This window comes from Undibacterium sp. GrIS 1.2 (assembly GCF_040544435.1).
Classification (GTDB): Bacteria; Pseudomonadota; Gammaproteobacteria; order Burkholderiales; family Burkholderiaceae_D; genus Undibacterium.
The window spans coordinates 1-56,919 of record NZ_JBEONP010000011.1; the positions used below are offsets into that span (position 1 = coordinate 1).

The following is a 56,919-nucleotide window of genomic DNA, read 5'->3' on the forward strand; positions in this document are numbered from 1 at the left end:
CATGTCACATGTGCCGCTTCAAACAAGAAAACCAATCGCAACAGTGGCCACACCCATGCTCGACTTTACTGGTTTGGGTATTTTGCAAGAAGCTCAAGAGTTAAATAATTTTACCTATGTCGCCTCACATGACCTGAAGTCGCCGTTAAGAGGCATAGATCAGCTGGCTAACTGGATTTCTGAGGATTTAGCCGATACGCTCAATCCAGACACACAACGGCATTTATATTTAATCAGAAGCCGTATTCAGCGCATGGAGATGTTGCTGGATGATTTACTTGCTTATGCGCGCGTCGGGCGGGCAGATGATGAAATCGTGACAGTCGATACCCGCGTATTGGTAAGCGATATTTTTGAATTACTCAAAACTAGTGGGGCAATTCGATTGGAGGCCGCAGACGATTTACCTACTGTCCAAACACGAAAAGTCCCTTTGAATTTGGTGCTCCGTAATCTAATCAGTAATGCGATAAAACATCACAACAAGCCGGATGGGCGTATTTTTGTCGGAGCAAAGATTATTGCCGTGAGTGTAAATAATGAAGCAAACAATCGCCTAAACAACGACGCAAACAATGACGCAAACAAAGGCATCGCTCATTACATAGAGTTCACCGTCAAAGATGATGGCCCAGGTATTGCGCCCGAGCATCAGCAACGCGTATTTGGCATGTTTCAGACTCTTAAGCCACGCGACGAAGTTGAAGGTAGTGGTATCGGTCTGGCGCTGGTAAAGAAAGCGGTTGAATCTGTCGGTGGTACGGTACAGCTGGTTTCTGACGGGCAGACTGGATGCACATTCCGTTTTCTATGGCCTGTCAATATTACTTAATGAGGTCGCCATGCCAGACAAAGCTAAGCGTTATAAAGACGTCACAATCATGCTGGTTGACGATGATGATGTCGACGTCATGGGTGTTGAGCGCGCCCTTAAAAAGTTAAAAATTATCAATCCGGTAGTACGTGCAAGAGATGGCATTGAAGCGCTCGAATTATTACGAATGCCGAATGCCGTTCGTCAGCCGTATTTGATTATGCTGGATCTCAATATGCCCAGAATGAACGGTCTGGAGATGTTGGAGGTACTGCGCAATGATCCATCCCTTTCCAGTGCGGTCGTATTTGTTTTGACCACATCAAAGACGGATGAGGATAAGGTTGCGGCCTACCAAAAGCATGTTGCAGGTTATATCGTCAAAAGTCAGGTCGGCGATGGTTTCTTGCGGGTGATGGAGATGATCGATCATTTCTGGCGGGTGGTCGAACTACCGGTTATGGAGTGAGACAAACAAAACAACAGGTCCAACGATGAATAATTCTTCGCTTCGCTTATTGTTAATTGATGACGATGCACTTGATCGTCAATCCGTGATGCGATCTTTGCGTCAGAGCGCCGTTGTCTGTGAGATCGTTGAGGCAACGAACGCGCAGAGCGGTTTAGCATTTGCTTCAGAGCAGCACTTTGACGCGATTTTGCTAGACTATCGCTTACCTGATCAGGACGGGATTGAGGTTCTTCGGCTACTGAGAAATGGGCCGTTTGAGAGTGTCGTCATCCTGATGCTCAGTGGGGTGGATGACGAACTTATCGCTGAACGTTGTTTGCAGTTAGGAGCGCAGGATTTTTTACTAAAGACTGAGGTTACAGGCAGAGGTTTGATCCGATCAGTACGACAAGCGAGGCAGCGCTATGTTATCGAAAATGAGTTGAAAGAAAGTCGTGAGCAATTACGGCAGTTATCAGAACATGATCAGCTCACCGGCCTGATCAATCGACGGGGATTTGAATTGGCGCTCGAAACCGCAGTAGCTAGGGTACGGAGAAGTAAGAGTAATCTGGCAGTACTGTTACTCGACCTGGATGATTTCAAAAGTGTGAATGACACATTGGGGCACGAAGCTGGCGACAGATTATTGATCGAAATTGCGCGACGATTGGGAACTGTCGTTAGGGGCAGTGATATTTTGTGTCGACTGGGAGGCGATGAGTTCGTCGTGTTGATGACCAATTTTGAGCATGAAGATCAGCCAGCGTTGCTCGCCGATCGTATTGTAGTAATGCTGCAATGTCCGATATCAACGGGAGTGACTGAGCAGATTATTACGACGAGTATCGGTATTGCTTTACTCGATGTATCGACAAATAATGGCGATGATTTGCTCAAATTTGCCGATGTGGCGATGTATCAGGCTAAACAAGATGGACGCAATCAAAGTCGATTCTATTCGGCATCATTGCAAGAGACAGTCGAGTTTCGTAGTTTGATGAAAAACGACCTGTATAAAGCCTTGGATAGGGAGGAATTTCTTGTCTTCTATCAAGCACAAATTAATTCTGTTGATGGATCATTGGGTGGGATGGAGGCATTGGTACGCTGGCAGCATCCGCGTTTTGGTTTGTTATCACCGATTGCGTTTATGTCAGTCGCAGAAGAGACCGGTTTGATTGTCGATATCGGCAACTGGGTTTTGCGGCAGTCTTGCCAGCAGCTTAAAGAGTGGCAACAGCGATTTCCAGCTAAGTGTAGTAACTTAGTGGTTGCTGTTAATTTGTCGGCAATACAGATTAAGCAGATTGGACTGGCGAAACTTGTATTTGATGTGCTTGCCGAATCTGGCTTGGACGCTGGGAATTTAGAATTGGAAATTACTGAAAGTGCTTTAATCAGAGATCCCAGTTCATCCGTCGCGGTACTGTCTGCTATTGCGGAGCAAGGTATTCATTTCTCTCTGGATGATTTTGGAACCGGTTATTCTTCGCTGGATCATTTGAAGTTATTCCCCGTTACCGTTTTGAAAATTGATAAAGGCTTTATTTCTACAATTGGGGATAGTACGAAGAGTGAGCGTCTGTTGATGGCGATTATTGCGTTTGCCAAAGCTTTGGAGATGAAAGTTGTCGCTGAAGGAGTCGAGACTAAAGAGCAAGCAGCTTTTTGTATTCGATATGGTTGCGACTTACTGCAGGGATACTATTATTCGCGGCCAATACCGGCAAACGAGTTTGAAGTAGCATTTTTATTATAAGGATGTACTGTAGTTGCCATACTAATATCTTAAATTCAGTACGATGCCGCCATCAATGCTGTATTTTATAGACAAAATACAAAGACTATTTCAGATTTATTTATATTGCTGACTATAGATTCATTTATTTATTGCCTCTACTAACATAGAAAAATAAATATAAGTTTGTATTCCATTAATAAATAGTATGAATATTTTATAAAAATAAGTTTCTTTGAGAGATTGTTTATTTTAATATTTTATTAGCAAGTAATTGCATTCATGCCTAATTTCTAGTTCTGCATTACAATCTCGACTTTGCAAACTAAAACTCATTTGTGACTAATCTCGTCGAAATTCGTGATTTACACTTTGGCTATGGAGATCGCTCGATTTTATCGGGTCTCCAGATGGATTTTCCACGTCGTAAAGTAATCGCAGTAATGGGCGGGTCGGGCTCTGGCAAGACAACCATTTTGCGTCTGATTGGTGGCCAATTGTTGCCGCAACAAGGATCGGTCACGGTGGATGGGCAAAATGTTCACACTCTGAACACGAAAGATCTATATGTTTTGCGTCGCAAAATGGGTATGTTATTCCAGCACGGTGCCTTGTTCACAGATTTAAGTGTATTTGACAACGTCGCTTTTCCGTTGCGTGAGCATACTGATCTGCCCGACGCGATGCTGCATGATCTGGTACTGATGAAATTGCAAGCAGTCGGTTTGCGCAACGCAGCGCAACTCAAGCCAGCGGAAATCTCAGGTGGTATGGCGCGCCGTGTAGCCTTGGCCAGAGCCGTTGCCTTAGACCCTCAGTTGATTATGTATGACGAGCCTTTTGCCGGATTAGACCCAATTTCTATGGGGGTTACCGCAAACTTAATACGGAACTTGAATGATGCATTAGGGTCTACGTCCATCCTTGTATCGCATGATGTGCATGAATCTTTTGCTATTGCTGACTATGTCTACTTCTTGTCGCAAGGGAAAATCGTTGCACAAGGTTCGCCTGAGGAAATGCGCGCTTCTAACGATCCGTATGTAAAGCAATTTGTACATGCGGAAACTGATGGTCCTGTGCCTTTCCATTATCCTGGCAAATCGTTAGCCGAGGATCTGGGCATCAAATTGGTGACGCAGGGTCAATCTGCTCAAGGGGATGCAAGATGATTACTCGCCTTGGGCAAGCCGTGCGAGAGACTGCGGCCGACGTTGGTTACGCTGCACGCAGTTTTTTTGCGATTTTGTTTAGTTCATTGGGATTATGGCGCAGACCACGTTTAGTGACAGATCAGATTCATTTTATCGGTAATTATTCCTTAGTAATCATCGCGGTGTCTGGTTTGTTTGTTGGTTTTGTATTGGGTTATCAAGGTTTTTATACCTTGAATCGCTATGGTTCTGAAGAGGCTTTGGGATTATTAGTCGCCTTATCTCTGACGCGTGAGCTTGGACCTGTCGTCACCGCTTTGTTATTTGCTGGTCGCGCCGGTACGTCGTTGACGGCAGAAATTGGCTTGATGAAAGCCGGCGAGCAATTGGCTGCGATGGAGATGATGGCGGTAAATCCAATTCAGCGCGTGCTCGCACCTCGTTTTTTAGCTGGTTTGATTGCGATGCCTGTACTGACTGCAATTTTCAATGCTATGGGTGTCATTGGTGGTTATCTGGTTGGCGTTAAGCTGATTGGTGTTGATAATGGTGCTTTCTGGTCGCAAATGCAGGCAGGTGTTGATGTCTTTCAGGATATTGGTAACGGTGTCATCAAAAGTATTGTATTTGGATTCGCAGTCACTTTCGTTGCCTTATTTCAAGGCTACGAGGCTAAGCCTACACCTGAGGGCGTAGCACGTGCGACGACTCGTACGGTAGTAATTTCTTCGTTATTAGTGCTTGCCTTAGATTTTCTGTTGACTGCATTAATGTTTCAATAGCATTTAATTAGTCTAAGTAATTGTTTGGTAGTGCGAGCACAAAAGGGCTTCGAGCGTTTTAAAGAGAATACTCTCCATGTGGACGAGGTTCCTGAATGAATTGGATGGTGTCTATGCAAAAAAAATCATTGGATTTCTGGGTTGGCTTATTTGTTTTATTGGGTGCGGCTGCCTTGCTGTTTCTGGCATTGAAGGCAGGCAATATGAGTACCTTATCTTTTGATAAAACTTACGATGTCGTAACTCGGTTTGATAATATTGGTGGCTTAAAACCGCGCGCAGCTGTCAAGAGTGCTGGCGTGGTAATCGGTCGCGTAGGTAATATTACATTTGACGATAAAACTTACCAGGCAACGGTAACTTTACAACTCGAAAATAAATACAAATTTCCAAAAGATACGTCAGCCAAAATTTTGACGGCAGGTCTTTTAGGTGAGCAATATATAGGCCTAGAACCAGGCGGTGATACCAATAATTTGGTAGCTGGTGACAGAATTAAAATGACTCAATCCGCTGTTGTACTTGAAAATCTGATTAGTCAGTTCTTGTTCAGTAAAGCAGCAGATGGTAAGGATGAAAAAAAATGAAATCCCAAATAAAAATTACTGGATTAGTCTTGGCTTTGACCTTGATTCTCAGTGGATGTGCAACAAATACGGTCAAAGATAGTCTTAAAGATACGGTCAAAGAGATTAAAGATACTACCTCTCAGACTCTCACCAAGATCAGCGTAAAAACCAATATTGGTGATAATCCGCGTGATCCGCTGGAGGGCTTTAATCGCGTGATGTTCAATTTTAACGATGCCATTGATCAGGCAGTTTTAAAACCTACAGCGAAGGCATATCGCGCTGTTTTGCCAAGTTTTGTACAAACTGGTATCAGCAACTTCTTTGGCAATATCGGCGATGTCTGGACCGCGGTGAATGACTTGCTGCAAGGTAAAGTAGCCGAGGGTGTAACTGATGTCATGCGCGTTGCTGTGAATACGACTTTTGGTCTTGGTGGCGTTATTGATATTGGTTCTGCGGCAGGAATGCAAAAACATCGGGAAGATTTTGGTCAGACCTTGGGGACTTGGGGTGTTAAATCAGGTCCTTACTTGGTACTCCCGTTATTAGGTCCTTCAACTCTACGTGATGCGGTAGCTACGCCAGTTGATTACAAAGGTGACCTCTGGTCTTATGTTACGCCAGTTAAGGATCGCAATATTGGCACTGTCGTGCGTTTAGTGGATAAGCGGGCTTCTGTTCTGGATGCGGGCGCGTTGTTAGAAGAAGCTTCGCTCGATCGTTATGTCTTTCTACGCGATGCTTATCTGCAGCGTCGGGCTGGTCAAATTAAAGCCGAGGATGATTGAATCCAAACCGTCACTTTGTAAGTAAATATAAAGGCGGTCAACCAGACCATAGTCTGGGCAGTTAATAACAACATCATTAATACGCTCTTGAGAGCGGGGAAAGTAAAATCATGAAATTATTTAGACAATTTATCTTGTTTATGTTCGCTAGCTTTGCATTTGTTGGCAGTAGCATGGCGGCAGATGAAGCAGCGGATCAATTGGTAAAGCGTTTGAGCCAAGAAATTATGGATATCGCTAAGAGTGACAAAGATATTCAATCCGGCAATCAAAAGCGCGTATATGACTTAGTCGAAACCAAGGTGTTGCCATTCGTTGATTTTCAGCGCATGACTTCGTTGGCTGCAGGTAAAAGCTGGCGCGATGCCACACCAGAACAACAAAAACAGTTGATCAATGAATTCCGTACATTGTTGGTATTCACATACTCGGGAGCGATCTCTCAAATCAAAGATCAGACTTTAGAGTTTAAACCTTTTCGTGCTGCAGCTGAAGACACCGATGTTGAGGTCCGTAGTCAGGTAATACAAAAAAATGGCGAAGCTTTGCAACTCAACTATCGCCTTGAAAAATTGGCGACAGGATGGAAAATCTATGACATCAACGTTTTAGGTGCGTGGTTGGTAGAAACTTACAAAGGCACCTTTACTGCAGAAATTACTAAATCTGGTATCGACGGTTTGATCAAAACTCTGTCTGAGAAAAATAAAAAGTTGGCTGCGGGATCACCAAAGAAATAAGTCTGAAAAGTAAGTTTAATAAATAAGCCAGATAACTAAATTGGCAGTAAAAAATTAGTTAATTCCTGACGGAGTAAGTAATATGTATCAAACAAACCGTGAACTTAGCCTGCAAAATGCCGTGAGCGTGGCGCAGTCCGGTTTGTCTGCGATTTCTCAAGGCGAGACTGAGTTTGATCTGTCTGCATTGGTTGTAGTTGATTCGGCAGCAGTTGCTGTGATGCTTGATTGGCAGCGTGCTGCGAGTCTTAAAAATAAGACTATTCATTTCAAATCTATTCCTTCAAATCTTCTTAGCTTAATCGCCCTTTACGGCATGTCTGAGCTTCTCAGCACTAATCCTTCGCAAGTCGAACGACATTGATCCTGTACTGAAAGTTTTCTCGAACTGTCGGGTTGACAATGTAATAATCGATGTGGTGAGCAAGAAGTCTGCAAAGGCTTAGCGGCTTAATAAGCGCCACAGCGATTGTCATCAGCAATTGCGTCAATCCGGTTCAAGACACGAAAATCCCCTATAATTAAAGGTTTTCGCCATATCTTTGGCGACTCACCGGATAAACGCTAGTCAACAGCGCAATAATTGTCTTCATGGCCGCCATACAAATTACTAATGTTGAAAAACGCTACCAGTCGCTGCAAGCGCTAGGTGGTGTTTCGCTTTCTATTGAAGAAGGTGAATTTTTCGGTTTGCTAGGCCCTAACGGAGCTGGCAAAACAACCTTGATTTCTATCATTGCCGGACTCAATCGTGCAGATTCAGGCCAGGTCAAGATTCAGGGGCATGATGTGGTGACGGATTACCGTGCAGCACGTAAGAACCTTGGTGTTGTGCCGCAAGAACTGGTATTCGATCCGTTCTTTACTGTACGTGAGACCTTGCGTATGCAGTCTGGTTATTTCGGTTTAAAGAATAACGATAAATGGATAGACGAGGTCATGGAGAATCTTGATCTCACCAATAAAGCTGATGTCAATATGCGTGCATTATCTGGCGGTATGAAGCGTCGGGTACTTGTTGCCCAGGCTCTGGTGCATAAGCCGCCTGTGATCGTGTTGGATGAGCCAACTGCTGGCGTTGACGTAGAGTTGCGTCAAACTTTGTGGCAGTTTGTCTCCCGCTTGAACAAAGAAGGCCATACGGTGGTGTTGACCACGCACTATTTAGAAGAAGCTCAGGCGCTTTGCAATCGTATTGCTATGCTAAAAACGGGTAAAGTAGTCGCGCTTGATAGCACTGCCGCGTTGATTAAACGTATCTCAGGATCTCAGCTCAAAGTCACATTAGTCGCTGGACAAGGCGTATTTCCAGAGGGACTTAAAGATCTGGTGACCCATCACTCTGGTGATGAATATGTTTTGCGTGTCACCGAGTATTCGCAAGTTGAGCCTATCCTCGCTGCGATCCGAACTGGTGGCTGTGCGATTGACGATCTGCAACTTCAGCAAGCTGATCTGGAAGATGTCTTCCTGCAAATTATGGGAGATCGTAAATGATTGGTTTTCAAACTCTGTTTTACAAAGAGGTTTTGCGTTTCTGGAAGGTTGCAACCCAGACGATCACTGCGCCAATCATGACGGCCTTACTGTATTTGCTGATTTTTGGTCACGCACTGGAAGAACATGTGCAAGTATACAAAGACGTTAAGTACACTGCATTTTTAGTCCCAGGCTTAGTGATGATGAGCGTGTTGCAAAACGCGTTTGCGAACTCTTCTTCTTCGCTGATTCAATCAAAAATTACTGGTAATCTGGTCTTTATTCTATTGCCACCGTTGTCGCATTGGGAGATGTTCAGTGCCTATGTACTAGCGTCTATCGTGCGTGGTTTAGCGGTTGGTCTTGGCGTATTTGTCGTGACGATCTGGATCACCAACGTCAGTTTTGTCGCGCCCTTATGGATTTTGATGTTCGCTTTTTTAGGCGCAGCAATGTTGGGAACCATGGGCTTGATCGCTGGAATCTGGGCAGAGAAATTTGATCATTTATCTGCTTTCCAAAACTTTTTGATCATGCCAGCGACATTCTTGTCGGGTGTGTTTTATTCCATTCACTCCCTGCCACCGTTATGGCAAACCATTTCGCGCTTTAATCCGTTTTTCTACATGATTGATGGATTTCGCTACGGTTTCTTTGGACAGTCTGACGTTAATCCATTTTTCAGTTTATCGGTCGTATTAGTATTTTTTATTGCATTAGTCGTGATTGCAGTACAGATGCTAAAGCGTGGTTATAAGCTCAGGCACTAATATCGTATTTTGAAAGACTCATCGTGTTTCCAACTCCTGAACAAATTAAAAAATATATTGCCGACGGACTCGCTTGCAGTCATCTGGAAGTCGAAGGCGACGGGCAGCATTTTACGGCAGTGATTGTGTCCGAACTCTTCATCGGTAAGCGTTTGATACAGCGCCATCAATTGGTGTACGCCGCTTTGGGCGACCGCATGCGCGAAGAAATTCACGCACTGTCGATGAAAACTTTAACTCCAGACGAATTTCAAAAATAATGGATAAATTATTGATTACAGGCGGACAACGCCTGAATGGTGACGTCAGCATTTCTGGTGCGAAGAACGCAGCTTTGCCCATTTTGTGCGCAGGTTTATTGAGTTCGGATGATGTCGTTTTGCAAAATGTTCCATCGCTGCAAGATGTGTCCACTATGCTGAAGTTACTCGGCCAGATGGGTTTGCGCATCACACAAGAAAATGGTGTTGTTACCTTGAATGGTGCTGCGATCGACAAGTTGGAAGCACCCTATGACCTGGTAAAAACCATGCGAGCTTCTATCCTGGTCCTGGGCCCTTTGCTGGCGCGTTTCGGCGAGGCAAAAGTATCCCTGCCAGGCGGTTGTGCGATTGGTTCACGTCCTGTTGATCAGCACATCAAAGGCCTGCAAGCTATGGGTGCCGAGATCACAATTGAGGCCGGTTACATCCATGCTAAAGCCAAGCGTTTGAAGGGTACACGTGTCGTCACCGATATGATTACCGTCACAGGTACAGAAAATTTGTTGATGGCAGCTACCTTGGCTGAGGGCGAAACCATACTGGAAAACGCGGCACGCGAACCCGAGGTCACTGACCTTGCCCATTTATTGGTGGCTATGGGTGCCAAGATCGAAGGCATAGGCACAGATCGTCTGGTTATCCAGGGTGTTGATCGCTTGCATGGCGCGGCTCACGCCGTGATTGCAGACCGGATTGAAACTGCAACCTTCCTTTGCGCAGTCGCGGCAGCAGGTGGCGACATCACCTTAAAAAATGTACGTAGCGATATTCTGGATGTGGCATTAGATAAGTTGCGTGAAGCCGGCGTCATCCTGACCAGTGGCACAGATTGGATACGCGCACAAATGGGCGCACGTCCTAAGGCCGTCAGTTTCCGTACCACCGAATATCCCGGCTTTCCTACCGATATGCAGGCGCAGTTTATGGCGGTTAATTGCATCGCCCAGGGTAGCAGCCGCGTGACTGAAACGATCTTTGAAAATCGTTTTATGCACGTACAAGAAATGAATCGCTTGGGCGCACATATAGAAATCGATGGCCACACTGCGATGATTTCCGGCGTTGATAAACTGGTCGGCGCTCCAGTCATGGCGACAGACTTACGCGCTTCGGCGTCGCTGGTCATTGCCGGTCTGGCTGCTGAGGGCGAAACCCTGATAGACCGTATTTACCATCTAGATCGAGGTTACGATCGGATGGAAGTCAAATTGTCCGGTGTCGGTGCATTAATTAAGCGAGTCAAATAATGTCGACCCAATTGACCCTGGCGCTCTCCAAAGGTCGTATTTTTGAAGAGACTCTGCCGTTATTAGAAGCTGCCGGTATCCGCGTGACCGAAGATCCAGAGAAGTCGCGCAAGTTGATTTTAGCGACCAACGATCCTCATGTACGTGTGATTATTGTCCGTGCTTCTGATGTGCCAACCTATGTGCAATATGGTGCAGCGGATTTGGGCGTGGCAGGTAAGGATGTTCTGCATGAGCACGGTGGGGAAGGCTTATACCAGCCTTTGGATTTGGACATTGCTAAATGCCGCATGTCAGTCGCGGTATCGGTCGGTTTTGATTATGCCAACGCGGTACGTCAGGGTGCACGCCTGCGGGTCGCAACGAAATATACCGAAACCGCTCGTGAGCATTTTGCCAGCAAAGGCGTACACGTTGATTTGATCAAACTGTATGGCTCCATGGAACTGGCTCCGTTAGTCGGTTTGTCCGATGCCATCGTTGATCTGGTCAGTACCGGCAACACCTTGATTGCGAATAATCTGGTTGAGGTTGAACACATCATGGATATTTCTTCCCGACTGGTGGTCAACCAAGCTGCTTTAAAAATGAAACGTGAGCGCTTGCAACCTATCCTTGAAGCATTTGAGCGCGCCACTAAAAAATAGATCGAGAACATCATGTCGTCCAATTCTTCTGCTTATTCTTCACCACAGCCATCTTCCATCAGCTCGCTTCCGATCCGAAAATTAGACGCCAGCGCACCAGGATTCGCACAGACGCTTAGTGCCTTGCTAGCGTTTGAAGCCAGTGAAGATGCCGCAATTGATCAGGCAGCGGCACAGATTTTGGCGGAAGTAAAAAAACATGGTGATGCGGCAGTGCTCGCTGCAACGAACCGGTTTGACCGCTTGCAGGCAAGCAGTATGGGTGCATTGGAATTGACTCAGCAAGAGATGCATGCGGCATTGGCATCGCTGACGGCAGAGCGTCGTCACGCGTTAGAGGCCGCCGCAGCCAGAGTACGTGCTTACCACGAACAGCAAAAAATTGAATGCGGCTCAGCGGGCTTTAGCTATACCGAGGCCGACGGCACAGTGCTTGGTCAAAAAGTGACACCCTTAGATCGAGTTGGACTTTACGTTCCGGGTGGCAAGGCTGCCTATCCCTCATCGGTATTGATGAATGCGATTCCGGCTAAAGTCGCCGGAGTCAAAGAAATTATCATGGTCGTACCAACGCCTGATGGCATCAAAAATCCTTTGGTATTGGCTGCCGCCGCGATTGCTGGCGTAGACCGTGTCTTCACTATTGGCGGTGCTCAAGCGGTTGGTGCTCTGGCCTACGGTACCGAGACCATTCCCCAAGTAGATAAAATTGTCGGGCCCGGCAATGCCTATGTTGCTGCGGCCAAGCGCCGTGTCTTCGGTACGGTGGGTATTGATATGATCGCAGGCCCCTCTGAGATTTTAGTAATTTGCGACGGCAGCACTGATCCAGACTGGATCGCCATGGATTTGTTCTCGCAAGCAGAGCATGATGAGCTGGCGCAATCTATTTTGCTATGTCCTGATGCCGCCTACATTAATGCCGTACACGCCAGCATTGATAAATTATTGCCGACCATGCCGCGTCAGGAAGTCATTCGTACTTCATTGACTAACCGTGGAGCTTTGATCAAGGTCAAAGACATGCAACAAGCCTGCGATATTGCGAACGATATTGCGGCAGAACATTTAGAGATTTCTACTGAAAATCCCCAGCAGTGGGCGGACAAAATTCGCCATGCCGGTGCGATGTTCTTAGGACGTTTTTCGTCGGAAGCGCTGGGGGACTACTGCGCCGGACCAAACCATGTATTGCCGACCTCACGTACTGCACGGTTCTCATCACCGCTTGGCGTGTACGATTTTCAAAAACGTTCATCAATCATCTACGTTAGCGAACAGGGCGCACAAACCTTGGGTCGCGTTGCCGCAGAGTTAGCGTATGGCGAAGGCTTGCAAGCGCATGCACGCAGCGCCGAATTGCGCTTGAAATGACGTCATGACAGATCTGGTGAGCAGTTGGCGTAATCAGATATTTTGTGAGGATGCGCTGATCGGTTTAGCGCGTATTCCCGATGCCAGCGTTGATTTGTTGCTGGCAGATCCACCTTACGGATTGGGTAAGGATTACGGCAACGATTCAGACAAAATGGCATCCGCTGACTATCTTGCCTGGACAGAGCAATGGATTGACACAGCTTTGCCTAAGCTAAAAGAAAACGGCAGTCTGTACATTTTTTTGACCTGGCGCTACTCACCTGAGATTTTTGTCATGCTCAAACAGCGCATGAGCATGATGAATGAAATTATCTGGGACAGACGGGTGCCGTCGATGGGGGGCAGTGTGCGCAAGTATTCATCTGTGCACGACAGCATCGGTTTTTTCGTTAAGGCGAAAGATTATTACTTTGATCTGGACGCCATCCGCATTCCCTACGACGCCGTGACTAAAAAGGCACGTAGCCGCAAGATTTTTGAGGGCGCGAAATGGCTGGAACTGGGCTACAACCCAAAAGATATTTGGAGCGTATCCCGCCTACATCGTGAACATGCCGAACGGGAAGATCATCCAACCCAGAAACCACTAGAGATTATTGAGCGCATGATCAAAGCCTCATGCCCGGTTGGCGGCGTTGTCTTAGATCCGTTTATGGGCAGCGGCACCACGGCGGTAGCTGCGAGAAATTGTGGTCGTGACTTCGTCGGCTTTGAATTGAATCAGGATTATTGCGAGCGGATTGTAGAGCGCTTGAGTCGTCTGGAAGCTGCTTGAATTTATGCTCAGAATTGATCATTAAATTTACCTGCTAAAACCCAGCGTTCAGAACTTGAATCTGAACCTATAATTGAGTAAAAATAGGGGAGTATGCGACTAAATAGCATACATAGTTCAGATAATGTATGGACGATTAAAAATACAAGTGGGAGTATATTTTGTCATTGATTGAAAATATTATTCGTTCTGACGTGCGCGCGTTGTCTGCCTACCATGTGCAGGACTCCGCCGGTTTCGTCAAACTCGATGCCATGGAAAATCCCTACACGCTGCCGGAGTCTCTGCGTTTGGAACTGGCACAACGTTTGTCTGAAGTGGCTTTAAACCGTTACCCCATTCCGTCTTATTCCGCGTTAAAAGCCGCCATCAGCGACAAGCTTGGCGTCCCGGTAGGTTTTGATGTCGTCCTTGGCAATGGCTCTGATGAGCTGATCAGTATGGTCTCGGTTGCCTGCGCCAAGCCAGGTGCAAAAGTGTTGGCACCTATCCCAGGTTTTGTGATGTATGCGATTTCTGCACGTTTCGCCGGGCTAGAATTTATCGGCGTGCCGTTTCATCCTGATTTCAGCTTAGACAAAGCCGCTATGCTGGCCGCGATCGCAGAACATCGTCCTGCAATTATCTATCTGGCTTACCCGAATAATCCGACCGGCACCTTGTTTAATACCGGTGAGATGGAAGAAATTCTGCACGCGGTCGGCGACAGTGGCGTGGTGATTGTGGACGAAGCCTATCAACCTTTTGCACAAACCAGTTTTATGCCACGTCTGGCCGAATTCGATAATCTGGTTGTGATGCGTACCGTATCGAAGCTCGGCCTAGCTGGTATCCGCCTCGGTTACATGTCGGGCAACAACGCGCTGATGCAAGAGTTCGAAAAAGTCCGGCCACCTTACAACATCAATGTCCTGACGCAAGCCGCGGCAGAGTTTGTGCTGGAGCATGCAGATATTCTGGATGCGCAAGCAGCTGAATTACGTCACCAGCGCAGTGAGCTCAGCGCAGCCTTGGCGGCATTGCCGGGCGTGCAAGTGTTTCCATCAGCGGCAAATTTCCTACTGATACGCGTGACAAAAGCGGAACAAGTCTTTGCCAAATTGCTGGAACAAAAAATTTTAGTCAAAAATGTAGGTAAAATGCATGGGCTGCTGGAAAACTGCTTGCGTATCACCGTCAGTAATCCGCAGGAAAACGCCTTATTTCTCGCGGCTTTTAAAGCATCCTTGGTTGCTTCATAGTTAGGCTCAGTCTTAAAGCCCGACTTTTATAAAGCCGCAAACTAAAGACCAGACCACCGGTTCAAATTCAAAGATCAAAATCATGCAAGCCCAACGCACTGCTGAAGTAAGCCGCAATACTAACGAAACTCAGATCCGCGTCGCCATCAATATTGACGGAACCGGAAAGCAAAAGCTCAATACGGGCGTTCCCTTTCTGGATCACATGCTGGATCAGATTGCCCGTCATGGTTTAATCGATCTGGAAATTGAAGCCGTCGGTGATTTGCATATCGATGCACACCATACGGTAGAAGATGTCGGTATTACGCTCGGTCAGGCATTTGCAAAAGCTATCGGTGACAAAAAAGGTATTCGTCGTTACGGTCATTCTTATGTGCCGCTAGATGAAGCTTTATCGCGTGTGGTGATTGATTTTTCCGGTCGCCCTGGACTAGAGTTCCACGTACCGTTTAAGCGCGCCATGATAGGGTCGTTCGATGTCGATTTGACCCATGAATTTTTTCAGGGTTTTGTGAACCACGCGTTGGTATCTTTGCATATCGATAATCTACGTGGCGATAATGCTCACCATCAATGCGAAACCGTCTTCAAGGCCTTTGGCCGAGCCTTGCGTATGGCGGCTGAATTAGATGCGCGCGCTGCTGGTACCATTCCATCGACCAAAGGCAGCTTGTAATTCTGTTTGAATCAAATCTGAATCAAACCAGAATCTCAGGCCTTACATTTGCTGCTTAAGATGTCTTTGAATTTGATTCTGAATTTATTCTTTAAATTGCTAAATCATTAGCCAAATAAACTCATCAGCATGAATAAAATTGTTGTAGTCGATTACGGCATGGGCAATTTGCGCTCAGTAGCGCAAGCCCTGCGTGCAGTCGCGCCGGACGCCGATGTCAAAATTTCTGGCGAGATCACCGATATCCAAAGTGCCGATCGCCTGGTGTTGCCAGGCCAGGGCGCGATGCCCGATTGCATGCGCAGTCTGCGCGAATCCGGTGTGCAAGAGGCAGTATTGCAAGCTGCGCGTAGCAAACCGCTGTTTGGCGTTTGCGTAGGTGAGCAAATGCTGTTTGATCTGAGCGATGAAGGCAATACGCCGGGATTGGGTTTATTGCCTGGCAAAGTAGTGCGTTTTGCGCTGGACGGTCAGCTACAAGATGACGGGTCGCGTTTTAAAGTGCCGCAAATGGGGTGGAATAAAGTCAGGCAAGCACGGACGCAAGGCCAAGTACATGCGCTCTGGCAAGATATTGCCGATGAGGCTTATTTCTATTTTGTTCATAGTTACTATGCTCAGCCAGCCGATGTGGCACACACAGTCGGAACTACCGACTATGGCACGCCGTTCGCCTGTGCAGTTGCAAGAGATAATATTTTTGCCACGCAATTCCATCCTGAAAAGAGTGCACATGCTGGCTTGCAACTATACAAAAACTTTGTACACTGGAACCCTTAAGCTTGTGATACCGTCAAACTGATTTACCCATTTATTCTGTCTTTAATTACTTAACTTTATACAGCCATGCTGCTCATTCCTGCTATCGACCTGAAAGACGGTCACTGCGTACGCCTTAAACAAGGTGATATGAACCAAGCCACCGTGTTCTCCGAAGACCCCGCCGAGATGGCGCGTCATTGGCTAGAGCAAGGCGCAAGACGACTACATCTGGTCGATCTGAACGGAGCTTTCGCAGGTAAGCCAAAAAATGAAACAGCAGTCAAAGCTATTTTGAAGGCGGTGCGTGAGTTTGCGGAAGAAAATGATATTGATGAAATCCCGGTGCAACTCGGTGGCGGTATACGTGATCTGGATACGATAGAGCGTTATCTGGATGACGGTATCAGCTACATCATCATCGGCACCGCAGCAGTCAAAAATCCTGGATTTCTGGCAGATGCCTGTGGTGCCTTCCCAGGACAAATTATTGTCGGTATTGACGCCAAAGATGGCAAGGTCGCTACCGATGGCTGGAGCAAACTGTCGGGTCATGAAGTCATCGATCTGGCGAAAAAATTTGAAGGTTACGGCGTCGAGTCGATTATTTATACCGACATCGGCCGCGATGGCATGATGGGCGGCGTCAATATCGAAGCCACAGTCAAGCTGGCGCAAGCTGTGAGTATTCCGGTGATTGCATCTGGCGGCGTCCATAATCTGCAAGATGTTGAAGCCTTGTGCGCGGTGCAAGGCGAGGGGATAGAAGGCGTGATTTGTGGCCGTTCTATTTACGAAGGCACATTAGATCTTGCCAGCGCACAGGAACGCGCCGATGAATTTGATGACATAGACGATAGCGAAGAAAATTAAGTATGGCTTTAGCAAAGCGCATTATCCCTTGTCTTGACGTGACTGCTGGTCGTGTCGTCAAGGGCATCAATTTTCAGGAACTGCGTGACGCCGGTGATCCAGTTGAGATTGCGCGCCGCTATGATGGACAAGGCGCTGATGAAATTACCTTTCTTGATATCACCGCGTCCAGTGACGGACGCGATTTAATTTTGCCGATTATCGAGGCAGTCGCGTCACAAGTATTTATTCCTTTAACGGTGGGTGGTGGCGTACGCACTGTGGCCGATGTGCGTCGCTTATTAAATGCCGGTGCAGATAAGATTGGCATCAACACATCTGCGGTGACCAATCCGCAATTGGTGTTTGAAGCATCGCAAAAATACGGATCACAGTGCATTGTTGTGGCGATTGACGCAAAACAAACGGCGCCTGGAAAATGGGAAGTCTTTACGCATGGCGGTCGCAACGCCACTGGCTTAGATGCAGTGGAGTGGGCGCAAAATATGGCACGCTTGGGCGCTGGAGAAATTCTGCTGACTAGTATGGACAGAGATGGCACCAAGATTGGTTTTGACCTGGGACTGACACGTGCAGTGTCGGACGCAGTCTCAATACCGGTGATCGCTTCCGGTGGCGTTGGTGGTCTACAAGACTTAGCCGACGGCATCAAAATCGGTGGCGCTGATGCGGTACTCGCCGCAAGTATTTTCCATTATGGACAACATACCGTGCAAGAAGCCAAGAAATTCATGGCAGCACAACAGATTTCAATGAGACTGTCATGAGCGCGTCAAAATGGTTGAATAAAGTGCGCTGGGACGATCAAGGTCTGGTACCTGTGATTGCGCAAGAAGCATCCAGCAATGATGTGCTGATGTTTGCCTGGATGAACCGCGATGCACTAACCAAAACAGTGGAATTAGGCGAGGCCGTTTACTGGAGCCGTTCGCGTAAAAAGTTATGGCACAAAGGTGAAGAATCCGGTCATGTTCAAAAGGTATTAGAGATACGCCTGGATTGTGATGAAGACGTGGTATTGCTCAAAATAGAACAAGTCGATAGCATCGCTTGCCATACGGGTCGCCATTCTTGCTTCTTCCAAAAGTTTGAAGGTGGCGTCAATGACGGTGACTGGGAGGCAGTTGATCCGGTCTTAAAAGACCCAGAAACCATCTACAAATAATGACCAGTAATCAGAAAAGATTGTATGAGTGAAACCTTAAAGCGACTGTCTGAAGTCATTGAGAGCCGCAAAGCTGCTAACGGCGGCGACCCGGCAACTTCGTATGTCGCGCGTTTGTTTTCCAAGGGCGACGACGCGATACTCAAAAAAATTGGCGAAGAAGCGACCGAAACTGTAATGGCCGCCAAAGATGCCCGTGTATCAGGTGACAAATCTAAAGTCTTGTATGAATGTGCCGATCTCTGGTTTCATTCCATGGTCTTGCTGGCACAGTTTGATTTGACACCGCAAGATGTCTTGAATGAGTTGGCAAGACGCGAAGGCTTATCTGGTATCGAGGAAAAAGCTTCCCGCCCAGATTAAGTTAGAACTTACGCGAAATCGCCCCAGCTGCGTTGCAGCGCCTAGTCGTACTAAAGTACTGCCTTCGTCGCTACGCCTTGCTGGGACAATTTGGCATAAGTCCTATAAGAATTTAAGCAAATTTTTTAACTGTATTTCAACCGTCTTGCACAACAATATGAGGACACCGTGAGTAACTGTATTTTCTGTAAAATTGTGGCAAAACAAATTCCGTCTAGTGTGGTTTATGAAGACGAAGAGTTTCTGGCGTTTAAAGATATTAATCCTGCTGCTCCGGTGCATTTTTTAATTATTCCCAAGCAGCATGTAGAAACTCTGGCGCAAACAACTCCGGAGCATGCAGGCATGTTGGGGCGGATGTTAGCGCTGACGCCTAAATTGGCGCAAGAGCAAGGTTGCGGTCTCACGCAAGATATCGATGGTAACGTCAGTGGTGGTTACAAGACGCTGATCAACACCGGACCGGATGGCGGGCAAGAGGTGTATCATCTTCATTTACATGTGATTGGCGGTCCGCAGCCATGGCGCGGTCAGCGATAGTTCCGCATCAACCGCTTCTTATAGATCAATAATTTGTCTGAGCGTTCACGCTCGTTTTAGGAGATATCATGGGTTCATTCAGTATTTGGCACTGGTTAATTGTGTTGGTCATTGTGATGCTGGTATTCGGCACCAAAAAAATTGGCAACATCGGGTCCGATCTTGGCAAGGCTGTCAAAGGTTTTAAAGACGGCGTCAAGGGCGAAGAAGAGAAGGCTGCAGACGCACAAAAAGTCGCGGATAAAACATCGGGTACAACAATTGATGTTGATGCTAAAGAAAAATCCAAGCTCTGATGTTGCTACCTCAGATTGCTAGCCTCTGGTTTTAAAAGACACCACTCATGATAGATCTTGGCATCAGTAAGTTGGCGTTAATTGGCGTGGTTGCTTTAATCGTAATCGGTCCTGAAAAACTGCCAAAAGTAGCGCGTATGGCTGGCACTTTATTTGGTCGTGCCCAACGTTACATCAACGAAGTGAAATCGGAAGTCAGTCGTGAGATTGAGCTTGATGAGTTGCGTCAGATGCATAAAGATGCGCAAGAGGCAGTGCAGGACGTCGGGCAGTCGATTGCTAAAGGTTTGTCTGAAACGCAGAACGATATCCGCTCTGCCTGGCAAGATCCAGAAACGGATTCTTCCTTGCTCAATCCACCCAGCGTGAGTCATCTGGCTTTTAAGGCAAAAGATTTCCGTCGTAAAAAGATCGCTAAGACATCAGCAATTCCTGCCTGGTATAAAAATCGTCATGGCGGTCGCAGTCATGTGATGTCCGGCGCGGCGCGGGTTGCCAAGTTCAGAGCAAAACGCAATTCTTCCGCCAGTTTCTTTTAAATGACATGCCTTATCGCTAGTCATATCATTTTCCACATTGTTATAGGTTCTGCACCAGCATGAGTGACCCACAAGTATCGGGAGTTGAAGACACGTTTATCTCGCATCTGGTCGAATTGCGTGATCGGCTGGTCAAAGCATCGATCGGTATTGCGATTGTCTGTGCGGCTTTGTTTGCCTGGCCCGGGCCTTCTGCCATTTATGATTTTCTGGCGAAGCCGATGATTGCATCCTTGCCTGTTGGTGCCAAGATGATTGCGACGGGTGTGATTTCTCCTTTTCTGGTACCGATGAAAGTGACCTTGCTTTTAGCGTTTATGCTGGCGCTACCATGGGTGTTGTATCAAGTCTGGGCATTTGTCGCGCCTGGTTTATATTCGCATGAGAAAAGGTTGGTGGCGCCTTTAGTGATTTCCTCTTCACTGCTGTTTTTTTCTGGCGTGGCGTTTTGTTATTTCTTCGTGTTTGGGCGCGTATTTAAATTCATCAGCGAGTTTGCACCGACCTCAATTACCGTTTCGCCGGACATAGAAAATTACCTCGATTTTGTGATGTCGATGTGCCTTGCCTTTGGCATGACATTTGAAGTGCCGATTGTGGTCGTGGTGTTGGTACGCATGGGACTGGTATCGGTAGAGCAGTTGAAGGCGATGCGTCCTTACATCATCGTCGGCGCCTTTGTGGTTGCCGCGATTGTGACGCCACCTGACATAGTCAGCCAGTTCTCACTGGCATTGCCGATGTGGTTTTTATTTGAATTGGGTTTGCTGGTGGCTCCGATCTTTGTCAAAGCCACGCAAGCACCGGATGAAGTCCCTGATTAGTCTTGGGCCACGCTACTAGCGGCGGTGCGCAACCAGCTGACCAGGGGATAGGCTGCCTTAAAACCTTCGGTGACAATTTCCCCCATTTGTTCTGGCGTGGTTTCATCCAGCGTAAACTCGGTCCAGACCATAAAATTCTTCAGCTTAATTTGCTCGATGTGCGGCGATTCTGGATCAAAGCCTTTGGGCGGCCGGGTTAATTTCCCTTCCTCTTGCAAGCTACCAAAAATTTGTTTCAGCCCTTTATTTTTTAAGACTTTAGAAAAACCCTCTGGATCAGCCAGGATCTGATTGCGGATGGCGCGCAAGCGATCCGATGGCGGCATGTATTCGCCCACAGCGAAGAACAATCGTCCCGTCGCATCAATCTGAAAATAATAAGCAGGGCCACCACCTTCGCTAGGTTTCTTGCGACCGCTAGGCAAAATCGAGGCGGAGAAGGTGGTCTTGTAAGGCGATTTATCTGCAGAAAAGCGCATGTCGCGGTTGATACGGAACAAAGCTTTTTTGGGCTCGCAACCAATGATCGCCGGATCAAATTTGCTGATTTTAGCGATCAGATCAGTCACGAGTTCTAAAAATTCAGCGCGTAAAATATCGTAGCGAGGCTTGTTCATGACGAACCAGGCGCGGTTATTGTTTTCGGATAATTCGAACAGAAAGCGTTTTAAATCACGGATATGCATTGCGTGCCTTTGCGTCTTTTAAGTGCTGGTGAACCATGTATTAAATGTATATTTTTTATTGTGTAGTGCAGGGATGTAAAGCAAACCCCATGCATTGTTTAAATAATTGAATTGATCAAAATTCGTGCCAATTTCAATATACTCCCCCTCATTTTTATGAAAAATGCCGTATTGTCCAGTAAATGATTGGACAATTAAATATACATGGTGGGAGTATATTTAATGTTCACTAGCAGGCTGATTATGTATTTTAGATAAAATATTGGCTAAATCATACTAGCGCAGCAGCATATTAACTTTTTCCATTAGTGCGCGGAGTCGCTTATTCTTCTCGTTTTAGAACCGGGCGCTTGCCTATAAATACTTCAAACGTTGATTCTGCGGTATTGCGTAAAACGGCAATTTTAGCTTTTTGGTTGGGTGGCAATTGCGCAATCAGATTCAGCATTTCGGTAGTGTCGGCGACCGGTTTGCCTTCAATCGCCAGCAAAATATCACCCGGCTTGATGCCTGCTTTATCCGCTGGCCCACCACGAATTACGCCCGCAATAATCGCACCGGATTTTTGTTTGATGCCAAAACTTTCTGCCAGTTCTGGTGTGATGTCTTGCGGTTCTACGCCGATCCAGCCGCGCACGACTTGCCCATTTTTGATAATCGATTCCATCACTGTTTTGATGGTGGTTACAGGAATTGCAAAGCCTATCCCCAGCGAGCCGCCGCTGCGGGAATAGATCGCAGTATTAATTCCTAATAAATTGCCGTTGACATCGACCAATGCGCCGCCCGAGTTGCCGGGATTGATCGCAGCATCGGTCTGGATAAAATTTTCAAAGGTATTGATGTCGAGATGATTGCGTCCCAGCGCAGAGATAATTCCCATCGTCACTGTTTGGCCCACGCCAAACGGATTACCGACCGCCAGCACCACATCACCGACGCTTGCTTGTTCGGGATGTCCTAATGTGATTGCAGGCAAATCCGGCAAATCAATTTTAATCACAGCCAAATCGGTCTCTGGATCAGTGCCTATGACTTTGGCAATCGATTTGCGCCCATCGGCTAACACGATATCAATTTCTTCAGCAGCTTCGACCACATGGTTGTTGGTCAGGATATAGCCCTCTGGACTGAGAATAACGCCAGAGCCAAGGCTGACTTGTTTTTCCGCTTGTTGATTCTGCTGGTCGCCAAAAAAGCGCTTTAGGAATGGATCGTTCAGCAAGGGATTATTTGTTTGCTTTGCCTCTTTTGAAGTGTAAATATTGACCACCGATGGCATCGCGCGCTTGGCCGCATTTCGATACGAACTTTGGCTGGCGACAGAATTTGCAGGTACTTCTTGCATTGTGACTGTGGACGCCATGCGCAGGCTTTGATTGCCGCTGAACCCCTTGTTTGCCCATTCTGGTTTTAAGGTGGTTACAATAAACCAGAGTGCTAAAGCCACCGTAATGGTTTGCGCAAATAAGAGCCAGAGACGTCGCATAGAGGAACCAGAAAAAATGAATCAAGTGAAAATGACACAGCCGCAATCAGTGACGAGAGCAAAGCTATCGGACTATTTGGCAGAAGAGCTACAGATTAACCGCTTTCGTGATTATTGCCCAAATGGCGTGCAGGTGGAAGGGCGTGAACAGATTAAACGTATCGTGACCGGGGTCACGGCCAGTTTGGCGCTGCTGGAAAAAGCGGTTCATTTAAAAGCCGATGCGATCTTGGTACACCACGGTTATTTTTGGCGCGGCGAAGACATGCGAGTCATCGGGCAAAAGCACAAGAGGTTAAAGCTGTTGCTAGAGCATGATATTTCTTTGTTCGCCTACCATTTGCCGTTGGACATGCATGCTCAGCTCGGTAATAACGCACAACTGGCGCAGCAATTGAGCTTGTTACCAAAAGCGCGATTTGGTGAGGATGATCTGGGCTGGATCGGCATCGCTGAGGACGCCTCTCTGCGTACCGTCGGACAACTGGTCGCACAAATTGAAGCACGCCTGGGCCGCAAGCCTTTGTTGATTGGTGATCCAGAGCAGCTAGTCGCTAAGATCGCATGGTGTACCGGCGCGGCACAAAACATGCTGGATCAGGCGATCAGTGCCGGTGCCAGTGTCTACTTAAGTGGAGAAATTTCTGAACCCACCGTGCATCTGGCACGTGAGTCTGGCGTGGCTTATCTGGCATGCGGACATCATGCGACTGAACGATACGGCATACAGGCTTTGGGACAACACCTGGCTGAGAAGTTTGGGTTAGCGCATCATTTTGTCGATATCGATAATCCAGTTTGATATAAAAAAGCCGCTAATTCTTAAAGTTACTTTGAAATTAGCGGCTTTTTTATGCCTAAATTTTTACTGCAAGTGGGTGTTACTTTTTTAAGGCATCACGAATTTCACGCAGCAAAATCACATCCTCAGGTGTTACCGGCGCTGCAGCTGGTGCTGCCGGCTCGTCCTTTTTCATCTTGTTAAACATTCTTACCATTTGAAAAATCAGAAAAGCCAAAATAACAAAGTTAAGTGCAATCGTGATGAAATTACCGTATGCCAGTACGGCACCAGCTTTTTTTGCTTCTACCAAGGTAAGGCCGCTAGCCTGACCATTTAACGCTACATAGTAGTTGGAAAAATCTAAACCACCGAAAATTTTACCGACAACAGGCATCACGATATCGGCTACCAAAGAGTCAACAATCTTGCCAAACGCTGCACCAATGATGACGCCGACCGCTAAATCAACCACATTGCCTTTGCTGGCAAAACTCTTAAATTCTTGCATCATGCTCATGTTGACTCCCAGGTTATGTATGACAAAGTAGCAATATTTTAATCCGCAAAGGCAAATTACATGGTGGTTTATTTGTCAAACTTTGTGTCGATTACTTTGAGCGTTTTCTGCTTGATAAGAAATAATCAACGGAAAGCATCAAAATAACCGACAAAACTGAAAAAAAGCGCCGCAGTTTGAACCTATAAACAACTTTTGCTTTAAAACCACTCTCGGCTCCTTTATAATTTAAGGTTGCTAGAAGTAGGTTTATGCTTCGACAAGTTTTGATTTTTGACAGATTGGGGTTGGTATGAGTATTGAAAAGCAGGTCGATTCTGGCCGCCGCGGCTTACTCGTCGCCACGTGCGCGGCGGGTGGTGTTGCAGGTTTAGCAACGGCAGGTGCGCTAGTCAGCACCTTTCAGCCGTCTGAACGTGCTAAGGCGGCAGGTGCGCCGGTAGAAGTAGATATTTCGACTTTAAATCCGGGTGAGATGAGAACAGTAGAATGGCGCGGTAAACCAGTTTGGATACTCAAGCGCACGCCGGAAATGATGGCGAGTCTTGCTAGCACTGAAGACAAGGTTGCCGATCCAAAATCGTTGAAGCCTTACACGATGGAATTACCTGATTATTGCGATAAACAGAGCCGCTCCCGTAAAGAGCATGCAGATGTGTTGATTGCAGTCGGTATTTGTTCTCACCTTGGTTGTTCCCCAAGTTCTAAATTTCAGGCTGGTGCGCAGCCATCTTTGCCGGATGACTGGGCAGGTGGTTTCTTGTGCCCATGCCACGGTTCAACTTTCGACCTGGCTGGTCGTGTTTTCAAAAACAAACCAGCTCCGCAAAATCTGGACGTGCCACGCCATATGTATTTGTCGGACACTAAAATTGTCATCGGTAAAGATCAGAAAGGCGAGGCTTAATCATGGCTTTTGTTGAAAAGAAGCTGCCAGCAGATGCACCTATTGCTGCTAAGGCGCTGAATTGGGTAGATTCCCGTTTTCCGTTGACCAAGCTATGGAATGATCAATGGGGTCAATACTACGCACCGAAGAACTTTAACTTCTGGTACATCTTCGGTTCTCTGGCAATGTTGGTGCTGGTGATACAGATTGTCACTGGTATTTTCCTGGTCATGCATTATAAGCCTGATGCTAATCTGGCATTTGCTTCGGTTGAGTACATCATGCGCGAGGTGCCTGCTGGTTGGTTTGTGCGATATGCACATTCAACCGGCGCGTCGGCATTCTTCATTATTATCTATCTTCACATGACACGTGCGCTGATGTACGGTTCATACCGTAAGCCACGCGAATTGATATGGTTGTTCGGTTTCGCAATTTTCCTGTGTTTGATGGCAGAAGCCTTCTTTGGTTACTTGCTGCCTTGGGGACAAATGTCGTATTGGGGCGCACAAGTTATTGTTAACTTATTCGGCGCAATTCCTTTTATTGGCCCTGATCTGTCTCTATGGATACGTGGTGATTATGTGGTGTCTGATGCGACGCTGAATCGCTTCTTCTCGTTCCACGTGATTGCGATTCCTCTGGTCTTGTTAGGATTGGTTGCAGCGCATTTAATCGCTTTGCACGAAGTCGGATCGAATAATCCTGATGGCATTGAAATTAAAGACAATATCGGTGCAGATGGGCATCCAGTTGACGGTATCCCTTCCCATCCTTATTACACTTTCCATGATATTTTTGGTGTCACCGTATTTTTAACAATTTTCAGCGCGATTATTTTCTTTGCGCCGGAAATGGGCGGTTACTTCCTTGAATACAATAATTTTATTCCTGCCGATTCACTGAAAACACCTTCACATATCGCGCCGACCTGGTATTTCACGCCGTTTTATTCCATTTTGCGTGCTACTACATCTGAGTTTTTATATGTGGTACAAGCTGGTGTCGTTGCCTATGTCGCTTTGATTTTCCTGACAACTAGATTGCCGCAATTGATTAAGATTGCAATTGCTGCGGTAGGCTTATTAGCCATCGTTGGCATGATGCCTTTTGGTCTGGATGCAAAATTCTGGGGCGTTGTACTGTTTGGCGGTTCAGTGATGATATTGGGTGGCCTGCCGTGGTTGGATCTGTCTCCCGTTAAGTCGATTCGTTATCGTCCAGAGTGGCATAAATATGTCTATATCGTATTTGGCATTGCTTTTGTCGCCTTAGGTTATTTGGGTGTTCAGCCGCCATCACCATTGTTTGAACGTATTTCACAAGTATGTGCAGTTCTTTACTTTTCGTTCTTCTTGCTGATGCCTTGGTGGAGCACGATGGGTACATTTAAGACTCCACCGAAGCGCGTTACTTTTTCTGCGCACTAGGCATACTCAGCGCGACTAAATGTGATGTTATGCACCCAAGTAAGCGTCAAAGGAATTAAAAGTATGAAATTATTTAAAAAATTAATCGCAACTTTGGCTTTTGTTCCAGCCCTAGCTTTGGCGAATGAAGGCGGATATCCATTAGATCAGGCACCAGATCGCTCAACCGATATGGCTGCCTTACAGCATGGCGCTAAATTATTCGTCAACTACTGCTTGAATTGCCATTCTGCTTCAGCAATGCGTTACAACCGTCTGAAAGACATTGGTCTGACAGATGATCAAATCAAAGCTAATTTGCTGTTTACTGGCGAAAAAGTGGGTGATTTGATGAAAACGACCTTGACTGCAAAAGATGCCAAAGCCTGGTTCGGTGCAGTTCCGCCGGATTTGTCGGTAATCGCTCGTGCTAAAGCATCTGGTGCGGGTTCCGGTGCTGATTGGATTTACACTTATCTGCGTACTTATTACAAAGATGAGACTCGTCCAACTGGCTGGAATAATATGGTGTTCCCAAATGTTGGCATGCCGCATGTACTGTGGGAGTTGCAAGGCGTGCGTACAGCTAAATTTGTGGAAGAAAAAGATGAGCATGACGCATCCAAAACTGTTCATAAATTTGAAGGTTTTGAAACAGTCACTGCAGGTACTCTGACCGGACCTGAGTACGACATAGCGGTTGCAGACTTGGTCGGATATCTTCAATGGATGGGTGAGCCTGCACAAAAAACACGTACCAAACTCGGCGTATGGGTTTTAATGTTCCTCGCAGGATTGAGTTTCTTGGCATGGCGCTTAAATGCATCATTCTGGAAAGAAGTTAAGTAATTTTGGTAATTTAGTCGTCTGTAAAAAGAAGTTTTAGTTGGTGTTGTAGCTCAGGTTTTAGCTCAGTCTTAATCTAAGTTTTTAGTGTCGCTTGAACTTTTTTAGCAGATGTGTCATCCCAGGGTGAGGTACGCAAATTGGTGCCTCGCCCTAATCGTTTTTAAGGAACTATAAAAATGATGGTTCTCTACTCGGGCACAACTTGCCCATTCTCTCAGCGTTGCCGTCTAGTGTTGTTTGAAAAAGGTATGGATTTTGAAATTCGTGATGTTGATTTATTCAACAAACCGGAAGACATTTCCACGATGAATCCTTACGGTCAAGTGCCAATTCTGGTTGAGCGCGAATTGATTTTGTATGAATCAAATATCATCAATGAATACATTGATGAGCGTTTCCCACATCCGCAACTGATGCCGGCTGATCCATTGCAACGTGCCCGTGCTCGTTTGATGTTGTTCAATTTTGAAAAAGAATTGTTCATTCATGTGCATACATTGGAAAACGATAAATCGACTTCCTCTGCCAAAGTACAAGATAAAGCACGTGCAGAAATTCGTGATCGCCTGACGCAACTGGCACCACTGTTTATCAAGAACAAATACATGCTCGGTGATGAGTTCTCTATGCTGGATGTTGCTGTTGCACCTTTACTGTGGCGTCTGGATCATTATGGTATTGAATTGTCCAAAACGGCTGCACCGCTAATGAAATATGCTGAGCGTATTTTCTCTCGCCCAGCCTATATTGAGGCGCTGACACCATCCGAAAAAGTGATGCGTCGTTAATCGTTTTAATAAGTATGCACAATCAGTATTAATGCGCTGCAAAACAAGGCTGACGAGATGCAATCAAGTCAGCCTTGTCGTTTATAGAATCACAGACTATTCTTCAGTCACTTATCGTTCAGGAAATTTTCAAGCATGTCAGAAACGTCCACTAAACCTTATTTCATGCGCGCCATTTATGAATGGTGTACCGATAACGGCTACACGCCGTATATTGCAGTCAAAGTGAATGCCGCATCGCGGGTTCCTATGGAGTTTGTGCGTAATGGAGAGATAGTTCTTAACATTAGTTTTGGCGCGACTAGTAGCCTTAAGATGGACAACGAGGCGGTGACTTTTAAAGCGCGCTTTGGCGGAATTTCACGCGACATCTATGTTCCTGTTGAAAATGTACAAGCTGTCTACGCCAGTGAAAACGGTCAGGGTATGGCGTTTGAAGTGGATTTATCCGAGGCTTTGCATGAGCAAGCAGAGTTGCAGCCAATAACTGCGGCAAGCAAAGTACCTGCTGCTGCGCTGAATTCTGCATCGGGGAACAAGCCGGTGCTAGGTCTGGCGGTAGTTAATACAAAATCTGAAAGCAATCCGGCTGGGCTGGCCTCGCAATCAGAAAAGCCGCAAGAATCGCAAAAAAAATCAGAAAAGCCCTCGCTAAAAATAATAAAATAGCCTATAATTTTGTTCTTCGAGATTGATTGCAGAATTAATTTTTGAAACAGTTTCGCCGACTTAGCTCATTTGGTAGAGCAGTTGACTTGTAATCATCAGGTGGCCAGTTCGATTCCGGCAGTCGGCACCAGTTAAAAACCCATCGTTAGCAATAACGGTGGGTTTTTGCTTTTCTGCCCCAGACATTCTTGGCAGTGTGGAATGGGCTCGATTGGATGTGTTTGGCTTTATTTAGTCAATGCTGAACAAACTATTCTGTTCCTGACTTCATGCCGCTCCAGCGCGGTGCCAGTTCGGTCGCTATGCTAAACAGGTCTAATACTCTAGCAGTGGTGTGTTGCACCATCTCGTCAATGCTGGCAGGTTTGTGATAGAAGCTGGGAAGCGGGGGGAAGATGATGCCGCCCATTTCTGTAACGGCGGTCATATTGCGTAAGTGCGCCAGATTGAATGGCGTTTCGCGCACCATCAATACCAGTCGGCGGCGTTCTTTGAGGACGACATCGGCAGCGCGGGTGATCAGATTATCCGCCATGCCGTGGGCGACGGAGGCCAGGGTTTTCATCGAGCATGGCGCAATGACCATGCCGTCTGATTGAAACGACCCGCTAGCGATGCTGGCACCCACATCACGCACGTTATGCACAACATCTGCCAGTGCTTCAACGTCTTTGCGGCGCATGTCTAATTCTTGATGCAGCGTCAATGTACCGGCTTCAGAAATCAGTAGGTGGCTCTCTATATGCGGCAACTCGCGGATAGCTTGTAGCAAGCGCACGCCGTACACCGCGCCTGTGGCGCCAGTGATGGCGATAATCAGGCGTTGGGGTGTCGGCATAGTGGGATGATGACGATGTTAAAGTAAATCAGGCTTTGATCAAGGCTTGTAGTTCGCCGTTTTCAAACATCTCGTTCATGATGTCGGAGCCGCCGATGAATTCGCCGTTGATGTACAACTGCGGTACGGTTGGCCAGTTGGAAAAATCTTTAATCCCTTGGCGTACAGCAGGATCTTCCAGCACATTGATTGTGACCAGATTCGTTGCGCCGGAGGTTTTTAGCAATTGGATGGCACGTCCAGAAAAGCCGCACTGTGGAAATTGTGCAGTACCTTTCATGAACAGTACGATAGGGTTTTTGCTTACGGTTTCTTTGATCCAGGCTTGAACGTCGCTCATGGCTATTCCTTGGTTAACAATATGGCGTCATTATAAAGGAAATAGGACTTCCGCAAAAATGCTCTGCCTGTTAGCCCGCGTGGTCTTTTTTATGCTGGATATGTGAGGAACACTTGATCTTGACACGATTTTTTTGATCAGGTCATCGTCAAAGTCACATTATGCAAATAAATATACTCCCCCTTTGTATATTTGTATTGTCCAAATAAAGTCTGGACAATCAGCCTATTTCTATAAAAAATAAGGGGAGTATATTGTGCTGTGCCTCAGTTTCTATCTCAGTCTAACTATGAACGCAGCTTGGCAAAAGCGGCGGCCATCGCGCTACTGCCCGTGCTTGGCGCGGCTGGGGCTGGCGATCGCTGGCGATGTTGATCCAGACGTTTGGCGTCATTACGATCTGCTTTTTGCTCTGGCGTGCTGCCTGGTTGTGGTGCAGAGTCGGTCAGGCGCATGGTCAGCGCAATGCGCTTGCGCTTTTCATCGACTTCCAGCACTTTTACTTTGACGACTTGTCCCGCTTTGACGACGGTGTGCGGGTCTTTGACGAAGGTGTTGGAGAGTGCAGAAATGTGCACTAATCCATCTTGATGCACGCCAATATCGACGAACGCACCGAATGCTGCGACGTTGGTGACCACACCTTCCAATATCATGTCAGGACGCAGATCGCGGATTTCTTCGACGCCGTCTTTGAAGGTCGCTGTGGTGAATTCAGGGCGAGGATCACGGCCTGGTTTTTCCAGTTCTTTCAAAATATCGGTAATGGTCGGGACACCGAATTGTTCGTCTGCATATTTTGCCGGATTGAGCGATTTCAGCAAGCGTTCATCACCGATCACACCTGCGACATCTTTCTTGATATCCGCCAGGATTTTTTCCACCAATGGATAGGATTCAGGATGAACTGCTGATGCGTCGAGTGGATTATTTCCACCCATCACGCGCAAGAATCCAGCCGCTTGTTCAAACGTTTTATCACCCAGGCGCGGCACCGACCGCAGATCGGCACGCGAGGTGAACATGCCTTTGGCATCACGATAATTCACGATACTTTGCGCCACTGACGACGACAAACCCGACACACGTGCCAACAACGGTGCAGAGGCTGTATTGACATCGACACCGACCGCATTGACGCAATCTTCCACCACCGCATCGAGCGAACGGGCGAGTTGCGATTGGCCGACATCATGCTGATACTGACCGACGCCTATCGACTTCGGATCGATCTTCACCAGCTCTGCAAGCGGGTCTTGCAAGCGACGCGCAATGGATACCGCGCCACGAATGGATACATCTAAATCCGGCAGTTCTTTCGACGCAAATTCTGACGCGGAATACACCGATGCTCCGGCTTCTGATACCACGATTTTCGTCAGTTTGAGTTCAGGCTTTAGCTTGATTAAATCTTGCGCGAGTTTGTCGGTTTCACGCGATGCAGTGCCGTTACCAATCGAGATTAAAGAGACATTATGTTTCGCCGCCAACTGCGCCAATACATGCAGTGATCCATCCCAATCGTTACGCGGCTGATGCGGATAAATGGTGGCGTATTCCATGACCTTGCCAGTGGCATCAACGATCGCCACTTTAACGCCAGTACGCAGACCGGGATCGAGTCCCATAGTGGCGCGTGGCCCAGCCGGGGCGGCCAGCAACAGGGCTTTTAAATTCAAGGCAAATACATGAATCGCTTCGACTTCAGCCTTCTCACGCAGATTGCCCATCAATTCGGTTTCCAGATGCATAAATACTTTGACGCGCCAGCTCCAGCGCACCGTGTCGGCTAACCATTTGTCGGCAGGGCGACCGATATTGCTGACGCCAAATTTGGCGGCAATACGGCTTTCGCAAGGATTGAGCGGCGCATCCCATTTTGGCTTTTCTTCTTCTGTATCCAGGCGCAAAGTGACCGCCAGCATTTCTTCGCGGCGTCCGCGGAACATCGCTAGGGCGCGGTGTGATGGAATGGTGCCCAAGGTTTCGGAGTAATCGAAATAGTCGGCAAACTTGGCGCCAGCTTCTTCCTTGCCTGCGACGACTTTGGATTCGACAATGCCGTGGTCCAGCAGGTATTCGCGGATCGCTTGCAATAAGGACGCATCTTCGGCAAAGCGTTCCATCAGAATCTGGCGTGCACCATCAAGCGCTGCCTTGGTATCGGCCACACCCGGATTGTCGCCGTTGCTAGTGCTGAAGGGCGCTTTTAAGTAGGCCGCAGCTTCCTCTTCTGGATTCTTGCCTGGGTCAGCCAGCAAAGCATCAGCCAAATCTTGCAAGCCCGCTTCAATCGCAATCTGTGCCTTGGTGCGGCGCTTGAGTTTGTACGGCAAATATAAATCTTCAAGCCGGGTTTTGTCTTCGGCATGCGTGATTGCATCGAGCAGCACCGGCGTCATTTTGCCTTGTTCTTCAATCGAAGACATGATCGCAGAGCGACGGTCTTCGAGCTCGCGCAGATAACGCAGACGCTCTTCTAACAAGCGCAATTGAATATCGTCCAAACCGCCGGTCGCCTCTTTGCGGTAACGCGCAATAAAAGGCACGGTCGCGCCTTCATCCAGCAGGGCAATAGCAGCAGCCACTTGTACTGGTTTGGCGGCAAGTTCTAGGGCGAGACGTTGTTCGATGGAAGGCAGCATAAATAATGGTATGAGAGATAAACTCTGAGAATTAAAATCAAGTCGCAGATGATACGCGCTCTGTGTGATTGCACCAGTCTTGACATCACGCTGTAGTCGCAGTAGTCAAGCCGATAATATGAATAATATGGGGAGTATCTAAAAATAATCACGTATTGTCCAATTAAGACATGGACAATTCATTTTTATATTGATATACCTACCCTCAGTATATGTAGATTTTAATTTTTGGATGATGGCTATAAGCAAGCGACTTCAAGGTGCGAGCGGTACAAAATCTAGTTTTTTTCTATGCCGGATTATTGGAAACCGATATTGGATATCGATGATAGTTTGTCCGTGAGGCAAGTATTTGCTGTAAAACTGGGTAAATCATCGTTGCCTAATCCTAGCCGAATCGGTATTTTAGGTATGATAATCCTAGAAAAGGCAGTTGACCGCTTGTCAGTACTTGTCAGTACTAATTAGTATTTGATTCAATTGAATCATTTCAGTGTTTTCAGCGTCACGGTTTTGGTGAGAGCGCTACGAATCTGATTGCCCCTTTTTCGGCTCCTCAGCTGCCGTTTTTAGGATAATTCGATGATTTCGTTTAGCGAATTTAGTTTGCCTCGGTACAAGCTGCTCCACACAGGTGGCGATGTGTCCTATCATATTCTTGCCGCCGCCCTAAAAGTCACTCTATAAGCCACTCTGTTAGCCACCTTCAACGCCACGCTTTACAACAAGGTTTTACATGACCCAAGTTTTACTCGCAGATGATGATGTTGAATTAGTTGATATGCTCAAAGAATACCTAGAGCGTGAAGGCTATCTCATTACGACCGTGCATGATGGCGAACGAGCCGTTGCAGAAGCTTTAATGGGGGATTACGCCATTATGGTGCTGGATGTAATGATGCCGCGTATGAACGGGATTGAGGCTTTGCGACGGATTCGTGCAGAAAGTCGTTTGCCCGTCTTGATGTTGACCGCTAAAGGTGACGACGTTGATCGCATTATCGGCCTAGAATTAGGCGCAGATGATTATGTCCCCAAGCCATGCACCCCGCGTGAATTGCTGGCAAGGATTCGTGCGATTTTGCGACGTACACAAGTCGTTGCTGGTACCGAAGCGCAGGCGCATCCGCTGGTCATTGGTTCATTAACGATCTGGCAGGCGCAGCGTCGCGCAGATTGGGATGGCAAGCATCTGGATTTGACGAGCACAGAGTTCAGCTTATTGGAGGTACTGGCAAGAAATGCTGGTCATACTGTCAGCAAAACGGATTTATCAGAACACGGATTGGGTCGTCCCCTCGCGCGATTTGATCGCAATATTGATGTCCATATCAGCAGTATCCGCCAAAAATTTGGCCCTTTAATTGATGGACGTACGATCATTCAGACCGTCTATCGTCAAGGTTACTTGCTGACTAAGGAGTAGACGGTGGGGCGTCTGTTCTGGAAGTTTTTCTTTTTTATCTGGCTGGCACAAGTCACGGGTATTGTCGGGATTGGCGTTACTCTATCGCTGCGACATCAAAGCGAACAAGCGATGCTCGCTGCGGGAATTCGTGAGCATATGCAACTGCATTTTGAAACTGGCGCTAGTGCTAGTAGTGCTCGCTCTTCGACAGAATCGTATATTCCGCAGAGCCCGGATCAGCCGCGTCTGTGGCCAGAGCAGGACGATAATTTGCCGCCGCATTTACGCCGCCACCGGCTGCATTCAGCTTATCCACCTGATGGGTTTTCTGCGTTTGTCCCCATGGTGGCCGCCTTAATCGTTAGTCTGTTATTTGCCGCTTTGCTGGCCTGGTACACCTCCAAACCTATTCGTAATTTGCGTTCTGCTTTTCTCTCTTTGGCTGCGGGTAATTTACAAACACGGGTTGGCAGTAGCATGGGACGACGGCGCGATGAGTTGGCTGATCTGGGGCGTGAATTTGACAATATGGCAGAACAGCTTTCCAAATTAATGGAAAGTCAGCGCCGGCTGTTGCACGATGTATCGCACGAGTTGCGTTCACCTCTGGCTCGTTTGCAAGCGGCGATCGGATTAGCGCGCCAACAGCCGGAGCGCGTCGAGGCCACCATGGAGCGGGTAGAGCGCGAAGCGGTAAGGATGGATAAGCTGGTGGGGGAGTTACTCACTTTGTCGCGGATTGAGGCTGGTGTCATGGCTAGCATGGACGCGATTCAGATTGATGAATTGCTGGCGGAAGTGGTGGATAACGCAGGATTTGAGGCAGAGTCCAAACACAAGCAATTGGTTTTTTCGAGTGTTACCTTGGGTGGCAACATTATGCTGCAAGGGCGCTATGAATTGCTGTATCGCGCCCTTGAAAATGTCGTCCGTAATGCAATCAAACACACTGCCAAGCTTGATATCATTACTTTTGAGGTGCAGTTGTTATCAACGGACCAGGAGTTATTGATCCGTATATTGGATCAAGGACAAGGCGTACCAGAGGATGAGTTGCAGGCGATTTTTGAGCCTTTTTATCGCGGTAGTAACTCGACCTCTAGTTTAAATACTAGCCTTAGTACAGAGCTCGATAGTAACGTCAATAACAGTACCAACAACAGCCCCAATACCCGGGGTGATGATGGTTATGGCTTGGGCCTAGCCATCGCTCAGCGCGTCATCCTCGCCCATGGTGGCAGCATTTCAGCCTCCAATCGCAAGGACGGCGGATTGTGCGTAGAGATTAGATTATCGCTACGTAATCCTGAGCATCCTGGCAATATCTGAGCATACTTTTGCGGCGGGAGTTGCGACTGAATTACCGCTTGCTTACTTCAGGCGACCGCCACTGACGCGATCGATTCCCGATAAGTCAAGCCAGCTTTGCACTTCAATGAAACCATGTTGTGTCAATAAATCACGTACCGCTTGCGCTTGGTTGTAGCCATGCTCCATCAGAAGCCAGCCTTGAGGATGCAGATGTTCTGCTGCATTCTTGATGATATGCCGATAGTTAGTTAAACCATCTGCATGGTCGGTCAAAGCGACCGTCGGCTCAAAGCGCAAATCGCCCTGACTCAGATGAAGATCATCTTTTTGGATATAAGGCGGATTGGCTACGATAGTATGAAAATGCTGACCAGCGAGTGCGCTATACCAGTCACTTTCACAAATATGCATGTTCGCGTCAGGGACATTTCTGTCAGCATTTTTTTGTGCTACTGCTACCGCAGCTGCGCTGATATCCGTTGCACTGACATGCGTATCACGCCGTTGATGTGCAATTGCAATCGCGATTGCGCCCGAGCCTGTACCCATATCCAGAACGCGACTATTTTGCGGCGTATGCTGAATTGCCAGCTCGACTAATAATTCTGTATCTGGTCGTGGGATTAAAACATCTGCAGTGATGTGGAAAGGCAAACCAAAAAATTCTCGCTCACCGATCAGATAGGCAATTGGCTCGCCATCATAACGACGTTGCAGCAGATCGCCGACTTGCTGCGCCTGCGCAGCGGTGAGCTGCATCTCCGACTGGGTGATCAGTTGTATCCGGCTTAAACCTAATGCATGCATCAATAAAATGCGGGTGTCGATCAAATCCAGAGGGCCTGCTTTTTGGCAGTCGGCAAGCGTGATGCCTTCTTTAATCCATTCCATTTTTATGTCCGATTCAGTAAAAAAGTTGCTATAGAAATCGACATGTCGGTATCTGTTCGCTTGCTGCTTGGTGAGTAATATAGTCGAGATTTTTTGTGATATTGCGGTAATGATGTAGATCGTAATTCTAAAACGGGCGAGTCATGATTAGTCTGGCGAGCCTGTTTTCAATATGAACTAATTAATTCAGGCCAATTAATGCAGACTAATTACGGCTGACTAATCACCGCAGACTTCTAAATAAATGGCGCCTTTGCGCTTTACGGTTTTGAATAAGGATAACCAAGAGCGCGATTGAAAAAATGCCAAACCATACGGCTGACCACGCTGGTATGGATAAACCCAAAATCGGTTCATAAGGTGTTTCGCATATGCCATCCGCTCGGAACATCGTTGGCAGCAGCTTGGCCGGAAAAATCTTATTCAGCGATGTTTCCAGCGGGTCGATACCGCAAGTTAATTGCGGATTGGCTAATATCCACACATGGTAAGCAGCAACGCCTAGTCCGAAAGCCGATGCGGTCAGAGCCATTGCACTGGAGAGGCGACGTCCAACATCGGGCAATGCCAGCGCTAGCAGGCAAAACAAGGCGACCATAACAAATGCATAGCGCTGCATTACACAATAAGGGCAGGGCAACATTTTTTCAACCAGTTGCAGGTATAAGGCGATCCCTAGCAAGGCAATACAAACAGAGGCGATAGAAATTAGTAGTGGTTTTGTAGGATTCATAGTGAGCTGGGTTTGCTTACGTTGCAATCTATGCGAATATAGTAACAACGTGCCATCAATAAAAACAATACGCGCATTGTGTACTGGTTCGTGGAATTACACCACCTGCAAATTAGGATACGTAAAGCGCGATTTGGTTCGGTGATGGGCTTAATAAATTGTAAGTTGCGCTATAACTGATGCTTCATAGATAGCTCTTTGCAACATAAAACATAAATCAAACATCAATCTTGACGACATCAAGTAGTTGATACTGAGTCATAAATTCATCCAGAGTTTGCCTGATCACACCGCGTTCACCATGCGCATGCCAAATGTCCGAGTTGATATAAATGCCGACGTGATGAATGCCGCGACCACCGATGCGTGTGCAAAAGACCAGATCATTATTTGTGATGTCCGCCAAGGTCTTGCTGATACCTGCACGGCGCTGGTCGTAGGTGTTTTTGGGAATGCGTTGATTCAGTACATCTAAAAAATAACGTTGCGTCAGACCTGAGCAATCTACGCCATGGCGCGTGATGCCGCCCCAGATATAGGGTGTGTTTTGCCATTGCTGGAAGAACACTTCTACCGAAAGTTGCGCTGATTGCGGTAGTACAAACGCGGTCAGCGTTGCATCAACAGCGAGGCTGCTTACTGATAACCAGCCCAGCACCTGATCTGATTTCATGACAAGCGCATGGACGTTATAGAAACCTAAGATACGCACCACTTCGTCCGCTTCGATTTGTGATTGCCGCAAGCTGTCTTTTTCAATCGCGGTCATAGCCTCGTAATTGGCTGCCGGGTGACGCAGCACATCGACCAGACTTAGCGCTTTTGCGTAAGTTTGCGGCAGCCATTGGTCTGGTTCAATTCTGATCATGGGTGATAGCTTTGGCTAAGTGCGTAGAGATTGAGTAGAATGATTTTAAAATACTCCCACTATGTATATTCTAATTGTCCATATAGTATCTGGACGTAAAGCTATATTTTACTTAATTTATGGGGGAGTATATGTATTTTGGTATTTGTCCCGTGTGAATCCGCGTTGAATCTGCCATACCTGCTTTAGCCCATTTTAAATCCCATCATCACCCAAAGCTGCCAGCAATTCTGCCTGATGTTCTGCCACCAGTGCATTGGTCAGCTCCACCAGATCGCCGTCCAAAATAAAATCTAGTTTGTACAGAGTCAGGTTGATGCGGTGATCGGTCATCCGGCCTTGCGGATAATTATAGGTGCGGATACGTTCGCTACGGTCGCCCGAGCCGATCAGGCTCTTGCGGGTTGCTGCTTCTTTTGCTTGTTTCGCGCGCATCTGACCATCCATGATGCGGGTTGCCAGTACGCGCATCGCCTGGGCTTTATTTTGATGCTGGCTGCGACCGTCCTGGCATTCGACTACGATCCCGGTCGGTAAGTGGGTCAGACGCACGGCAGAATCCGTTTTATTAATATGCTGACCACCTGCACCGGAGGCGCGGAAGGTGTCGATACGCAAATCGGCATTATTGATCACGACATCGGCCAGTTCATCTGCCTCTGGCATTACCGCGACGGTGCATGCAGAAGTGTGGATGCGGCCTTGAGTCTCGGTGGTTGGTACACGTTGTACGCGATGACCGCCGGATTCAAATTTCAGTTTAGAGTAAGCACCAAAACCGGCGATGCGGATGATGACTTCTTTGTAGCCGCCCAGTTCTGACGGGGATTCCGACATCATTTCGATTTGCCAGCGATTACGTTCCGCAAAACGGGTGTACATACGCAGCAAGTCGCCCGCAAATAACGCTGCTTCATCGCCACCGGTACCGGCGCGAACTTCCAGCAAAATATTACGTTCGTCATTCGGGTCTTTGGGCAGCAGCATTTTTTGCAAATCGACTTGTAACTCTTCCATGCGCTGTTTGGCGTCATTGATCTCTTCCTGAGCAAAATCTTTCATCTCAGGATCTGCCATCATTTCTTGCGCCGAATCGATATCATTTTGTGCTTGCTGGTAATTCTTATACAGTTCCACCAAGGGTTCCAACTCGGCATGCTCACGGGTGAGCTTGCGGTAGTTGTCCATGTCATTGGTGACGCCTTCCTGATTTAATAGTTGACCCACTTCGACCAGGCGTTCTGCCAATTGGTCGAGCTTAGAGAGCATGGATGGTTTCATCGTCTTACCTGTTATTGTGAGTACAGTGAGATCGTCACTATGGGATTATTGCAGATACGCAGTCGTTCTTGGAGCGCATCAGTTTTGATTCGATTTTGATGATGAGTGGCAAGTTGCCAGTGTCATCAGATGAGTTTTGTGCGTCGCTAACGCTTGGTACGGAATAATTGCGGTAATAGTGTAGCAAGACGGGCGCGTTCGTCGCCGCTAGCCTGATGCAAAGCCTGTTGCGGGCCATGCAGAAATTTGGCGGTGATGCCTTTGGAGAGCGCTTCTAACACCGCTTCAATATCATCCCCACGGGCTAGCATTTTGCGTGCTCTTTCTAGCTCCAGCAAGCGCATGGCTTCGCTGTTTTCATGCAAATCCTGAATGATAGGCACTACCAGGCGACCATCTACCCAATGCATAAAGGACTGCACACGGGTTTCGATAATTGCTTCTGCCTGCGTCACCGCTGCCTGGCGATTTTCTTTACCAGTTTGCACCACATTGCCCAGATCATCTACGGTGTATAGAAACACGTCATCCAGCGCGCCGACTTCTGACTCAATATCGCGTGGTACCGCCAGATCCACCATAAACATAGGGCGATGACGACGCGCTTTGACTGCGCGTTCAACCATGCCCAGACCGATAATCGGCAATGACGACGCCGTGCAAGAGATGATGATGTCAAACTGGGACAAACTATTTGGTAGTTCTGCCAGACGGATTGCTTTGCCATTAAAGCGGTGCGCCAGTACTTCGCCACGTTCCAGCGTGCGGTTGGCGATAGTGATGCTCTTAGGATTTTGTGCAGCAAAGTGGGTGGCGCATAATTCGATCATTTCACCAGCGCCGATAAACAGCACATGTTGCTCAGAAATTTTATCGAAAATCCGCTGCGACAAACGTACAGCAGCAGCTGCCATTGACACACTGTGCGCACCGATTTCAGTGGTGCTGCGAACTTCTTTTGCGACGGCAAAAGTACGCTGGAATAACTGATGCAGATAAGTGCCAAGCCCACCCGCGGCATCTGCCTGGCGCACGGCGTCTTTCATCTGACCTAAAATTTGCGGTTCGCCCAACACCATCGAATCTAGGCCAGACGCTACGCGGAAAGCATGGCGGACAGCATTGTCTTGCGGCAGCGTGTACAGATGATGGCGCAACTCGGCATAAGGCAATTTGTGGAAATCTGCCAAAAAATGCGCAGTCGCATCGACCGGATTATCCACATGGCTCGCCGCATACATTTCGGTACGGTTGCAGGTCGATAAAATCGCTGCCTCCACTTCCGTTTGCTGATTGAATCCGTCGCGACCAAACCAGGAGCGTGCAGCCACCACCGCCGGACCAATCTGGTCAGGCGAAAACGCCAGCTTTTCGCGGAGCGACACTGGCGCAGTCGTGTGGTTGAGGCCAACAGCTAGTAGTTGCATAATTGGGCGGTTAGGGCGTGTGGCTTAGGCAGCTTAATGTAGATCAAATGCTTAGATCGCTTGCTGAAGTAGTTGCAAACACTTGCAAACACCAGCAAACACGGCTGCCATTATAACGCTTAGCGCAGATCAAGTTTCTGCACAGTTACATGGTTTGATCCAGATCAATACAAATCAAACCAGATCAAATACTAAATGCTGGTAATTTGATATTAAAGGTCGTACCTTCGTTGGGGGCGCTGACGAAACTGATCTGACCGTGATGACGATCAATCACCGCTTTGACGAATACCATTCCCAGGCCGACACCATCATTTTTGGGTTGCTCGCCATTTCTAAAACGTTGAAAGCGCTGGAATAATTTGGGCTGATCGGCTCTGGCGATTCCATAACCTTGGTCGCTGATAGAGCAAATGACGGAGGCTTCTGCCAGACCCCGTTCGTATTCCAGGCTGCAACTGATAATCGTGTTGGGCGGACTGTATTTGATCGCGTTAGAGAGCAAATTGGTCAGAGCGCGCGTCATTAGCGCCCGGTCAACCCGCACCGGATAGTCACCTGCTGGTATTTGACTCGAGATACGGATATTTTTGGCCCTAGTGAGGGTCCACATTTCTTCGGTCGCATCCAACAAGATATCCTGAAAGTCCGTGTCTTCCATTCGATAATCTTGCGATTCAGCGCGCGCTAACTGCACAAAGTTATCTGCCAGCCCGAGCGTGATACGAGACGCTTTTTCGATACGACTTAAAAAGTCTGCCTGTGGTAAAGCGGTAGCGGAGTCTTGTTGCAGCTCCAGCAGCGCCAGAATAGATGCTTGCGGAGCGCGCATATCGTGCGAGATAAAATGTAAGGTCTCGTCCCGGCTGCGTTCTGCTGCTCGGATATTAGTGATATCAATCAGACTGACAATCCAGCCCACTAGTTCTTTGCTGCTGGAATAGCAAGGTGCACTTTTGATCAACAAGTCACGACTGCGGGGATCCACCACTTCTATACCGCTTGCCATAGTTTTACTTTGATGTAAATCTAGCAAATGCCACCAGCTAAATGCGTTGCTGGCAGTCTGGTCCATCGCTTGCGGATTACTCATTTTGGCGAATAAATAGGGTACCAAGGCATCGTTCACTTGCGGTATGCCTATGCTACTAAAATAATCTTTGGCAACTTGGTTGGACATCAACACATTACCGTCTGTGGTGGTGACTAGCGTAGCATCAGGCAAACTACTTAAGCTGTCGCTCACAAACTGACGCAGATCACGCACCCGGCGCGCCGCCAGTTGCATTGCATCGATGCGTTGTTCTAAGCGATCTTGCAAGGGACGGCTTTTTTCTTCGTCATCCAGATCGATCTGTAGCTCAGGAAGCAAATGAGGCTCATTGTCCAGCAAGATAAATTCTTCACCCAGATACCTGATGGCGGCTTCCAGCCGGCGCCAGCTCCAGAGCGGATAAGCGATAATCAGAATAAACAGTGCCGCAGTGGGCGGTAGCCATACGCCTTCACGCAATGCCACATAACTGATCAGCAATAAGCCTATAAATAAAATCACGGTGATGACTAACGCGATCCGCGGTGATAAAAGCAAATAGCCTAGCAATGCGATTAAGACTGCGGAAAAGCAATACAAGCTAGTTTGCCAGTTGGCAGCAAAATGGATGGAGCGATTATCCAGCAGACTAGCCAGGACATTGGCATGGATCTCTATCCCTGCCATATTGCCGTCTTCTCCAGAGACAGGTGTGGGGTAGGCATCTGCCATGCCGATCGCGGTAGGGCCGACTAAGACATATTTGTTTTTGAAAAAACTAGCGGGAACCTCGCCGCGCAAGACCGCAACATAAGGTACTGATGTGAATTGGCCATTGTTGCCATAAAACGGGATATGCATCTGGTAATCACGTTGCCATATACCCTGGATGTTTTGCGCTGTACTGGCTTTAGTTGAGTTATTTAATGCTGGGCTGTCTTTGGCATGATCGCTGGCAGGCGCTCTGGCTCCTGGTAAATTTGTCTCGGTACCAGGCGCGATTTTAGTGCCGATATCTTTCATCGCCAGTGCAAATTGTGGCCACATTTCGCCATTCATACCTTCTCGTAAAAATACGCTGCGGGCGACGCCATCCTGATCCAATTCCAGATGAATATGCCCTAGCTGTCGTGCTGCGCTGGCGAGTGCAGGTATCGGCTTTACGATGCTTAATCCTTTGCCCGCGCTTTCGGATGATAAAGGCAGCACGACAACATTATTCTGGTTTAATGCGTCGGCTAATTGTTGGTCGCCATTGGCTTGGTTTGCCTGCACTGGCTCTGCTTCTGTAAAAGAAACGTCGATGCCGATGGCCAGTGGTTTGGCAGCAGAAAGTTGCCGCAATAATGCAGCATGATTTTCTCTTGCAAAGGGCCATTTACCGAGTTCAGCAAGACTGTAGTCATCAATCGCTACGATGATGATGTCATCACGGGCAGGGACGGAATTGGCTTGCATGAAGCGATCATACAAACTTAGATCAATGCGTTTAAGGACATTGGTTGATGCCAATCCCACTGTGAGTAATAACATCAGGATACTAATGGCTATCCATTCTCGCAGAGCGATCCGTTCTACCTTGATGTTTTTATTCATTGATTAAAAGCCTGGTTTGACGCTGGCACCATCCGATTTGATCGGCTCGCCAGAGCTACTGACCCAGCGAGAATCAATGGTGAATTTTTGCGGTGATGAATATTCACCGACATAACCGTCTGCATCAGTAGCTCTGACCCGAATAAAATAATCACCAGCGGCAATGCGAGGGATTTGTAATTCGGGTTTATCTAGTTTTCTAAAAAAGTAGATATTACTAAAGCTAGCGTCGCGTCCAATTTGGACTACAAAGGTTTGACCAGGCTCAGACGGCCAGTTAAATGTCAATTGATTTGCATCGCCATCACCTGGCGGGTTCATCTTTTGAATCGGTAAAAAATCGACCACTTTGGCATCGCTATAAGGGCCTTGATTGGGTTCGCCATTTTTTTGCGCAATCGTTGCAACCCGCCAGTAGTATTTGCCGTTAGCAAGTTTGTCTGCGCTGTATTGCACGGTTTTTATATTGTTTTGATCCAGCACGATTTTTTCGAAGCCGCTATCGCTGGCGACTTGTAGGCGATATGCCTGTGCATTGGCTGCCTCAGTCCATACAAAGTCTACTTTTTCTGCGCGTATTTTCGCTTTAGGTAGTACGTTAAAGGGTGGTTCAGGGCGAGCTTTAAGAGTGAATGCCTGGATTAACGGTAAGCCTTCCAGGCCAACGCTATCAATCGTACTGGCGCGAATAAAATAATTGCCATCCTCAAGACCATCAATTTTTATCCTGTCTTCAACTGAGCGAACTTCTGTCAACACATTTTGAATTGCCGCATCGCTGGCAATTTGTAAATGGTAGCTTTTTGCTTCGCTAGATTTTTCCAGATTGAAAACCAGTGTTGGTTTTTCTTGTAATTGATAACTACCAACCAGTGTAGGTGGTGGTAATAAATCAACTGCATCACCCACCCCTTGTTGAGTCACTACATTGCCTTTACCGGCCGGTATTACCAGCGTATTTGGTTTTTTGACCGAACCTACGGCAACACCGCCAGACAAGACCTCATTCGCTATGCCATTATCATTCACGCTGACACGGAAATGTGTGCCACGGACACCCGCAACGGCGAGTGGCGAGCGAACCTCAAATCGCCCCTTATTAGATTCCAATGGCGTGACTTTAGACTCGACCCGGCCCTGCAATAAAGTAATTTCAGTACGCGGGCTTTTAGAATATTTGGTCATGCGTAATTTGCTTAACTTGACCTGACTATTGGATGGAATAGAGATACGTGAGTCGTCAGGTAGCACCAAAGTCAAAAATCCATTTTTACCAGTGGTAATCATGGTGCCCTCTTTATAGGTATTTCCTAAAGTAATATTCTCTTCGGCACCAGTGGGTAATTTTGCGGTTGACGTCCCAGCCATCGCCAGCACTTTGGCTTCTACGAGATCAGCTGGCAATAAGTCTAATGGGATCAGGATGAGCGAGCCAATGGGTATTGTTCTGTCATTGGTAATATTATTGACTTTGCCGATGATGACCCAGTTGGGTGTTTTTTCTGTAAATCGTTGCGCAATTGAAGAGAGTGTATCGCCCTCTAAAGCGTAGTAGACCATATCGGTTTCTGTACGCGAGATGGAGCCCGGCTCACCAGTCGATTTTGGCGCGGCAAATACAGCACTGCTCGATATGGACAGCACTAAACTCGCCACACTTAGGATTAACAGGATTAGGTTTTTACGTAGCGATGACCGCAGTGATGGCAATTGCGAGGACAGCGAAAAATAGAAAGAAGTATGGAAAGAAGAACGCAAAGAAGAATACAGCGAAGAATGCAACAAAGGATTGAGGGCAGGGCGTGAAGCGAGCGACATGTAAATCTCCGAAGGGACATTGGTCTGGCTTTGGTATCAGGATTTGTTAGCAAGTCATAAAGACAAGCTGTGGAATCAAACCCTAAACAAGCTGCCAGACAAGCTATCAAACACGTCGATAATAGATACTGCGGCAGATATGATTGCTAATTATTCAGTCCGTGCCCTGATCAATATCCTCGGTAAAGTGCTAACTAAGATTGAAACAGGAAATTGAAGCAGGAATCTTACTGCTCCGCTGTAACTTGCTCCAGGCGATAGCCATAGCTGTAAACGGGAGCCAGTCGGTAGCCGTTTTCTGGCCGAAGTTCGAGCTTGCTACGGACGCGTGAGATATGCGTATCCATGGTGCGTGACGGAATATCAATATCACGCGACCAGACTGCTTCTAAAATATAAGCGCGCGATAAAGGGCGACCAAGATTGCGGAACAAAAGCAGCGCCAGATCAAATTCTTTTTGCGTCATTTCAACCGGTACGTCATTGACACTGACGCGACCAGCGCGCGTTTCAAACTTGTAGATACCAAATTGCAGATGCTCCGACATAGTTTGCGCCGGGTATGCGCGGCGCAACAGCGCTTGCACACGTGCTACCAGTTCGCTACGACGTATTGGCTTGATCATGTAATCATCCGCACCCGCTGCCAGACCCGCGACGATATCGTCTTCGCCAGAGCGGCTGGTCATAAACAAGACCGGCAGATTGGGTGAGAGTTTCTCTCTGACCCAGTGCAGGATTTCAGTTCCGCTCAAATCGGGAACTTGCCAGTCAAGGATCAGCATATCGTAGCTATCACGACGTAAGTTATGCAGCATCTCTTTACCGCTAAGGAAAGGGTGGCAGGTATGGCCAGCCGCAGTCAAGATGGTGCAAACCAGCTCTAATAAATTATTGTCATCGTCAAGTACGGCAATTCTCATGGGAGCACACAGATTGGGGTTGAGCAATCATTGAGTAGTAAAGATACAGCATTGTACCTAACACAAGAATGATTGTAGGAAAGCTTCTAATAATGAGCAAAATAAATAGGCATTTTTTCCATTTTTTCTCAATTAATCATAAAAATAGCAATTAATATTGTCCAATAAGCACTTTTTAAAGATGTGCTGAGCAATTTTTGAAAGAAGTTGGCTAAAAGATTATTTCTAATATTTTTGGTGAAAATGATGCGCAGCCTTACGCAAAAATAAGATTTTAAATTTATATACTGCCATGTAGTATTATTTATTTATCCATATAAAAATTGGCTTACAAGTCTTATTTTTTAAAAATAATTGGGAGTATGTAAATTTATTGTTGAATTGTTAGCCAGATTTATCTACATAATTAAAAGTGGACGTTAGCGCGTCTTCATCAAAAATAAAAACAGCAAATTGAAAAAACTGAAATCATCCTTAAAGCTTAAATTCAGTTTTCTAATTGACTGATAATAAAAATGGCCCATTCCTGTAAAAGAGTGAGCCGTTTTTAAATAGAGCAAATTATGCTTAAAACTTTGCCAATGAATCCAATAATTACGCTGCTAAATTCGTTTGCTTATTCTGTTAGCTACGCAATTCCACATCTGGCAACACCACATTCACATCCAGCACTTCTAAATTGCCTTGGCGATCAAGTGATACTTTGATGTCTTCAGCGTTGACTTTAGTGTACTTAGAAATAACTGCGATCAGTTCTTCACGTAGAGCTGGCAAAAAATCATAGCCATCACGGCTGGTGCGTTCACGGGCGATGATGATTTGCAGGCGTTCTTTGGCGGTGTTGGCGCTCTTTGGTTTATTGTTAAATAAAAATGATAGCAAGGCCATATTACTTACCTCCAAAAATCCGTTGCAGCAGACCCGGTTTTTCATAGTTGACAAAACGCAGGGGCACTTCTTGGCCGAGGAAACGGGAGATCACATCTTCATACGCCTCAGAGACATCGCTGCCCTTCATATGAATTGCAGGATTACCTTGATTGGACGCATGCAATACCGCTTCCGATTCAGGGATCACGCCGATCAACGGGATGCGTAAAATTTCTTGTACATCGGTGTAGGACAACATTTCACCGGCTTCTACCCGTTTAGGTGAATAGCGCGTTACCAGCAAATGTTCTTTTACCGGCTCGCCACCCTCCTGAGCACGTTTGGATTTGGCCTGAATAATACCCAGAATACGATCCGAATCACGTACAGAAGATACTTCAGGATTGGTGACGACTATCGCTTCGTCCGCAAATGTCAGTGCCATCACTGCGCCGCGCTCGATGCCCGCAGGTGAGTCGCAGATGATGTATTCAAAATCCATCTTGATCAATTCGTTCAGAACGCGTTCTACGCCCTCTTCGGTCAAGGCATCTTTATCGCGGGTTTGTGAGGCAGGCAAAATAAACAGATTGTCGCAGTGCTTATCTTTGATCAGCGCTTGCTTTAATGTCGCCTCGCCGCTGATGACGTTGACCAGGTCATACACCACACGACGCTCGCAACCCATAATCAGATCCAGATTACGCAGACCCACGTCAAAATCCAGCACCGCAGTTTTATGTCCGCGCATGGCAAGGCCAGACGAAAAGCTGGCACTGGAAGTTGTTTTCCCCACGCCGCCCTTACCAGATGTCACAACGATGATTCTTGCCACAAAGAACTCCTTTAATTTTTTAACTCAATTTGCTGAAAGCGATTCTGAATCGTTTGACTAGTTGCAATCAATACATTTTTATAATGATATTAATAAATAAATATCAACCCGCCGATTTTACCGATGATACTTCAATACTGTCGCCAATAAGCTTGATTTGTACCGGATGATTTGGTAATAAGGCCGGGAATCCGGTATCAAAGGTGCGGTAAATCCCTGCAATTGAGACCAATTCCGCCTCCATGCTCAGGGCAAAAATCCTTGCCTCGGTATTGCCAGTTGCGCCTGCTAGCGCACGACCACGCAACGGTGCGTAGATGTGGATGCTGCCATCTGCAATGACTTCGGCACCATTGTTGACCGATGCGGTGATGATCAGATCGGTACCGCGTGCATAAATGCGCTGGCCTGCACGTACCGGAGTGTCAATCACCATTGCCGGTAAATGGCTTGCGGGGGCTTGCGCTGCCGGTGCTGCTGATGCCATTACAGGCGCCGCCGGTTCATGAACAACTTCGATTACAGCTGGCTCTGCTGCCACCAAGGTCTCTTGTCGTGGCCGGCTCACTACATCAATACTCAGGCCATGAGCACGGATCGCTGCATGATCTTGATCTAATGCATTGCGAACCGCAACGGGATTTAAGCCGAAGGATTTGAATAAGGGAATCAGAGTTGCCCAGTCGAGTGGTTCGGAGGCAATATTTTCTACATCGATGACTGCAAATTCATCATCAAAAAAATCTGGTGTTCCCGCCGTCATTTCTTTTAAAGCAGCTTCCAGCGTTGCCACCGGTGCTGCATGCAAAATGAGGGCAACTACGACTACAGTGGAAATTTTGATTTCTACAGGCTTGTGCGTCAGGCTGTTTTGCATAGGTGGCAAAGGGTCGCAAATTAAATGGTAAAGGCAATCATTGCCGTAACAGGAACTTCTACAATCTCATTATCAGAACGGAATGCCAGTCGGCAGTCTGGCATCCGAGCGTCCATCTGTGATTTTGTTCAAGTTTCCCCATGTGGTCTGCATCAATTACAGACCTTGAAAACAATACAGGACTCATCCTACCAATTGATGAGCCAGATTGCAAAAAAAACAGGCGCCAGATGCGGGAATATTATGCTTGGCAGACAGCTTGTATCACTTTGGATTGTCAGCCGGATACTGAATTCTGACCCGAACTAAGTTGTGTTAATCGCTCCGTCAATACCAGTTTTTCTGCTTGAAGCTGTGCTACCAGTGCATTGAGCCGCTGGATCTCGATATGCAGGGGATGTTCTCCGGAGGTCGTAAGTGCGGGAGCTAGTTCTGCGCTGCTATCTGCTTTTGTTTCCGCCGCGGGAGTTTTGGCTTGCCTGCCGGACGACTTCATTTCTCGCACCGACTTGGCCGCTTGTTGTAATTCTTTTTTACCTCCGGCGACAGCGGCGATTTGCTGCTCGCTAGGGAGTGAGGCAATCGCTGCTGCCGCACTGATAGAGATGGTGCCCGCGCGCACTGCCTCCACCAACGCTGGTGAGGCCGCTTTTTGGATTTTTTCAATCTGGGTGACCGCGTTGCTGCTGATGCCTGCGGCTTTAGCGATGTCGTCACGGTTGACTTTAGATTTTGGCTCGACCGGTTTGTCTGTCGTTGCATCGCCATTCAACTCGGCTTGATCTGGCACCGATAATTCGCTTGCTGCACCAGATTGTTGCTGGGTGCGGGAGGCGACAATTTCTTGTTTGCGTAATGCCAGCATACCACGCTGAAAGTCAGTGACGCTGCGGCGTCCGATGTGATTATCGATCAGCCATAACACCACATCTTCCATGCTGTTGAGGCTGGTATTTTGTACGGTTTTGAATGGCAGGCCATGTTGCTGGCAAATGGCATAACGATTGTGTCCGTCAATCAGCGTATCGTCCCATAGCACCAGGGCATCACGGCAACCTTCCCGCAGGATGCTGCGTTCCAGCGCTTCGTATTCATTTGGGGTGAGCGGGTCGATCAGAGCAACTTGTGCGCGCAGGTCTTGATTGATTTTGATATTCATTGAGGATGGAAAGAAATGGTCGTGAATTTACATGTTTGATTGTGATGCGCATGAGTGTCATGCATCTAATTCTATTGTGCGCTGACATGGACAGATTGGTGGCCGTTATGTCAGAAGCTTACTGAAGATTGGTCTTTGATTAAAATATACTCGCGGTGAGTATATTTTAATCGTCCAGATAATCCTTGGACAATCAGGCATTATTTTAAAAAATCATAGGGAGTATATCGGAAAATGCGGATGGCACGCCAGCTGGCGTCTGATTGCTAAGCTAGTCCAAGCTCAATCCTGGATCAATTCAGGCTGTCCAGTGACGGCAAAAATCTAGAAAATAAGCCAGACGTGCAGATAGCATTTTATGCTGATGATGGATTAAATAAAAGCGCCGTTCTAACTTGGGGATGCTGGTCTTCATCTCCACCAAGCGACCGATACTGAGCAAATCCGCGACCACGCGGCGCGACAGGCAGGCGATACCCAGACCTTCTGCCGCTGCGTATTTGATGGCTTCTGAATTGCCAAATTCCCCTGCAGGTTGTAAGTGATGCAGGTGTGGCAACAGCGCATGCTCGACGGCTTCACGCGTACCAGAACCGGCTTCGCGCAACAGCCAATTGGCGCTCCGTAGCGCTTTGAGCGGGACTTTGTCGCTAGGCTTGCCCGCCAGAACCGGATGATGCGGGGTGCAGACGATAATCAACTCATCACTGATCCACGGTTCCACTGTCAGATCTGCCTGATGGCAAGGGCCTTCAATTAAGCCAATATCCACTTCAAAATTGCTGACCGCCAGCGCGATGTCGCCGGTGTTGGCAATCGTGACATTGGGATGATGTGCGCCGGAAGTCGTCTGGCTCTTGTTGCTCATGGTGTTCAGTGCGGCCATGATCGCGGGCAGCAGATAGATGCCAATGGTCGTGCTGGCACCGATGCGAAGACCAGCGCCAGATGTCGCATTCTGATCCAGAAATTGTTGTTCTATGGTGTTGGCGGCATCAAGTATCTGGCTGGCTTGCGGTAACAAGAGGCGGCCATTGTCGTTCAGTACTAAGCGCTTGCCGACACGATCAAACAAACTGGTAGCCAATCCACTTTCGAGTTCATTGAGGGCGGCGCTGGTAGCCGACTGCGACAAACTCACCGTCTCAGCAGCAGCCGTGGTGGTGCCGGATTGAGCAATCGCCAGAAAAATTTGTAGCTGTCTGAGTGTCAGGCGCATAGAAGAAAAGCTTGCGGAGATGCGGTCATTATTGCGGTCACTATCATGTTCACGTTGCCGACTTCCGCGCCTGCTCAAGGCTATCATTTGTCAGCCAGAGATCTGTTTGCAAAAACAGTTCATCGTAATTATGTCCTTGGCCTATTCTGTCCATCACCACAAAATCGCTGACTTGATGCAGCGCGATCAGAGGATGATGCCAGACGCCTTTAGCATAATTGACGCCCTGAAAACCGCGACCCAAAAATGCCCGTAAGTGCTCTACTTTAAAATCACCGGCGGGTGCAACGACGACCAGATATTCATCCCCGGTATTTTGTGTCAGGGGAATAAACGCCTGACTACCGAGAGGATGACGTTCCATGATCGTGATTTCCATCGGCAACGCGCGCGGCTGGCCACGGAAAAGACTAATGATCGTTTGCCCTCCCTGATCTGCCGTATCCGCACTGGTCAGTGCATGGTAACGTTCAGTCGTACCCTGATTGATGGGATAGTGTCGCGCACCCTCCAGCATAATCACATCGCCAAAAGCGGCAAAGCGGTCGCGGTTGAGAGGTTCGATGAGAAGTGCTGGCATAAAGATCTAACAAAAAAATGGACGAAAAAAATACAGAGAAAATGTGACGATAATTACGTCAGACGACTCCACAAACGTAGCCGCGACACACCACCGTCCGGCACAATATTAAACCGGATATGCGTAATAGGTCCTAGCGACTTGATCTGGTCGACATAATAATGCTGATGATCCATTTGCAGTTTTTGTTCGCTTAATAGTACCGGCCAGAACATCGCCTGTGTGACCAGAGAAGTATCCGTACCACCAGTCACATGCGCTGCCTGAATTGAGCAGGCATCAGGAAAATTCCCCTTGAAATGGCAGGTATCGACTTCAATTTTTTCTACGATGCCCGGATGCGCCAGCGCGATGATGCACCAGTCATTCCCCGGTTCGCGACGACGACGGGTTTCCCAGCCATCACCCATATTAACTCCACGTCCTGGCATTAACATATTGGATGCCAGACCAAAATGCTGATTGGCTGCAGCGACCACGTAGCCGCCATTTTCAACAGAAATCAGATCGAATAATTGTGTACGGTCTGCTGCGTCCCAATTCGCTTGAGGTTGTCCATACACACGCAATCGGGCAACGCCACCATCGGGATAAATATTCAGTCGCAGGTGGGTAAATGCCTGCGTCGTCTTAATCTCGTGATAGTGATGGCTATTGCCTTGCAAGTTGACCGAGGGCAGAATTTCTTGCCACTCTGTTTGCGCATCTGGCGCACCGTCGGCGACATAAGCGGCTTCCAATGATGCTGCAGGTGGATAGTTGCCAGTAAAGTGACTGGTATCGATATCCACACCCTTGATCACGCCAGCGCGTGCCAGTTTAAGCACACACCAGTCATAACCGCTGACACGCTTGCGACGGGACTCCCAACCATCCATCCATTTGCCGTTGGTGTCGTATTTGCCGACGATAAATACTGCTGGATCGGGATTGAGCATGCGCGACATTTCAGCAAAAAAATCGTCACTACAAGCAAGGGTAGCTGCACCCAGGCGCGGATCGGCGAGATTAGGGTAGCGGCGCGTAAAGTCGGGAGCATTTGCATCGAGTTGAATGATGGCCATGGGATTCTCTTCTCTTAAGTGTTTTTAGGATTTACGCAACATTGTCCCAGCAAGGCGTAGCGACGAAGACAGTACTTTAGTACGGCGAGTCGCTGCAACGCAGCTGGGGCATTTTTGCGTAAGTCCTAGTTTTAATAAATAGGGTTATTGTTTGATCGCATGAAGTTGATCGTCACTTCGCGCCGTTTTCAACCCAGTGCGCAATCGTCGCGCGCTCGGCATCGGTGATATTAGTGATGTTCCCCATCGGCATAATCTTCTGTTGCACCACTTGCTGATAAATCAGTTGCGCCTTGCCTTTGATTTGGGCCGGATCATCCAGCATCAGTCCTTTCGGCGCCACCGCCATCAGACTAGGTTTAGCTGCATGGCATTGGATACAGCGTAACTGTACGATCTGCTGAACCTGTGCAAACTCTGTATCGACTTTGGCACTCGATGCAGGCTCTGATGCCGTCGCAGCTGACGATGTCGATGCAGCCGTCAAAGTAGCAGGTTTTGGCGCAATCCATGCTGCGACTGCCGCCAAGATGACAATCGCTGCAACAGGAAATACATAGTTGGTATTGCCCTTATGCCGCAGAATAAAAAACTGACGTATCAACACGGCTGCAGCCATGATCAACACCAGCACCAGCCAATTATGCTCGCTGGCATAGGTCATGCTGTAATGGTTGGACAACATCGCAAACAAGACAGGTAGGGTGAAGTAGGTATTGTGGACGCTGCGTTGTTTGCCGCGCTGACCGTAGATTGGATTAACCGGTTCTCCGGCGCGCATCGCCGCAATCACTTTGCGCTGCCCGGGAATGATCACAAAAAATACATTCGCACTCATGATCGTGGCAATCATGGCACCGATGATCAGGAAGGCAGCACGGCCAGAAAATAAATGACACGCACCCCATGAAGCAGCAACTACATACGCCGCTACTAGCACCGATAATAGACGAGTATTTTTACTTAACGCCCGGCACAGCAAGTCATACACGATCCAACCTAAGACCAGAAATCCCAGCGCTAAAACTACCGCTATCGTTGGCGTCAGATCAGCAACCCGAGTATCAATCAGATAGGTTTTTGCATTGAATAAATACAGCAGCGAAAATAAGCTAAAACCCGATAACCAAGTGCTATACGACTCCCAATAAAACCAGTGTAAATCGTCGACCAGTTTGGGTGGTGTACCGGTATATTTTTGCGGATTATAAAAACCGCCACCGTGTACTGCCCACAACTCACCGCCGACACCTTGTTTTTTTAATTGCTCATCCACCGGCGGTTTTAAACTATTGTCCAGCCAGACAAAATAAAACGACGAGCCTATCCATGCGATCGCGACGATCACATGCAGCCAGCGCAGCAGCAGATTGGCCCACTCTAATAAATATGCTTCCATGCTTTTTTGCTTCCCTTATTTGAATCTTGAGTGAGTTCAGTCTAAATATGCAAATTGAGGCGGTTCAATTTACTCCGGGCAAATTTAGTTTCGTCGCCTCAAATTATTGCCGCAAATCCTAGGCTCAACTACCGCGATAAGTAGAATAACTCCATGGCGTCACCACCAGCGGAACGTGATAATGCTGCTGCGGATGTGCGACGCCAAAGCGCAATGTCACTACGCCAAGGAAGCTGGGCTCTGGCAAGTTGACGCCCATTTTTTGGAAGTAACTGCCGACATCAAAATCGATCTCATACACACCGGTATTGAGCGCATCGCTTTCCAGCAAAGGCTGATCACAGCGACCGTCGGCATTGGTCTGCACGGAACAAACCGCGATCCGTTGTCCGTCTTTGATTTGATAGAGTTGAACGGCAACGCCCTGACCGGGTTTGCCATGTGCAGTGTCTAGTACGTGGGTAGTTATACGTCCCATGATGTGTCCCATCCTGATTCCTTCACGATTAAAACACTAGCTTTGGGGGCGCTCTTGCTGGTTGAAGCAGACCTGAAAATTGAGCTAAAAATTGGCCTGAAAACGAGCTGAAACTGATGAGCGACATTCTATTATCGAAGTGTCGGGATGGCGACTGATTTTATTGCTCTTTATTATCGATGGTGCCAGCTAATAGAGAGAATAAAAATGCGGATCGCCTGAAAATATTGACAACAAAAAAATACAATATTGTAGACAATAGTAGGGAGGTAATTTCTGACTGTCAAACAGATTTTAAAATAAATGCCGGATTGTGCTGGTTCTTTTGGCAATGTAATTGGGTTTTAATCACTTCGCCCATCCATTCCAGCCATTGCGGATACTGATGAGTCGTTGATGAATTACTGAAATTCAGCACCCAACTCTTTTTGTCATTAAAAATCGCTTGTAATTGTCGACAATCTATATTTTAATGAACCGATCATCCAGATCCTAAGTAAAACCATGAACGACACTCTCAAGCTTGCCGTACTAGAAGGCAAGTCAGCCACAACGGATCAGTCAGCGGAAGAACGTATGTACCGCGAGATCTACGACGCCATTATGGAACACCGTTTGCCTGCCAAAACCAAATTGGCAGAACAATCTTTGGCTGAGATTTATCAACTCGCTCGCCACGGTGTACGCAAAGTTTTAGGTCAGTTAGCTGCCGATGGTCTGGTTGATCTGGAGCCTAACCGTGGTGCGTTTATCGCTAGTCCCAGCGAGCAAGAGGCGCAAGACATGTTTGAATTACGCCAGAGTCTGGAGCAATTGGTGCTAGAAAAAATTGTGCAGTCGACCACCCACGACAAAGCCACACAATTAACAGCGCTGCGCGAGATGGTGGAGCGCGAGCGTACCGCGTATATGCAGGGCGACCGCTCACTTTGGATCCGGTTGTCGGCGGACTTTCATATCGAATTAGCGAAACTGAGTGGTAACCAGTTATTGGTCGACATGCTGCGCCGCCTGGTTTCACGCACCACATTATTAATCTCCAGCTTAGAGGCATCTGGCGCACCTGCCAGCGCACAACCCTGCTCCTTTGATGAACATTTAAATGTGATCACGGCGCTGGAACAAAAAGATCGTACAACCGCCTTGCATGCCATGGCACACCATCTGGAGCAATGTGCTTGCCGGACCCAAAAGAAAGCGGATAAAGGCTTTGATCTGCGCGCTGCCTTAGGAAAATCTCGCTCTGCATAGAAATATACTCGTGGTAAGTATATTTTAATCGTCCAAATAATCATTGGACAATAGGGCATATTTTATAAAAATAATTGGGGAGTATATTAAAAAATGAGTGAGAGCACCTATCCACGCGACCTAATCGGCTACGGCCGTCACGTGCCTCATGCGCAATGGCCACAGCAAGCGCGGATTGCTGTCCAGTTTGTGCTGAATTATGAAGAGGGCGGCGAAAATTGTGTACTGCATGGTGATCCTACCTCGGAACAATTTTTATCCGAAATCGTTGGCGCAGCAGCCTATGAAGCGCGGCATATGTCGATGGAATCGATCTACGAATACGGTTCCCGCGCCGGCGTCTGGCGTATTTTGCGCGAGTTCGAACAACGTAAGTTGCCGTTCACCGTATTTGGTATCGCGATGGCATTGCAACGCCATCCTGACGTGACCCAAGCTTTTGGTGAGCTGGGTCATGAGATTGCTTGTCACGGTTTGCGCTGGATTCATTATCAGCATATGGAAGAAGCCAAAGAGCGTGAGCACATGCAACAGGCAGTCGAGATTATGCGCACGCTGACGGGCAGCGCGCCGCTGGGTTGGTACACCGGACGCGATTCCCCGAATACGCGCAAGTTGGTGGTAGAGCACGGTGGCTTTGCCTATGACTCGGATTATTACGGCGATGATTTGCCGTTCTGGACCGATGTCACCGTCTCCGATGGCAGTAGCAAACCGCATCTTGTCGTGCCGTACACCCTCGACAGTAATGACATGCGTTTCGCCACGCCACAGGGGTTTAATACCAGCGATCATTTCTATCAATATTTGAAAGATAGCTTTGACGTGCTGTACGCCGAAGGTGATCCTTATGGCCTCAATGCACCAAAGATGCTGTCGATCGGTATGCACTGCCGCTTGCTTGGTCGTCCCGGACGCTTCCGCGCCTTACAGCGATTTTTAGATTATGTGCAGATGCATGACAAGGTGTGGATTTGCCGCCGTATTGATATCGCCCAGCATTGGATGGCACAGCATCCGTATCAGAAATAAACGAAAATTTAAGAAGTAAACAAGAAATAACCCTAAATTGTGACCACCATGACCACAACAATCTCACTAGCAGAACTAAACCAT

The 56,919-nt window shown here is 47.5% G+C and carries 61 protein-coding genes and 1 tRNA gene (1 of these 62 only partly in view); 39 read left to right on the forward strand and 23 right to left on the reverse strand.

Annotated elements, in window-relative coordinates; translation table 11 throughout:
• From AAKU61_RS06425 to tatC, 27 genes are all read left to right on the forward strand, one after another.
• Positions 1–832: sensor histidine kinase (locus tag AAKU61_RS06425; protein ID WP_354330630.1), on the forward strand; the 832-nt coding region annotated here is incomplete at its 5' end.
• Positions 833–842: 10 nt separating this feature from the next.
• Positions 843–1,283 (forward strand): response regulator, encoded by a 441-nt coding sequence (locus AAKU61_RS06430; RefSeq protein WP_322121076.1) that lies wholly within the window; start codon positions 843–845, stop codon positions 1,281–1,283.
• Positions 1,284–1,308: 25 nt separating this feature from the next.
• Complete coding sequence (locus AAKU61_RS06435) at positions 1,309–3,027, forward strand: putative bifunctional diguanylate cyclase/phosphodiesterase (protein ID WP_354330632.1); 1,719 nt, start codon at positions 1,309–1,311, stop codon at positions 3,025–3,027.
• Between the two features lie 317 nt (positions 3,028–3,344).
• Positions 3,345–4,178 carry an ABC transporter ATP-binding protein gene (locus tag AAKU61_RS06440; protein ID WP_354330634.1) on the forward strand — a complete coding sequence of 278 codons (834 nt, stop codon included), beginning with the start codon at positions 3,345–3,347 and terminating at the stop codon, positions 4,176–4,178.
• Complete coding sequence (gene mlaE / locus AAKU61_RS06445) at positions 4,175–4,942, forward strand: lipid asymmetry maintenance ABC transporter permease subunit MlaE (protein ID WP_354330636.1); 768 nt, start codon at positions 4,175–4,177, stop codon at positions 4,940–4,942. The genes AAKU61_RS06440 and mlaE overlap by 4 nt, the downstream gene beginning before the upstream one ends.
• Positions 4,943–5,055: 113 nt before the next feature.
• On the forward strand, positions 5,056–5,529 hold the full coding sequence (mlaD, locus tag AAKU61_RS06450; protein WP_354330638.1) for an outer membrane lipid asymmetry maintenance protein MlaD: 474 nt from the start codon (positions 5,056–5,058) through the stop codon (positions 5,527–5,529).
• On the forward strand, positions 5,526–6,302 hold the full coding sequence (locus AAKU61_RS06455) for an MlaA family lipoprotein (RefSeq protein ID WP_503012587.1): 777 nt from the start codon (positions 5,526–5,528) through the stop codon (positions 6,300–6,302). The genes mlaD and AAKU61_RS06455 overlap by 4 nt, the downstream gene beginning before the upstream one ends.
• Before the next feature lie 110 nt (positions 6,303–6,412).
• Complete coding sequence (locus AAKU61_RS06460) at positions 6,413–7,042, forward strand: MlaC/ttg2D family ABC transporter substrate-binding protein (protein WP_354330639.1); 630 nt, start codon at positions 6,413–6,415, stop codon at positions 7,040–7,042.
• Positions 7,043–7,124: 82 nt separating this feature from the next.
• Positions 7,125–7,406 (forward strand): STAS domain-containing protein, encoded by a 282-nt coding sequence (locus AAKU61_RS06465; protein ID WP_322121082.1) that lies wholly within the window; start codon positions 7,125–7,127, stop codon positions 7,404–7,406.
• A gap of 227 nt (positions 7,407–7,633) precedes the next feature.
• Positions 7,634–8,539 carry an ABC transporter ATP-binding protein gene (locus AAKU61_RS06470; protein ID WP_354330641.1) on the forward strand — a complete coding sequence of 302 codons (906 nt, stop codon included), beginning with the start codon at positions 7,634–7,636 and terminating at the stop codon, positions 8,537–8,539.
• The gene (locus AAKU61_RS06475; RefSeq protein WP_354330643.1) at positions 8,536–9,291 is read left to right on the forward strand and encodes an ABC transporter permease; all 756 of its coding nucleotides are present in this window, start codon (positions 8,536–8,538) and stop codon (positions 9,289–9,291) included. The genes AAKU61_RS06470 and AAKU61_RS06475 overlap by 4 nt, the downstream gene beginning before the upstream one ends.
• A gap of 23 nt (positions 9,292–9,314) precedes the next feature.
• A complete protein-coding gene (locus AAKU61_RS06480) occupies positions 9,315–9,551 on the forward strand; it encodes a BolA family protein (protein WP_354330645.1) in 237 nt (78 codons plus the stop codon).
• The gene (gene murA, locus AAKU61_RS06485; protein ID WP_354330647.1) at positions 9,551–10,801 is read left to right on the forward strand and encodes a UDP-N-acetylglucosamine 1-carboxyvinyltransferase; all 1,251 of its coding nucleotides are present in this window, start codon (positions 9,551–9,553) and stop codon (positions 10,799–10,801) included. The genes AAKU61_RS06480 and murA overlap by 1 nt, the downstream gene beginning before the upstream one ends.
• A complete protein-coding gene (hisG, locus tag AAKU61_RS06490; protein ID WP_354330649.1) occupies positions 10,801–11,448 on the forward strand; it encodes an ATP phosphoribosyltransferase in 648 nt (215 codons plus the stop codon). Before murA ends, hisG begins: the two co-directional genes overlap by 1 nt.
• A gap of 12 nt (positions 11,449–11,460) precedes the next feature.
• Positions 11,461–12,822, forward strand: a complete 1,362-nt coding sequence (gene hisD / locus AAKU61_RS06495) for a histidinol dehydrogenase (protein WP_354330651.1) — start codon at positions 11,461–11,463, stop codon at positions 12,820–12,822.
• Between the two features lie 4 nt (positions 12,823–12,826).
• Positions 12,827–13,600 carry a DNA-methyltransferase gene (locus AAKU61_RS06500; protein WP_354330653.1) on the forward strand — a complete coding sequence of 258 codons (774 nt, stop codon included), beginning with the start codon at positions 12,827–12,829 and terminating at the stop codon, positions 13,598–13,600.
• A gap of 161 nt (positions 13,601–13,761) precedes the next feature.
• Positions 13,762–14,841 carry a histidinol-phosphate transaminase gene (gene hisC / locus AAKU61_RS06505; RefSeq protein ID WP_354330655.1) on the forward strand — a complete coding sequence of 360 codons (1,080 nt, stop codon included), beginning with the start codon at positions 13,762–13,764 and terminating at the stop codon, positions 14,839–14,841.
• An 82-nt stretch (positions 14,842–14,923) separates the two neighbouring features.
• The gene (gene hisB / locus AAKU61_RS06510) at positions 14,924–15,520 is read left to right on the forward strand and encodes an imidazoleglycerol-phosphate dehydratase HisB (protein ID WP_322121091.1); all 597 of its coding nucleotides are present in this window, start codon (positions 14,924–14,926) and stop codon (positions 15,518–15,520) included.
• A 129-nt stretch (positions 15,521–15,649) separates the two neighbouring features.
• A complete protein-coding gene (hisH, locus tag AAKU61_RS06515; RefSeq protein WP_354330657.1) occupies positions 15,650–16,300 on the forward strand; it encodes an imidazole glycerol phosphate synthase subunit HisH in 651 nt (216 codons plus the stop codon).
• 66 nt (positions 16,301–16,366) lie between these two features.
• A complete protein-coding gene (gene hisA, locus AAKU61_RS06520) occupies positions 16,367–17,152 on the forward strand; it encodes a 1-(5-phosphoribosyl)-5-[(5-phosphoribosylamino)methylideneamino]imidazole-4-carboxamide isomerase (protein ID WP_322121093.1) in 786 nt (261 codons plus the stop codon).
• A 2-nt stretch (positions 17,153–17,154) separates the two neighbouring features.
• A complete protein-coding gene (gene hisF, locus AAKU61_RS06525; protein WP_354330659.1) occupies positions 17,155–17,919 on the forward strand; it encodes an imidazole glycerol phosphate synthase subunit HisF in 765 nt (254 codons plus the stop codon).
• Positions 17,916–18,317 carry a phosphoribosyl-AMP cyclohydrolase gene (hisI, locus tag AAKU61_RS06530; protein WP_322121095.1) on the forward strand — a complete coding sequence of 134 codons (402 nt, stop codon included), beginning with the start codon at positions 17,916–17,918 and terminating at the stop codon, positions 18,315–18,317. Before hisF ends, hisI begins: the two co-directional genes overlap by 4 nt.
• A gap of 24 nt (positions 18,318–18,341) precedes the next feature.
• Positions 18,342–18,680 (forward strand): phosphoribosyl-ATP diphosphatase, encoded by a 339-nt coding sequence (locus AAKU61_RS06535; protein WP_322121096.1) that lies wholly within the window; start codon positions 18,342–18,344, stop codon positions 18,678–18,680.
• Positions 18,681–18,848: 168 nt separating this feature from the next.
• On the forward strand, positions 18,849–19,220 hold the full coding sequence (locus AAKU61_RS06540) for a histidine triad nucleotide-binding protein (protein ID WP_354330661.1): 372 nt from the start codon (positions 18,849–18,851) through the stop codon (positions 19,218–19,220).
• A 68-nt stretch (positions 19,221–19,288) separates the two neighbouring features.
• A complete protein-coding gene (gene tatA / locus AAKU61_RS06545) occupies positions 19,289–19,516 on the forward strand; it encodes a Sec-independent protein translocase subunit TatA (RefSeq protein WP_322121098.1) in 228 nt (75 codons plus the stop codon).
• Positions 19,517–19,563: 47 nt separating this feature from the next.
• A complete protein-coding gene (gene tatB, locus AAKU61_RS06550; RefSeq protein WP_322121099.1) occupies positions 19,564–20,055 on the forward strand; it encodes a Sec-independent protein translocase protein TatB in 492 nt (163 codons plus the stop codon).
• Positions 20,056–20,114: 59 nt separating this feature from the next.
• On the forward strand, positions 20,115–20,879 hold the full coding sequence (gene tatC, locus AAKU61_RS06555; RefSeq protein WP_354330664.1) for a twin-arginine translocase subunit TatC: 765 nt from the start codon (positions 20,115–20,117) through the stop codon (positions 20,877–20,879).
• Here the strand turns inward: tatC and AAKU61_RS06560 are convergent.
• Together AAKU61_RS06560 and AAKU61_RS06565 are read right to left on the reverse strand one after the other, a co-directional pair.
• Complete coding sequence (locus tag AAKU61_RS06560; protein ID WP_354330666.1) at positions 20,876–21,565, reverse strand: DUF2461 domain-containing protein; 690 nt, start codon at positions 21,563–21,565, stop codon at positions 20,876–20,878. The two genes, tatC and AAKU61_RS06560, sit on opposite strands and share 4 nt — an antisense overlap.
• 322 nt (positions 21,566–21,887) lie before the next feature.
• Positions 21,888–23,054, reverse strand: a complete 1,167-nt coding sequence (locus tag AAKU61_RS06565; protein WP_354330668.1) for a Do family serine endopeptidase — start codon at positions 23,052–23,054, stop codon at positions 21,888–21,890.
• A 49-nt stretch (positions 23,055–23,103) separates the two neighbouring features.
• On the opposite strand from AAKU61_RS06565, the gene AAKU61_RS06570 reads away from it, so the two are divergent.
• Positions 23,104–23,856, forward strand: coding sequence for a Nif3-like dinuclear metal center hexameric protein (locus AAKU61_RS06570; protein WP_354330797.1), 753 nt, complete (start codon positions 23,104–23,106; stop codon positions 23,854–23,856).
• 79 nt (positions 23,857–23,935) lie between these two features.
• On the opposite strand, the gene mscL is transcribed toward AAKU61_RS06570, so the two are convergent.
• Complete coding sequence (mscL, locus tag AAKU61_RS06575) at positions 23,936–24,355, reverse strand: large conductance mechanosensitive channel protein MscL (RefSeq protein ID WP_322121103.1); 420 nt, start codon at positions 24,353–24,355, stop codon at positions 23,936–23,938.
• A 292-nt stretch (positions 24,356–24,647) separates the two neighbouring features.
• Here mscL and petA point away from each other — a divergent pair, with 292 nt between their 5' ends.
• The 6 genes from petA (at position 24,648) to AAKU61_RS06605 (ending at position 29,089) form a co-directional block, all read left to right on the forward strand.
• Positions 24,648–25,262 carry a ubiquinol-cytochrome c reductase iron-sulfur subunit gene (gene petA, locus AAKU61_RS06580; protein WP_354330670.1) on the forward strand — a complete coding sequence of 205 codons (615 nt, stop codon included), beginning with the start codon at positions 24,648–24,650 and terminating at the stop codon, positions 25,260–25,262.
• Complete coding sequence (locus AAKU61_RS06585; protein ID WP_354330799.1) at positions 25,262–26,674, forward strand: cytochrome b; 1,413 nt, start codon at positions 25,262–25,264, stop codon at positions 26,672–26,674. The genes petA and AAKU61_RS06585 overlap by 1 nt, the downstream gene beginning before the upstream one ends.
• Positions 26,675–26,737: 63 nt before the next feature.
• The gene (locus tag AAKU61_RS06590) at positions 26,738–27,502 is read left to right on the forward strand and encodes a cytochrome c1 (RefSeq protein WP_354330672.1); all 765 of its coding nucleotides are present in this window, start codon (positions 26,738–26,740) and stop codon (positions 27,500–27,502) included.
• 176 nt (positions 27,503–27,678) lie between these two features.
• Positions 27,679–28,290 carry a glutathione S-transferase N-terminal domain-containing protein gene (locus tag AAKU61_RS06595; protein WP_262838127.1) on the forward strand — a complete coding sequence of 204 codons (612 nt, stop codon included), beginning with the start codon at positions 27,679–27,681 and terminating at the stop codon, positions 28,288–28,290.
• A 135-nt stretch (positions 28,291–28,425) separates the two neighbouring features.
• Positions 28,426–28,959, forward strand: a complete 534-nt coding sequence (locus AAKU61_RS06600) for a ClpXP protease specificity-enhancing factor (RefSeq protein ID WP_354330674.1) — start codon at positions 28,426–28,428, stop codon at positions 28,957–28,959.
• 54 nt (positions 28,960–29,013) lie between these two features.
• Positions 29,014–29,089 (forward strand) — tRNA-Thr (locus AAKU61_RS06605).
• Positions 29,090–29,209: 120 nt separating this feature from the next.
• Here the strand turns inward: AAKU61_RS06605 and AAKU61_RS06610 are convergent.
• The 3 genes from AAKU61_RS06610 to AAKU61_RS06620 form a co-directional block, all read right to left on the reverse strand.
• Positions 29,210–29,797, reverse strand: a complete 588-nt coding sequence (locus tag AAKU61_RS06610) for a UbiX family flavin prenyltransferase (protein ID WP_354330676.1) — start codon at positions 29,795–29,797, stop codon at positions 29,210–29,212.
• Between the two features lie 28 nt (positions 29,798–29,825).
• A complete protein-coding gene (gene grxD / locus AAKU61_RS06615; protein WP_354330678.1) occupies positions 29,826–30,137 on the reverse strand; it encodes a Grx4 family monothiol glutaredoxin in 312 nt (103 codons plus the stop codon).
• A 287-nt stretch (positions 30,138–30,424) separates the two neighbouring features.
• Positions 30,425–32,782, reverse strand: a complete 2,358-nt coding sequence (locus tag AAKU61_RS06620) for a Tex family protein (RefSeq protein ID WP_354330679.1) — start codon at positions 32,780–32,782, stop codon at positions 30,425–30,427.
• 736 nt (positions 32,783–33,518) lie between these two features.
• Here AAKU61_RS06620 and AAKU61_RS06625 point away from each other — a divergent pair.
• Both AAKU61_RS06625 and AAKU61_RS06630 read left to right on the forward strand, forming a co-directional pair.
• Positions 33,519–34,208, forward strand: coding sequence for a response regulator (locus AAKU61_RS06625; RefSeq protein WP_354330681.1), 690 nt, complete (start codon positions 33,519–33,521; stop codon positions 34,206–34,208).
• A 3-nt stretch (positions 34,209–34,211) separates the two neighbouring features.
• Complete coding sequence (locus AAKU61_RS06630; protein ID WP_354330683.1) at positions 34,212–35,519, forward strand: ATP-binding protein; 1,308 nt, start codon at positions 34,212–34,214, stop codon at positions 35,517–35,519.
• 42 nt (positions 35,520–35,561) lie between these two features.
• On the opposite strand, the gene prmC is transcribed toward AAKU61_RS06630, so the two are convergent.
• From prmC to uraH, 17 genes are all read right to left on the reverse strand, one after another.
• A complete protein-coding gene (gene prmC, locus AAKU61_RS06635) occupies positions 35,562–36,392 on the reverse strand; it encodes a peptide chain release factor N(5)-glutamine methyltransferase (RefSeq protein WP_354330685.1) in 831 nt (276 codons plus the stop codon).
• Between the two features lie 223 nt (positions 36,393–36,615).
• Positions 36,616–37,125, reverse strand: coding sequence for a disulfide bond formation protein B (locus AAKU61_RS06640; RefSeq protein WP_354330687.1), 510 nt, complete (start codon positions 37,123–37,125; stop codon positions 36,616–36,618).
• A 217-nt stretch (positions 37,126–37,342) separates the two neighbouring features.
• Positions 37,343–37,993: a C40 family peptidase gene (locus AAKU61_RS06645; protein ID WP_354330689.1), complete on the reverse strand. Its 651-nt coding sequence runs from the start codon at positions 37,991–37,993 to the stop codon at positions 37,343–37,345.
• Between the two features lie 195 nt (positions 37,994–38,188).
• On the reverse strand, positions 38,189–39,274 hold the full coding sequence (prfA, locus tag AAKU61_RS06650) for a peptide chain release factor 1 (RefSeq protein WP_354330691.1): 1,086 nt from the start codon (positions 39,272–39,274) through the stop codon (positions 38,189–38,191).
• Positions 39,275–39,420: 146 nt separating this feature from the next.
• Positions 39,421–40,701, reverse strand: coding sequence for a glutamyl-tRNA reductase (gene hemA / locus AAKU61_RS06655; RefSeq protein WP_354330692.1), 1,281 nt, complete (start codon positions 40,699–40,701; stop codon positions 39,421–39,423).
• Between the two features lie 184 nt (positions 40,702–40,885).
• Positions 40,886–43,330 carry a CHASE2 domain-containing protein gene (locus AAKU61_RS06660; RefSeq protein WP_354330694.1) on the reverse strand — a complete coding sequence of 815 codons (2,445 nt, stop codon included), beginning with the start codon at positions 43,328–43,330 and terminating at the stop codon, positions 40,886–40,888.
• A 3-nt stretch (positions 43,331–43,333) separates the two neighbouring features.
• Positions 43,334–45,148, reverse strand: coding sequence for a FecR domain-containing protein (locus tag AAKU61_RS06665; protein ID WP_354330696.1), 1,815 nt, complete (start codon positions 45,146–45,148; stop codon positions 43,334–43,336).
• A gap of 227 nt (positions 45,149–45,375) precedes the next feature.
• A complete protein-coding gene (locus AAKU61_RS06670) occupies positions 45,376–46,071 on the reverse strand; it encodes a response regulator transcription factor (RefSeq protein WP_322121121.1) in 696 nt (231 codons plus the stop codon).
• A 624-nt stretch (positions 46,072–46,695) separates the two neighbouring features.
• Positions 46,696–46,959 (reverse strand): cell division topological specificity factor MinE, encoded by a 264-nt coding sequence (gene minE / locus AAKU61_RS06675; protein WP_322121122.1) that lies wholly within the window; start codon positions 46,957–46,959, stop codon positions 46,696–46,698.
• Position 46,960: 1 nt separating this feature from the next.
• Positions 46,961–47,776 (reverse strand): septum site-determining protein MinD, encoded by an 816-nt coding sequence (gene minD / locus AAKU61_RS06680; protein ID WP_322121123.1) that lies wholly within the window; start codon positions 47,774–47,776, stop codon positions 46,961–46,963.
• 103 nt (positions 47,777–47,879) lie between these two features.
• Positions 47,880–48,653 carry a septum site-determining protein MinC gene (gene minC, locus AAKU61_RS06685; RefSeq protein WP_354330801.1) on the reverse strand — a complete coding sequence of 258 codons (774 nt, stop codon included), beginning with the start codon at positions 48,651–48,653 and terminating at the stop codon, positions 47,880–47,882.
• Positions 48,654–48,930: 277 nt separating this feature from the next.
• Entirely contained in the window at positions 48,931–49,812 is an 882-nt protein-coding gene (locus AAKU61_RS06690) for a ParB N-terminal domain-containing protein (RefSeq protein ID WP_354330699.1), read from the reverse strand.
• 298 nt (positions 49,813–50,110) lie between these two features.
• On the reverse strand, positions 50,111–51,031 hold the full coding sequence (locus AAKU61_RS06695) for a LysR family transcriptional regulator (protein WP_354330803.1): 921 nt from the start codon (positions 51,029–51,031) through the stop codon (positions 50,111–50,113).
• Between the two features lie 49 nt (positions 51,032–51,080).
• Positions 51,081–51,611 (reverse strand): ureidoglycolate lyase, encoded by a 531-nt coding sequence (locus tag AAKU61_RS06700; RefSeq protein ID WP_354330700.1) that lies wholly within the window; start codon positions 51,609–51,611, stop codon positions 51,081–51,083.
• Between the two features lie 53 nt (positions 51,612–51,664).
• Positions 51,665–52,675, reverse strand: coding sequence for an allantoicase (gene alc / locus AAKU61_RS06705; RefSeq protein WP_354330702.1), 1,011 nt, complete (start codon positions 52,673–52,675; stop codon positions 51,665–51,667).
• Positions 52,676–52,847: 172 nt separating this feature from the next.
• Complete coding sequence (locus AAKU61_RS06710; RefSeq protein WP_354330703.1) at positions 52,848–54,074, reverse strand: urate hydroxylase PuuD; 1,227 nt, start codon at positions 54,072–54,074, stop codon at positions 52,848–52,850.
• Positions 54,075–54,198: 124 nt separating this feature from the next.
• Complete coding sequence (gene uraH / locus AAKU61_RS06715; protein WP_354330704.1) at positions 54,199–54,552, reverse strand: hydroxyisourate hydrolase; 354 nt, start codon at positions 54,550–54,552, stop codon at positions 54,199–54,201.
• A 504-nt stretch (positions 54,553–55,056) separates the two neighbouring features.
• On the opposite strand from uraH, the gene AAKU61_RS06720 reads away from it, so the two are divergent.
• The 3 genes from AAKU61_RS06720 to uraD all read left to right on the forward strand — a co-directional run.
• On the forward strand, positions 55,057–55,803 hold the full coding sequence (locus AAKU61_RS06720; RefSeq protein WP_354330706.1) for a GntR family transcriptional regulator: 747 nt from the start codon (positions 55,057–55,059) through the stop codon (positions 55,801–55,803).
• A 93-nt stretch (positions 55,804–55,896) separates the two neighbouring features.
• Complete coding sequence (puuE, locus tag AAKU61_RS06725; protein WP_354330708.1) at positions 55,897–56,835, forward strand: allantoinase PuuE; 939 nt, start codon at positions 55,897–55,899, stop codon at positions 56,833–56,835.
• 48 nt (positions 56,836–56,883) lie between these two features.
• Positions 56,884–56,919, forward strand: partial view of a 2-oxo-4-hydroxy-4-carboxy-5-ureidoimidazoline decarboxylase gene (uraD, locus tag AAKU61_RS06730; protein ID WP_354330710.1) — the beginning only. Its footprint extends 483 nt past the window's final position; 36 of the gene's 519 nt are visible here — the first part of the coding sequence; it begins with the start codon at positions 56,884–56,886; its stop codon lies beyond the right edge, outside the window.

Excerpts from the sequence above, each read along its gene's own strand:
- AAKU61_RS06430 (WP_322121076.1), top strand. The coding sequence starts at position 843 with ATGCCAGACAAAGCTAAGCGTTATAAAGACGTCACAATCATGCTGGTT.
- minE (WP_322121122.1), bottom strand. The coding sequence starts at position 46,959 with ATGGCCTTGCTATCATTTTTATTTAACAATAAACCAAAGAGCGCCAAC.
- AAKU61_RS06470 (WP_354330641.1), top strand. The coding sequence starts at position 7,634 with ATGGCCGCCATACAAATTACTAATGTTGAAAAACGCTACCAGTCGCTG.
- mlaD (WP_354330638.1), top strand. The coding sequence starts at position 5,056 with ATGCAAAAAAAATCATTGGATTTCTGGGTTGGCTTATTTGTTTTATTG.
- AAKU61_RS06665 (WP_354330696.1), bottom strand. The coding sequence starts at position 45,148 with ATGTCGCTCGCTTCACGCCCTGCCCTCAATCCTTTGTTGCATTCTTCG.
- tatC (WP_354330664.1), top strand. The coding sequence starts at position 20,115 with ATGAGTGACCCACAAGTATCGGGAGTTGAAGACACGTTTATCTCGCAT.
- AAKU61_RS06535 (WP_322121096.1), top strand. The coding sequence starts at position 18,342 with ATGAGTGAAACCTTAAAGCGACTGTCTGAAGTCATTGAGAGCCGCAAA.
- AAKU61_RS06700 (WP_354330700.1), bottom strand. The coding sequence starts at position 51,611 with ATGCCAGCACTTCTCATCGAACCTCTCAACCGCGACCGCTTTGCCGCT.
- hisD (WP_354330651.1), top strand. The coding sequence starts at position 11,461 with ATGTCGTCCAATTCTTCTGCTTATTCTTCACCACAGCCATCTTCCATC.
- AAKU61_RS06565 (WP_354330668.1), bottom strand. The coding sequence starts at position 23,054 with ATGCGACGTCTCTGGCTCTTATTTGCGCAAACCATTACGGTGGCTTTA.
- puuE (WP_354330708.1), top strand. The coding sequence starts at position 55,897 with ATGAGTGAGAGCACCTATCCACGCGACCTAATCGGCTACGGCCGTCAC.
- hisF (WP_354330659.1), top strand. The coding sequence starts at position 17,155 with ATGGCTTTAGCAAAGCGCATTATCCCTTGTCTTGACGTGACTGCTGGT.
- AAKU61_RS06435 (WP_354330632.1), top strand. The coding sequence starts at position 1,309 with ATGAATAATTCTTCGCTTCGCTTATTGTTAATTGATGACGATGCACTT.
- AAKU61_RS06720 (WP_354330706.1), top strand. The coding sequence starts at position 55,057 with ATGAACGACACTCTCAAGCTTGCCGTACTAGAAGGCAAGTCAGCCACA.
- minC (WP_354330801.1), bottom strand. The coding sequence starts at position 48,653 with ATGCAAAACAGCCTGACGCACAAGCCTGTAGAAATCAAAATTTCCACT.
- AAKU61_RS06710 (WP_354330703.1), bottom strand. The coding sequence starts at position 54,074 with ATGGAAGCATATTTATTAGAGTGGGCCAATCTGCTGCTGCGCTGGCTG.
- AAKU61_RS06670 (WP_322121121.1), bottom strand. The coding sequence starts at position 46,071 with ATGAGAATTGCCGTACTTGACGATGACAATAATTTATTAGAGCTGGTT.
- tatA (WP_322121098.1), top strand. The coding sequence starts at position 19,289 with ATGGGTTCATTCAGTATTTGGCACTGGTTAATTGTGTTGGTCATTGTG.
- AAKU61_RS06500 (WP_354330653.1), top strand. The coding sequence starts at position 12,827 with ATGACAGATCTGGTGAGCAGTTGGCGTAATCAGATATTTTGTGAGGAT.
- AAKU61_RS06595 (WP_262838127.1), top strand. The coding sequence starts at position 27,679 with ATGATGGTTCTCTACTCGGGCACAACTTGCCCATTCTCTCAGCGTTGC.
- AAKU61_RS06695 (WP_354330803.1), bottom strand. The coding sequence starts at position 51,031 with ATGCGCCTGACACTCAGACAGCTACAAATTTTTCTGGCGATTGCTCAA.
- AAKU61_RS06620 (WP_354330679.1), bottom strand. The coding sequence starts at position 32,782 with ATGCTGCCTTCCATCGAACAACGTCTCGCCCTAGAACTTGCCGCCAAA.
- tatB (WP_322121099.1), top strand. The coding sequence starts at position 19,564 with ATGATAGATCTTGGCATCAGTAAGTTGGCGTTAATTGGCGTGGTTGCT.
- prmC (WP_354330685.1), bottom strand. The coding sequence starts at position 36,392 with ATGGAATGGATTAAAGAAGGCATCACGCTTGCCGACTGCCAAAAAGCA.
- AAKU61_RS06460 (WP_354330639.1), top strand. The coding sequence starts at position 6,413 with ATGAAATTATTTAGACAATTTATCTTGTTTATGTTCGCTAGCTTTGCA.
- prfA (WP_354330691.1), bottom strand. The coding sequence starts at position 39,274 with ATGAAACCATCCATGCTCTCTAAGCTCGACCAATTGGCAGAACGCCTG.
- AAKU61_RS06455 (WP_503012587.1), top strand. The coding sequence starts at position 5,526 with ATGAAATCCCAAATAAAAATTACTGGATTAGTCTTGGCTTTGACCTTG.
- hisA (WP_322121093.1), top strand. The coding sequence starts at position 16,367 with ATGCTGCTCATTCCTGCTATCGACCTGAAAGACGGTCACTGCGTACGC.
- alc (WP_354330702.1), bottom strand. The coding sequence starts at position 52,675 with ATGGCCATCATTCAACTCGATGCAAATGCTCCCGACTTTACGCGCCGC.
- AAKU61_RS06640 (WP_354330687.1), bottom strand. The coding sequence starts at position 37,125 with ATGAATCCTACAAAACCACTACTAATTTCTATCGCCTCTGTTTGTATT.
- grxD (WP_354330678.1), bottom strand. The coding sequence starts at position 30,137 with ATGAGCGACGTTCAAGCCTGGATCAAAGAAACCGTAAGCAAAAACCCT.
- hemA (WP_354330692.1), bottom strand. The coding sequence starts at position 40,701 with ATGCAACTACTAGCTGTTGGCCTCAACCACACGACTGCGCCAGTGTCG.
- mlaE (WP_354330636.1), top strand. The coding sequence starts at position 4,175 with ATGATTACTCGCCTTGGGCAAGCCGTGCGAGAGACTGCGGCCGACGTT.
- AAKU61_RS06465 (WP_322121082.1), top strand. The coding sequence starts at position 7,125 with ATGTATCAAACAAACCGTGAACTTAGCCTGCAAAATGCCGTGAGCGTG.
- uraH (WP_354330704.1), bottom strand. The coding sequence starts at position 54,552 with ATGGGACGTATAACTACCCACGTACTAGACACTGCACATGGCAAACCC.
- AAKU61_RS06660 (WP_354330694.1), bottom strand. The coding sequence starts at position 43,330 with ATGAATAAAAACATCAAGGTAGAACGGATCGCTCTGCGAGAATGGATA.
- AAKU61_RS06475 (WP_354330643.1), top strand. The coding sequence starts at position 8,536 with ATGATTGGTTTTCAAACTCTGTTTTACAAAGAGGTTTTGCGTTTCTGG.
- AAKU61_RS06590 (WP_354330672.1), top strand. The coding sequence starts at position 26,738 with ATGAAATTATTTAAAAAATTAATCGCAACTTTGGCTTTTGTTCCAGCC.
- AAKU61_RS06625 (WP_354330681.1), top strand. The coding sequence starts at position 33,519 with ATGACCCAAGTTTTACTCGCAGATGATGATGTTGAATTAGTTGATATG.
- AAKU61_RS06560 (WP_354330666.1), bottom strand. The coding sequence starts at position 21,565 with ATGCATATCCGTGATTTAAAACGCTTTCTGTTCGAATTATCCGAAAAC.
- AAKU61_RS06690 (WP_354330699.1), bottom strand. The coding sequence starts at position 49,812 with ATGAATATCAAAATCAATCAAGACCTGCGCGCACAAGTTGCTCTGATC.
- hisB (WP_322121091.1), top strand. The coding sequence starts at position 14,924 with ATGCAAGCCCAACGCACTGCTGAAGTAAGCCGCAATACTAACGAAACT.
- petA (WP_354330670.1), top strand. The coding sequence starts at position 24,648 with ATGAGTATTGAAAAGCAGGTCGATTCTGGCCGCCGCGGCTTACTCGTC.
- hisI (WP_322121095.1), top strand. The coding sequence starts at position 17,916 with ATGAGCGCGTCAAAATGGTTGAATAAAGTGCGCTGGGACGATCAAGGT.
- hisH (WP_354330657.1), top strand. The coding sequence starts at position 15,650 with ATGAATAAAATTGTTGTAGTCGATTACGGCATGGGCAATTTGCGCTCA.
- mscL (WP_322121103.1), bottom strand. The coding sequence starts at position 24,355 with ATGAGCATGATGCAAGAATTTAAGAGTTTTGCCAGCAAAGGCAATGTG.
- hisG (WP_354330649.1), top strand. The coding sequence starts at position 10,801 with ATGTCGACCCAATTGACCCTGGCGCTCTCCAAAGGTCGTATTTTTGAA.
- AAKU61_RS06600 (WP_354330674.1), top strand. The coding sequence starts at position 28,426 with ATGTCAGAAACGTCCACTAAACCTTATTTCATGCGCGCCATTTATGAA.
- AAKU61_RS06645 (WP_354330689.1), bottom strand. The coding sequence starts at position 37,993 with ATGATCAGAATTGAACCAGACCAATGGCTGCCGCAAACTTACGCAAAA.
- murA (WP_354330647.1), top strand. The coding sequence starts at position 9,551 with ATGGATAAATTATTGATTACAGGCGGACAACGCCTGAATGGTGACGTC.
- AAKU61_RS06610 (WP_354330676.1), bottom strand. The coding sequence starts at position 29,797 with ATGCCGACACCCCAACGCCTGATTATCGCCATCACTGGCGCCACAGGC.